Below are 56,444 nucleotides of genomic sequence, written 5' to 3' on the forward strand. Positions count from 1 at the left end.
GCAGCATCCTCTTCATCGCGTTCGGAATCGCCTTCCTGCGCCAGTGGGGCCTCGCCTTCAACCCGGACCCCAACGCCCTGTCCACACGCGTCGATTCCGCGCACCCGGATTTGTATTTCTATCTGGCCGGCGCCGCCGGAGCCGTCACCTTGCTGCTGTTGTTCGCCGGCACCGCCCTGCCCGGCAGGAACCGCGGCCGGCGCGCCCCCGGCCAGGCCCCACGGCGCCGTCCGGCGCCGGTTTCACGGGGCGCGGGGGCCAGGACCGCAAGCCCGCGGCCGGCGGCGTCGCGCACGACGGCGCGGGGAACCACCGCACGTCCGGCGGCTGCGCGGCCGGCCGCCAAGTCTGCGGCAAAGGCACCCGCGAGGGTCCCCTCCGTCAAATCACCGGCGGCAAAATCACCGGTCCGGTCACCCGCAGCAAAAACACCCGCCAAGCCACCCAGTGCGAAAACGCCCGCCCGGAATTCCGCCCGCCGATAATCACGCCGCCGCGGCCGGCGCAGGATTCCGGCCTTGGAATTCCGGGCGCGGGAATTTGGGTTCCTGATTCCGGGCTCAGAGGTTTCGCGGCCTGTCGTCCGGCGGGTTGGTATCCGTGGTGTGGGTTTGGGCCGTGTCGGCTTGCGTCACGTCGTCCGGGTTGCGCTCTTCGCCGGAAACGCGCGCGCCGGGAACCGGCTCGCCGGCCCCTGGTTCACCGGAGACCGGCCCACCGGTGGCCGGCTCGGACCGCAGACTCCGCCGGGTGGGGGTCTCGGCTGCCGCATCGTCGTGCTCGGACGTGACGACGTCGGGGTCCAGTTCGTCGGCCTTGCGCAGTTGCTCCTGCGCGCCGGAGCGGACTTTTTCGGCTTCTTCCTGGCGGCTGCGGGCTTCCTGCCGCAGGCGTTCGGCCTCAAGCTCGGCCTGCTGCGCGTCCGCCTCGGCCCGCGTCGCCTTGGCCTCGCGTTCCCGCGCCGTGAGCTCGTCGGCTTTGGCCTGTTCACGCATTTCAGCAGCGCGATTCCGGTCCGCGGCGACTTTGCGCCTGCGGCTGACCATGACTGCGACCGCGACAATCGCCAGCACCACAACGATGCCGATGATAATTCCTATGAGCTGCCCTGAATCCACGTTGATCCACCTTTTCTCTGAGGTTGCCTTACCTGCCCCAAAACCATTGGAAAAACCACATCAGCAAACAGGAACAGTAAACCGCAGAATGCAGCCGGTAGCTATGGAATCCGGAATCATCGCCCGGGCAGCCGGGCGGTTATTTTGCGCGCGGAACCTTGAAATGGGTGAGCCGCGCGTCCTGCCCGTCCAGTTCGGCCCACGACTTCTCCGTTTCCAGCACGGTCAGCCCGCTGGTCGGATATCGGGTGGCCGCGTCCATGTACGCATCGTGATCGGAATCCCGGGACGCCAGGTGCATGGCAAGGTCCTGGACACCGGGCATGTGCGAAATCACCATGAGCGTGTTCACGGTATCCGGAACGTGGTTGATCACCGCCAGCATGCGCGAGGCGGACGCGGCGTACAGGCCGTCCTCAAGCTTCGGCGTCGGCGCTGTGTCACCGAGCGCGTGGCACACCCAGGTGCAGGTCTGGCGGGTCCGGAGCGCGCTGGAGCAGAGGATGAAGTCGGGGACCACGTCGTGTTTGAGCAGCCACTTTCCGGCGACGGGAGCATCCCTGTGGCCGCGCTCTTCGAGCGGCCGTTCGTGATCGGCCACCCCGCCGGGCCAGTCGGACTTGGCGTGCCTCATGATCACCAGCCGTTTGATGTGATGCGCGCTCATGCCCCAATCCTAATGCGGCAGGCGCCGAGGGATCGTGCCGCGAAAGCGAAAGCGCCCGTCCCCGTAGGAGGAGGAACGGACGCTTTGCGTGAAGCCAAGGCTAGATCGAGTATTCCGGAGCGGCCCAGACGACGACCTCGGGGTGCTCGTAGAAGCGGTAGCCCTGGCCGCGGACGGTGCGGACTGTGTTGGCCAGGCGTCCGAGCTTGGAACGCAGGCGGCGGATGTGGACGTCGATGGTCCGCTCGTTGGGGACCTCTTCGGCGTTCCGCCACAGGCCTTCGAGGAGCTCGTCGCGGCCTACGGTGCGGGTGCCGTTCTCCACAAGGTAGTTCAGGAGCTCGAATTCCTTGAACGTCAGGTTCAGGGATTCGCCGTCGAGGTGCACCTCACGGCGGGCCAGATCGATCAGCACACCGGACGGCCGCGGATCCTGCGGCTGCTGCAGGCGGGCGGTCTCGGTACGCTGGCGGGCAGCGGCGGTGGGGTCGCCGAACGTCGAACGGACGACGTCGAGGGCGGAACCCGGGGCGCTGGCCGGCGCGACGGCGACGGCGGCGTAGCTTTCGGCGCCGGCAACAAGGGACTGGGCGTAGGCCCGGATCTCCTGGGCAAGCTTGGCGATCGAGGTGCCGGCGGCGGCCGCAGTTTCCTCGTCGATCCCCATGTACAGCACGAAGCCGCGGGCGACGTTGTCACTGGGAGCAGGACGGACCGCGCTGCCGGCACCCGGAGCGATCACGGGAGTGGGCGCAGTGGCCGGGGCGGGCGGAACGGCGCGGAGCTGACCGTAGGAGTCAGGGTTGTAGCCCTGGGCTGCATATCCGGGGGCCGGGAAGGTGCCGGCCGAACCGGCGGGTGCGAATGCGGAGCGGCCACCAAAGCCCTGGCGGATCCCGGAGGTCTGGCCGGCCTTGCTGGCGTTACGGACGGAGATGTGGACGTATCCGGATGCAACTGACATGGAATGCTTACCTCAATGTGAATGGCCGTCATCGCGGCTCGAATGCTACTTTCCCCGCAATGAAAACTGGGGAGGGGCGCCCGACTCTGGGCTGGGGGGCGAATGCCTAGAAACTCTTGGGGTGTAAAAGTTAGGCGTGCATTCGACAACAGCGCATCTCGGTACCAGCGGGTGTGCTGACCCAGGAAGCTGCAGCTGCAGGTGCTGTTGAGTTCTTGTTCACAATTGAAGTGTGCAACGTAACAATGCGAACGTGCAAGTAACAATGGACCGCAGGTTCCACATAGTGAGACGAATTCCGCAAGTGTAGTGCAAATCACAATTTGGTCGGCGTAATAAAATAACAGGTGTTTTTTTGACTCGGCGGTCGGCAAGCGCTTCACTCCGAATTATGTTCGATGAGAGTCGCTGAACTGCGGAAATCGTTCACAGCAGGTCGAATCGGCAAAACCCGGCGTCCCCGCCGTCGCAGTCCACAGAGTGGGCGTGCTGCCGGGCCCGCCGGACCCGGCAACACTGGGCGCCCCAGCGGGGTCAGTTGGACTGACCGGTGGAGGTCGCCGCCACCACCATGACGGACGTTGCAGTGTAGCCGGAGCCATCTTTGGCCGCTACGATCCGCACCGTCCCGCCGGCGACGATGTCCGTCACGCTCAGCTGCGTGCCCGAGCCGCCGCCAGCCTGCTGGCGCCGCTGTTGCAGATTGCTCACCACCACGTCACTGCCCAGTGCATAGCTGCGGGTGAAGCCGTCGCTGCTCTTGACCGTGACGGAGGACGAACTGACCGCGCTCACCGTCCCCATCTGCTCGGCCATGGTGACGTAGTCGCTTCCCTGCAGCACGACGTATTCGGCATGCACGGCTGAGTTCAGCCCGCCCATTCCACCGGCCGCGAAGTTGCCGGGACCACCCTGCCCGGACATTCCGCCGCCCGCGGTTCCGCCCTGTGCGGATCCCGGCATGCCCGGGGCGAAACCCTGGGCGCCGGGGCCCTGGGCGCCGCCTACCCCGCCCGCCGTGCCAGCGGATGCCGCAGAACTTGAGGTAAGGGCGTAGACGCCCGCCCCGGCGCCGACCGCCAGGACTGCTGCCGCCCCGGCGACGGCGAGGCCCCGCTTGAGCGTCCAGGGCTTGGCCGCTGAGGCGTTTTTGGATCCGGTTCCGGGGGCACCCCACCCGGCAGCTGGAGGGGACGGCAGTTCCTGACCGGGCATGCCCCAGACCGGGGCCGAGGCCGGAGCTGTCGAATCGGCGGAGGGCGCGCCCCAGCCGGGGGGAGTGCCGTCGCCGCGCTGACCGGCCTGGCTCTGCGAGGCGTCGTACGGCGGGGCGTCATGCTGCCAGGCGGCTTGAGGCCCGACTCCCTGAGGCGTCGTAACGGGCGCGGGTGCCGTGGGTTCAGGGACTGGGCCGGAACCGGCTCCGGGATGCTGACCGCTCATGGTGCTTCTCCTTCAGGATGCGGATCGATGTTCACTCCAGAGTGCTGAGCGATCCTGTGCCTGCGCTGTGCGGGCCGACAGCCGCGCCTGTGACCCTCCGGCGGACCAGACGGCCGGGCTGCTACCCACAGTTCTTCCGAAGCAGCCCGGACGGGGCCCGGAAAGGCGTTCAGCTCGCTAGGCTGGGATTCACAGGTGCCGCACAGGGTCCCCAAAGCCCCGCCTAACCGGCAGATCGGAGAGTTGTCCCATGGCCACTTCGCACTCCATGACCAACAACCTTCCCCAGCTCACGCATCCGGACGGCTCCCCCATCCGCGCGCTGGTGGTGGACGATGAGCCCAGCCTCTCCGAGCTCATGAGCATGGGCCTGCGGATGGCCGGCTGGTCCGTGGCCGTGGCGGCCGACGGGCCCAGCGCGGTCCCGCTTGCCAAGGAGTTCCGCCCCGACGTGCTGGTGCTGGATGTGATGCTTCCCGGGTTCGACGGCGTCGAGCTGCTCAGCCGGATCCGCGCGTTCGCGCCGGAGGTTCCAGCGTTGTTCCTCACCGCCAAGGACGCCGTCCAGGACCGCATCACCGGCCTGGCGGCCGGCGGCGATGACTACGTCACGAAGCCGTTCAGCATGGAAGAGGTCCTGCTGCGCCTGCATCGGCTGGTCCAGCGCTCCGGGGTGGCCGCCATGGACACCGCCGAACTCGTGGTGGGTGACCTTGTGCTCAATGTCGATACCCGTGAAGTCACCCGGGCCGGCGAGGAGCTGCATCTGACCGCTACGCAGTTCGAACTGCTGCGGTACCTCATGGAGAACCCCAAGCGGGTGATCAGCAAGGCCCAGATCCTGGACCGGGTCTGGGACTATGACTTCGGCGGCCAGGCGAACATCGTGGAACTCTACATCTCGTACCTCCGCAAGAAGGTGGACGCCAACCACGCGCCCATGATCCACACGGTGCGCGGCGCCGGCTACGTCCTGAAGCCGGCGGACTGATCCGTGCCCACCCTTTCCGGCGTCACCCGCGTCCCCGGGCGTGACTGGCGCAACCCGTCCACGTGGCATTTGCGCACCCGGCTGGTCCTCGTTGCCATGGGGCTGCTCGTGGCCATCTGCGGCGCTGTGGGATTGTTCAGCTACGCCTCCATGGACCTCTTCCTGACCCGGCAGCTCGATGACCAGCTCGGCGAAGCATCGCACCGCTCCAGCGAGTTCGGCCGGCCCGTGCCCGGCAGCTCGGGCGGCCGCCCCGACCCCCTCGAGGCCCGGGGGCAGGGCGTCGGAACGCTCAACGCCCGCTTGGCGGACGGCGAGGTCAGCAGCGCCGGATTCCTGGCCGGGGACGCCACCCGCAAGAGCCTCTCCCCCGACGACAACGCCGTCCTCCTCACCCTGGCCCCGAACGGTGTGCCGGTGGACCGGACGCTCTCGGCCGGCGCGTACCGGCTCATGGCCGTGCGTGCACCGTATGGCGACGTGATTGTCACCGGGCTCCCGCTGGCGGAAAAGCAGGACACCCTGGCGTCGCTGGTGTGGACCATGGTGGTCGTGTCCGCAGGCGGGCTGGTGCTGATCGGCCTCGCCGGCACGGCGGTCATCCGGCGGACCATGAAGCCGCTGGAGCAGCTTTCCGAGGTGGCCACCAAGGTCTCCCGCCTGCCGCTCGACGCCGGCGAGGTGGCGCTCGGGGTGCGTGTCCCGGCGTCGGCCGCCCACCCCGGCACCGAAGTGGGCAGCGTGGGCTACGCGCTGAACCAGATGCTGGACAACGTCTCCAACGCCCTTGAGGCGCGGCAGGAGAGCGAAATGAAGGTGCGGCAGTTCGTCGCCGATGCCTCGCACGAACTCCGCACTCCGCTCACGGCCATCCGCGGTTACACGGAGCTGATGCGGATGACCGAGCACTTCACGCCCGACGGCGAGAAATCCCTGGCCCGCGTCCAAAGCCAGTCCGAGCGGATGACCACCCTGGTGGAGGACCTGCTGCTGCTGGCGCGCCTGGACGAGGGGCAGCCGCTCAAGGTCGCCGACGTCGACCTCACCCAACTGGCCGTCGAGACCGTGAGCGATGAGAAGGTCATGGCCCCGGACCGGATCTGGCAGCTGGAACTGCCGGATGAGCCGGTGGTGGTGCGCGGCGATGCGGCCCAACTCCACCAGGTCCTCGCCAATCTCCTGTCCAATGCGCGCAAGCACACGGCACCGGGGACCAAGGTGGTCACGGGCGTCATGCGTTCGGCGGACGGCAGCGCCGTGGTCACTGTGACGGACAACGGCAGCGGCATCGCCCCCGAATTCGTCGGCCGGGTCTTCGCCCGCTTCGCGCGGGCTGACGCGTCGCGCACCAATCCGGCAGCCAGCTCCGCAGGCAGCCCTGCGGCAGCGACGGCGGGGGCCCGGTCCGGGTCCGGGTCCGCTGCCCGCGGCGCTTCCGGCTCTTCTACCGGTCCTCTTCCCGGCTCTGCTTCCGGCAGGTCCGGGGGTGCAGCCGGCAGCAACGGGAGCGGATATGCCACCGCGGGCGCACCGACGTCCGAGGGCACCAGCGGGCTGGGCTTGTCCATTGTCCAGTCGATCGTGGAGGCCCACGGGGGGACCGTCCAGGTCACGTCCCGACCGGGCCGGACGGAGTTCGCTGTACGGCTCCCGGCCGTACCGCCGTCGGCGTAACCGGCGCCGGGGCTACAGGGTCGGCTACCGGCACCCGCGCGGGGAATCTCGCGCAACGCGACACGCCGCCCCTGTGACCGCCGTTACCCAAATGTGACTTAAGCCCAGGAGTCCTGTACCGTTTTTCGAGTGCGGCCTCCATTTGTGCCGCATATCCGGATGGACGCCAAACTCTGCCGCTTCCCGGATTCCGCTGGACCAGGCAGAGGCGGGGGACCCAGAGTTCCCGGGCATTCTGCACACATGCGCCCTTGGGGTGAAGCCGACACGTGATATTCCGTGCGGCCGGATGACCTCATCCGAACCCGACAGCTAACTCCGCAGGCGTTGAGAGGCCATCATGACTGAATTCCAGGTACAAACGCGCCCTGACGGCGTTTCACATTCCCGCGCCGGCAAGTCGCGCCACCGTGCCGCACCGGCCCCGCAGGCGTCCGCCCTGTCGCGACTGGCCACCGGGCTCGGCATCACCGGACGCCGCGCCGCCGTCGTCACCGCCGCCTGCGCAGTACTCGTGGCAGGCGGCGCCGCCGCCAGCCAGGCCGCAGAGCCCGGCAGCTACGGGGCGACTGTTGCGAGCTCCCAAACGGCCACCACGGCCGATCCCCTGGCCAAGCTGAACTTTGAACGGGTCCAGGTCGCCGCGCCGGCAGCTGCAGCACCCAGCGGCGCGGTACCTCAGATCTCGGAGGTCAAGCCGGCCGAAGCACCGGCACCCGCTGCCGCAGCAGCCCCGGCCGCGCCGGCCCCGGCGGCAGCACCGGCGCCCGCTCCCGCAGCAGCCCCCGTTCCCGCAGCGGCTCCCGCGCCGGCACCGGCGCCGGTCGCCATCGACGACCCCGCCGGGGCACAGGCCTACGCCGCGGCCCAGCTGGGCAGCTATGGCTGGGCACCCGGCCAGATGCAGTGCCTGCAGAAGCTCTGGACCAAGGAATCGGACTGGAAGACGACGGCCACGAACGCCAGCAGCGGCGCCTACGGTGTGGTCCAGTCCCTGCCCGCCTCGAAGATGGCGAGCGCCGGCGCGGACTACATGACCAACTACCGGACCCAGATCAACTGGGGCCTGAACTACGTCAAGTCGCGCTACGGCTCCCCCTGCGGCGCCCTGAACTTCCACCTGTCCCACAACTGGTACTAAGCCGGCACCAGCCAGCAGCGCCCATGAGGCCCCGGATCCATCGTGATCCGGGGCCTTCGCGTATTTCGGAGAACAAGGTTTTCTCAAGGTCGGGGCGGGAGGCTTGGGCACCGCTGCCTCCATTCACCAAGTACGCGGGGTGCCCGCTCCAGGGCACGGAATCAAATTTCAGGGGCACAACATGAAAAAATGGGCTATTCCGGCGGTCCTCGCGGCCGCACTCTTTGTCGGCGCCGGACCGGCCGGGGCGGTGCCGTCGGGACCTCCGCAACCCGCCGATCCAGCCACGTTCACATTGGATAATTGTGGCTTTCCGGTCACGGCGCAGCTCACCGGCAAGTTCAAGAACATCGCGACGCCTGCCGGCACTGTCATCAGTACGTCGCCAGGACTGAAAATCACGCTGACGGCCAACGGCAAGACCCTCAACTACGTGATCACCGGTACCAGCCGCTACACATTCCTCAGCGACAGCGTTGAGGTAGTCTCCACGGGCAGGAATCTACTGCTGCTCCCCTCCCCGGACGGCCTGTACCTGACCACCGGCAACGTCAACTACGCCCTCAACCTGGACAACTCGGAGCTGAGGAGGTTCAGCGGACCGGGCACTGCAGCGAACGTTTGTCCTCTGCTGGCTCCCTGACGGACTAACCGGGGGCAGTGCACCACCACCGCGTTGTGGGCACCGCCCCCGGTTATCTGTCCGGAGCTCCGGCAGCACGGGCAATGCAGACGACTCCGTGCGTCGCCGGCGGACTTCCACAGCCCCCGCACAGCTTGACCCTAAAGCCCTCATATGGACCGCCGGGACAGTTGAGCCATGACGTTCACAGACCAGGCCTCAGGAACCCTGCCACACTCCACGGCGACGCCGGCCGGTCCGGCAGCACCCGCCGCACTTTCCGGGCTCGCCGTGGCCGACGCGGCCGCCCAGGCCCGGTTCGGCGGGCCGCTCACCGGCCCGGGCGGCCGGCGCTCAGCTATTGACACGCGCACCAGCGAGCCGCTGCTGGACGTCACCATCCCGGTCTTCAACGAGGAGCGGGACCTCGAGGCGTGCCTGCGCCGGCTCCACGCCTATCTTCTGGGCTCCTTCCCGCACTCCTTCCGGATCACGGTGGCGGACAATGCCAGCACCGACGGAACACTCAAGACGGCGGAACGCGTAGCCCGTGAGCTCCGCGAGGTGAACGTAGTCCATATGGCCGAAAAAGGCCGCGGAAATGCGCTGCGCAAGGTCTGGCTTGCCTCGCCGTCGCCGGTCCTGGCATACATGGACGTGGACCTTTCCACCGATCTGGCGGCGCTCGGCCCCCTCCTTGCCCCGCTCATTTCGGGGCACTCCGACCTCGCGATCGGGACCCGGCTGACCCGCAACTCGCGGGTGGTCCGCGGGCCGAAGCGGGAATTCATCTCGCGCAGCTACAACTTCCTGCTTCAGTCCTTCATGGGCGCCCACTTCAGCGACGCCCAGTGCGGCTTCAAGGCGATCCGGGCGGATGTGGCCCGGCAACTGCTCCCGCACACTTTGGACAACGCCTGGTTCTTCGACACGGAGCTGCTGGTCCTGGCCGAAAAGTGCGGCCTGCGCGTCCACGAGGTCCCGGTGGACTGGACCGATGACCCGGATTCCAGCGTGGACATCGTCCAGACCGCCATCGCGGACCTGCGCGGCATGGCACGGTTGAGCCGGGACCTGGTCTCGGGCCGGATCCCGGTTCCCGAGCTGCGCGCCGCCCTCGCCCGCGGACCGCTTCCTGCTTCCTCGCGGGCCCAGGAACAAAGTCCCGGCGGAAGCCTCTTTGGACAGCTCGTCCGCTTCGGCAGCATCGGGGTGGCCTCCACTCTGGCATACCTGGTGATTTTCCTGCTCTGCCGCGGGATCATGGACCCGCAACTGGCAAATTTCCTCGCGCTGCTCACTACCGCCGTGGCCAATACCGCGGCCAACCGGCGTTTCACGTTCGGCATCCAGGGCAGCAGCCAGGCGGCACGCCACCACTTCGAGGGCCTGCTGGTCTTCGGGATCGGCCTGGCCCTGACCTCGGGCGCCCTCGCCGTGGTTCACAACGCGTCAGGAGGGGCACCGGACCGCTGGCTTGAACTGGTCACGGTCACGGCCGCCAACCTCGCCGCCACGGCCGTCAAATTCCTGCTCTTCCGTCTGGTGGTGTTCCGTCACCGGCCCGCCACCGCAGTTCCCGGCCGCACCGGCACTCCTGCCGTGCCCGCCACCACCACAGGCACTGCTCCGGCGCCAGCTGCCACCGATGCTTCCCTTCCCCGCACAGAAACGGCCCAGTAAATGACGTCAACCATCAGCCCCACCGCCGGAGCCCAGGCGGGCTCCCCCGCCGGCACGCCGGCAGTCCAGGATTCCCCTGCCTCGGCACCCGAGGCAGGCGGGACGGCGCCACAGCCGCCCGCATCCCGCCCGCCCGCATCCCGGAACCGCCGGGAACACCTGATGTTCGGACCGCAGCCCCGCTGGGTGCGGCCCTCGGCAGCTCTGCTCCTGGCCATCACCGCCGTGTTGTACCTCTGGAACCTGGAAGCCACCGGCTACGCCAATTCCTTCTACGCCGCGGCGATCCAGGCCGGGACCAAGGACTGGACCGCGCTGCTCTTCGGCTCCCTCGACGCCGGGAACGCCATCACTGTGGACAAGCCGCCGGCCGCCCTGTGGATCCCGGCCCTCGCCGGGCGGATCTTCGGCTTCTCGGCACTGAGCATGCTCATTCCGCAGGCACTGATGGGAGTGGCCGCCGTCGGGCTTCTCTACCTGACCGTCAAGCGGGTGGCCGGGCCGGCCGCGGGCCTGATGGCCGGCGGCGCCTTGGCGCTGACCCCTGTGGCCGCCCTCATGTTCCGGTTCAACAACCCGGACGCCATGCTCACCCTGTGCCTGGTGCTGGCCGCCTACCTCACCACCCGCGCCATCGAGAAGGCCGGCTGGAAATGGCTCGCCGCAGCCGGCGCGGTGATCGGCCTGGCGTTCCTGTCCAAGATGCTGCAGGGCTTCCTGATTGTGCCGGGACTGGCTCTGGCCTACCTGTGGGCGGCGCCCACCACCCTGGGCCGCCGGCTCCTGCACCTGCTGGCCGCAGCCGCGGGGATCGCCGTCGTGGCCGGAAGCTACATTGTCCTGTTCCAACTGACCCCGGCCTCGGCCCGGCCGTACATGGCAGGTTCGGAGACCAACAGCTTCCTGGAACTCACGTTCGGGTACAACGGCCTGGGCCGGATCACCGGGTCCGGCGGAGGCATGCCCGGCGGGGGCAACATGAGCGGCAACGCCGGAGGCCCGGGCGGCAACGGTAACGTCGGATTCGGTGGCGCGGCTGGGATCGCCCGGATGTTCGGGACCAGTTTCGGCGGCGAGGTGTCCTGGCTCCTGCCGGCGGCCCTGATCCTGCTGGCTGCGGGGCTGTGGTTCACCCGGCGCGAGACCCGGACCTCAAGGACCCGTGCGGCGCTCCTGCTGTGGGGCGGCTGGCTGGTGGTGACGGCCGGGATCTTCAGCTTCATGAGCGGCACCGTGCACCCGTACTACGCCGTGGCGCTGGCCCCCGCGGTCGCAGCCCTGGCGGGCATCGGCCCCGTGGAACTGTGGCGGGGCCGGGCCTACTGGCCCGCACGGATTGTCCTGGCCGTGACGGTACTGGCCACCGCGGTCTGGTCCGCCGTGCTCCTTGGCCGCGACCCGTCCTGGCTTCCCGGGCTCCGGGTGATCGTCGTGGTCCTGGGCGTCCTGGCGGCTGCGGCGTTGCTCCTGCGGGTGGACAGCCTCGCGGGGCTTCCGGCCCGGTTCCGCAAGGCCGCCACGGCCGGCGTCGTGGTTCTCTCCCTGCTCGCCGGCGGACTCGGCAGCACCGCATGGACGCTGGCAACGGTGGCCCAGCCGCACTCCGGTTCGATTCCCACGTCCGGGCCCACCGCGTCCGCGATGGGCGGCGGCTTCGGGACGGCAGGCAGGGCATTCGGCGACCGCGCGAACGCCGACACCAGCGGCGCGCCGGGGGCGCTCGGCGGACCCGGCGAGGAAACGGCCTCGGCCGAGCTGACGACCCTGCTGAAGTCATCCGGTGCCAAGTGGTCCGCGATTGTCTCCGGCGCCACCCAGGCCGCGAGCCTGGAACTCGCCACGGGCACCAGCGTGATCGCGCTGGGTGGCTGGAACGGCGGAGACCCCTACCCGACGCTCGCGCAGTTCCAGGCGATGGTTGACCGCGGCGAGATCGGCTACTTCATTTCCGGCGGCATGGGCGGCATGGGCGGCATGGGCGGCATGGGCGGGGGCCGCGGCGGCAACTCCGAGGTCGCCGCGTGGGTCGAGGCCAACTTCCAGGCCCAGACCGTGGGCAACGCCACCGTCTACAAGCTCGGGGCATAGGGCGCCATGACTGACACCCTGAACCCCAGGACAGGCCCTACGCCGGCCCGCGCGCCGGGACAGGCGGGCCCGCAAGCCCCGAACCTCCCGCAGGTCCCGCCGCACCAGCAGCTCCCGAAGTCCCCGGCACCCCGGGCGGCCGGCGCTGCACGCCGCGGCCCCGGAGCCTGGCGGCCGCGGCTGGAACTGGCGGCCCTGCTGGTGGCCACGGCCGTGCTGGACCTGTGGAACCTGGGCGCCTCCGGCTGGGCCAACGCTTTTTACTCCGCCGCGGCCCAGGCCGGGTCGCAGGACTGGACGGCCTGGTTCTTTGGCTCTTCCGACGCCGCCAACGCCATCACCGTGGACAAGCCGCCGGCGTCGCTGTGGGTAATGGGGCTCTCGGTGCGGCTCTTCGGGCTCAGCTCGTGGAGCATCCTCGTGCCGCAGGCACTCATGGGGGTGGGCACGGTCTGGCTCGTGTACCTGGCCGTGCGCCGGGCCGCGGCCCCCGCCACAGCCAATCCGCGATTGGCCCACCGGGCAGGGCTCCTTGCCGGTGCGGTCATGGCGCTGACCCCCGTGGCGGTGCTGATGTTCCGCTTCAACAACCCCGATGCCCTGCTGGTGCTCCTGATGACCGCGGCCGCCTACGCCGTGCTGCGCTCCGTCCAGGATGCGCGCCTGCGCTGGCTCCTGTTTGCGGGGGTCCTTCTGGGCTTCGGATTCCTCACCAAGCAGCTGCAGGTGCTGCTGGTTGTGCCCGGCTTCGCCCTCGCCTACCTGCTCGCGGCGCCGGCCGGGCTGGGCAGGCGCACCGTTCACCTGCTCGGTGCGGGTGTGGCGATGGCCGCCGCGGCCGGGTGGTGGCTGGCCGCCGTCGAGCTCATTCCGGCGGCGGACCGCCCCTACATCGGCGGGTCGCAGAACAACTCGATCCTGGAACTGACCCTCGGCTACAACGGCCTGGGACGGCTAAGCGGCGATGAAACCGGGAGCGTGGGCGGCAGCAACGGCTGGGGCACGCCGGGGCTCTTCCGGCTTTTCAACAGTGAATTTGGCGGCCAGATCGCCTGGCTGCTGCCCTCGGTGCTGCTGCTCGGGGCGGGACTGCTGTGGCTGGGGCGCCGGGCGCCGCGCACCGACGCCGTGCGGGCCTCGGTGATCATCTGGGGTTCCTGGGTGGCGGTCACCGGCCTGACGTTCAGTTTCATGGCCGGGATCATCCACCCGTATTACATGGTGGCGCTGGCCCCCGGGATCGCCGGGCTCGCCGGGCTCGGCGGCGTCCTGCTGTGGCAGCGGCGGGACCAGCCCGTGGCGGCGGCGGTGCTCGCCGCGGCGATCGTGGCGGCCGGGGCCATGGCCTCGGAGCTGCTGGGCCGCGCGGCGACGTTCCTGCCATGGCTGCGCTGGGTGGCGCTCCTGGGCGCGCTCGCCGCGGCCTGCCTGGTGCTGGCCGCCGCCGCCCCGGGATTTCAGCGGCTTGGATTTCAGAGGATCGGATTTCAGAGGACTGGGGTCAAAGCGTCCGGCATGAAGGCGTCCGGGGTCATGGCGCGGACGACGGCGGCACTCGCGGTGGCCGCTGCCCTCGCCGGACCGCTGGCGTGCTCGCTGTCCACCGCGGCCACCGCCCACAGCGGCTCGATCGTCAGCGCCGGACCGGCCGTGTCCGGCCGGGGCGGGGCGGGGATGCCGGTGGCCTTCGGCGCCGCCGCCGGCTTCGGCGGCGGCGCCGGCTTTGGCGGCCCAGCCGCGGGGAATGGCAACGGCACGTTCACGGGTGCCGCCCGCGGCCCGGGGGCCGGTGGGGCGGGTGGCATGGGCGGCCTGCTGGGGGCCAGCACGCCGCCGACGGCCCTGGTGACCGCGCTGCAGACGGACGCCGGCAAGTTCACGTGGGCTGCCGCCGTCGTCGGATCCAACAACGCCGCTGGCTACCAGCTGGCCACACAGTTGCCGGTGATGGCCGTCGGCGGGTTCAACGGCACGGACCCGGCGCCGACGCTGGCACAGTTCCAGCAGTACGTGGCCGACGGCAAGATCCACTACTTCATCGCCGGACGCATGATGCAGGGCGAAAGCGGATCCAATGACGCCGCCCAGATTGCCGCGTGGGTGCAGGACAATTTCACCGCCCAGACCGTGGGCGGGACCAGCGTGTACCAGCTGGCGCGGTAGGCGGCCGCGTCCGGACGGCGGGCGGGCCCTAGAAGTCGAAGGACAGGGTGCGCACGCCGGCGACCGTGAAGTGCGTGGTCACGGCAACCTCGGAGTAGTCGGGGATGTGGAGCACGCCGTCGGGCAGCTCGCCGGCGTTCGGGCCCACCGCCACGGTCCGGATGCCGGCGGCGACTCCCGCAGCGATGCCCGCCGGGGCGTCCTCGAACACCACGGCGTCGGCCGGGTCCACGCCCAGCAGTGCGGCCGCCCGGAGGTATCCCTCGGGGTGCGGTTTGCCCCGGGCCACGTCCTCAGAGGTGACCGCGGCGGCCGGGATGCCGATCCCCGCGGCGGCCATCCGGACCTCGGCCAGATCCCGTGACGCTGACGTCACCAGCGCCACGGCATCCGGCGGCAGGCTCGCGAGAAGCTCCAGCGAGCCCGGCACCGGGACAATGCCGCGGGTCTCGGCCAGCTCCATCCGGCCCAGTTCCGCCGCGAGGGCGTGGATATCCGCGCCGGCCGGGGCGAACCTGCGGACCGTATCCATCGCCTGGACTCCGTGGGAGGAACGCAGGATCTCCGCGATGTCGAGGCCGTAACGCCCGGCAAAGGTGGTCCATACCTGTTCCACGATGCTGGTGGAATCCACCAGTGTGCCGTCCATATCGAACAGGACGGCACGGGCGGTCAGGGTCGTGGCACTGCGGCGGGAGGGAAGGCTCATGGTTCCATCCTGCCCCATGCCCCCGGGCTTAGGCCCTGCGGTCCGGGGGCGCAGGCGTCACCGGGCGCAATGTGGCGGGCTCAGCCGTTGGGCCGGCCGGGGATGTATTGCACGGCCCATTTGTTGCCGTCGGGGTCGGCGAAGTAGATGAAGTGTCCCCAGTCCTGGACGTCGATGTCGCTGACGTCCACGCCGTTGTCCTTGAGCTGCCGGTGCGCAGCCTGGATGTCGCTCACCACGAGCTGAAGGCTCGGCGCCGTGCCGGGCGGGGCGTCGTTGAGGCCCTCCCCGATCGCGATCGAGCAGCCGGAGCCCGGCGGCGTCAACTGGACGAACCGGATGCCTTCCATGGGGCGTTCGTCGTAGTCGGCGTTGAAGCCCACCTTGTTGACGTAGAAATCCTTCGCCCGGTCGACGTCGGACACGGGCACAAACACGAGTTCAAGTTTCCAGTCCATGGCGCACAGGCTAACGCGGGCCGCCGCAATGCGGAAGGGATCCCCCGCGGGGAGCCGGCCCTAGCCGGCGATGCCGTAGAGCCGGTCTCCGGCGTCGCCCAGGCCGGGCACGATGTAGGACTTTTCGTTGAGCTTCTCGTCGATCGAGGCCAGGACAATGGTCACGTTGGCCTCGGACAGCTCTTCTTCCAGCTTGGCCAGGCCCTCGGGGGCGGCCAGGAGGCAGATGCAGGTAACGTCGGAGGCGCCGCGCTTGAAGAGGAACTTGATGGCCTCGCGCAGGGTTCCGCCGGTGGCCAGCATGGGGTCGAGGACGAAGATCTGGCGGTCCGTGAGGTCCTCCGGGAGCCGCTCGGCGTAGGTGATGATGTCCAGGGTTTCTTCGTCGCGGGCCATGCCCAGGAAGCCGACCTCCGCGGTGGGGACCAGTTTGGTCATGCCCTCGAGCATGCCGAGCCCGGCGCGCAGAATCGGGACCACCAGCGGGGTGGGCTTGGTGAACGCGGTGCCGATCGTGGTGCTGACGGGCGTCTCGATGGTCACCGGTTCGGTGCGGACATCACGCGTGGCCTCGTAGGCGAGGAGCGTCACAAGCTCTTCGGTGAGCTGGCGGAAGACCGGGGACGGGGTGTTCTTGTCCCGCAGAACGGTGAGCTTATGGGCGACCAGCGGGTGGTCCACAACGAGAGTGCGCATGGGTCAAAACTATCATCCGGATCCCGGGGACCGTCCCGCTGGGCCGGGAGTATCGGCGTCGTCCGTCCCTGCCCGGGCACTGGCGCCGGCGGCGCCTTCGTGCAGGTGCGCGGGGTGCTCAAAGGTCGGCGGGGGGCCGGCGTGTTCGCGGTGCCGCAGCACATGGAAGAGCCGGTGGGCCAGGATCACAATCCCCACCCAGGCCAGTCCCAGCACCCACCCGACGATCACATCCGTCATCCAGTGGTGGCCCAGATAGACCCGGCTGAGGCCCATCGCGATGATGAAGATTGCCCCCGCGGTGATCAGGGCGATCCGGGCGCTGGTCCGTTTGATCTGTAGGCAGGCCAGGTACACCACGAGCGCGATCACCACCGTGGTGTTCAGCGTGTGCCCGCTCGGGAACGACGGCGAGTTTTCGTACGGCGGCACGGCGTCGGCGTGATCCGGGCGGGCGCGGCCGATCAGTTTCTTGCCCAGGGCCGTGGCGGTCACGGAGACGGCGGCGGCGCCGCCGATCAGGATCAGCGGCCGCCAACTGCGGGAGGTATAGATCAGTATCGCGGTCAGGATGCTGGCCAGGATGGGCATGCCGATGCCGCCGCCGATGTTGGTGAACCCGGTGATGAAGGCGTCCAGGCCGGGGCTGCGCAAATTTTCCATGAACGCCAGCGCCGGCTTGTCCAGGTTCGCGAGGCCGGCGTCGTCCACCACGTTGTCGTAGACCTCGGCGCTGGTCAGTGCCAGGATCACCACCACCACGCCGCCGATCAGCATCGTGATCCACAGCGCCGCGTAGGGCACCACCCACTTGCCCCAGCGCTGCGTCAGCCAGTTCTCTGTTCTGGTGGTCACGGCCGTCTCCCGGATACTTGACTAATTTAACCCGCGGGCTGCACAGCCCGGCTGAACAGCATACTTAGGATCGAAACTATCATTGACCCATGACTTCTCAGGAGCCCCGCCATGCCCAATGGATGGGCCTTGCCCTGGCCGAGGCCCGGAATGCCCTGGCCACCGCGGACGTGCCGATCGGCGCCGTCGTGATCGGACCGGACGGTTCCGTGCTGGGCGCGGGGCGGAACGAACGCGAGGCCCTGGGAGACCCGACGGCGCATGCCGAGATGGTGGCCATCCGAGAGGCGGCCGCGCGGTTGCGGGCGCGCCGGGCCCTGGAAGGCAGGGACGACGACGGCTGGCGGCTGGAGGACTGCACTCTGGTGGTCACGCTGGAGCCGTGTGCGATGTGCGCGGGGGCGATCGTCCTGGCCCGGATTCCGCGGGTGGTGTTCGGGGCCTGGGATGAGAAGGCCGGGGCCGCGGGGTCCGTGTTCGACATCCTCCGCGAGCGCCGGCTCAACCACTGGGTGGAAGTTTATGCCGGCGTCCGGGAGCAGGAATGCGCCGCGCTGCTGCGGGACTTCTTCGCCGGACACCGCGCCTGATCCGTTCCGGCTACCCGGCCCCGGAGGCTTCTGCAGATGCTGCGAGCGCATCGATGCGTTTTTGCCGGGTGGCCGGCGAGTCGAGGCTGAAGGCCCGGAAATCACCGAGGTCCTCCCGGATCCACGCTTCCACCTCGGCGATCCGCTGCGTCACGGCGGCCGTGGAGCCGTGGAACAGCCACGGCACGATCCGTTCCTTGGCCGGTTCGTACTGCCAGAGCCCGATGATCCGGCCGCGGTCCAGAATGGGGTGGTCCGGGAGGTCCGCCTGCAGAGCGAGCGATTCCAGCGCCGGCTTGTGTTGGTCTTCGTCGGCGAGCAGGTCCGCCGCGTTGCGGCGCAGCAGGAAGAGTGAATCCGTTCCGGCGAGCAGTTGGATCTGTTCGTCTGCGGGTTCGTCGAAGGCGGCGAGGAGTCCGACGTCGTCGGGCAGCATCCACAGCGCGTCTCCCCCGGCGGCGTCCTGTGAGGTCTGGGCGGTGGGTACCTCGACGGCGCCGATGGCGGCGAGCGCCGCCTTGGTCTGCGCCACGGTGAACGCTGTGAACCACTGCGATTGTTTGAAGGTGGCGCCGCCGGTCCAGCCCAGGTAGCGGCGGATCAGCTCGGTGCGAGCGGCGTCGTCGTCAAAGTTGCTGGCCGGCAGGCCCCAAGGCTCGTAGGCGTAGCGCTGCTGGTCCAGGCGCCCGTTGGCGGGAACCCGGCGGATCCTGCCGTCCGACTGCAGGAGCCCCAGCGCGGTGGGCAGCGTGGTGGTGGCGCCCTTTTTCTTGCCCTCTTCCCCGAGGTTGCGGACGGAATCGCCGAGCTCGTCCTTGAGCTGCCGCGGATCCAGGGGCCCGTCGGCTTCGGCGAGCGTGTGCAGCACCTGCTCTTCCAGCAGCGTGACTTCGCCACGGTCCACGCCGAGCCTGCCCACCACCTTGAAGGCCGATTCGGCCGCGTCGCGGCCCAGCTGGAGCGCCCAGGCGAAGTCGTCACGGCCCAGGACGTAGGTGCAGCCGCGGGCGGCGGGGAGCTCGAGGATCCGGTGGGCGAGGACGTCGGCGTCCACCTGTTCGCGGCGGATGCCGGCGCGGGCGAAGAGCGTGAGGTACGGATTGGCACCGCCCACGGACCGGGCCCAGCCGGCCCGGGCGAGCACCTGCTCCGCCGTGGAGCCGGCCAGCGAGCCGTCCAGGCCCTGCCGGTGCCAGGCCCAGGCCCGGAGCCGTTCCCGGGTCAGGCTCTGCGGCTCCGGCATGTCCACGGGCTCTTTGACCGACGGTGCGTGCGTCGTCACAGGCTGGGTGCTCATGGGCTCATTCTCCAACAGCTTCTCCGTCAGCGGTATCAAGAAGGGGTATCAACCCGCGCCGTCGGGTTTGCCGGCCGCTTTTCCGGCCTCTGCCGTTTCCGTCGCCAGGAACCCCAGCACGGTACGGGCGGTGGTGTCCCAGCCGGGCAACCGGCCGCGTGCGGCGACTGCCGTGTCCCGCCAGCGTTGCCTGAGCGCGGGGTCGCCCAGCCAGCGGCGCAGCAGGCCTGTCAGCGGGGCGGGGTCCGTTCCAAGGCCGACGGCGGCGCCCGGCAGCGGCGGGTTCGGCACCGGCGGGGCGGGCGGCCTGCCGGCGGGGTTCCCAGCCGAGTTGCTCGGCAGGTTCTGTGGCGTGCCGGCGGCGAGGGCTTCGACGGCGCCGGTGCCCTCGCGCACCACCACGGGAATGCCGCGGGCCAGCGATTCGGTGACCACCAGGCCGTAGGTTTCGGCCCGGGAAATCAGCAGGCTGAGATCCGCCGCATTCCATTCGGCGTCGAGCGCTGAGCCCCGGAGCTCCCCGGGGATGCTGACCCTCCGGGCCAGGCCCAGCCGTTGTACCGTGTCCCGGAGTTGCGCGGCATAGGCCGGATCGGCGGCCTCCGAGCCGATGAGGGACGCCGTCCAGGGGAGGTCCGTGAGCCGTGATAGCGCTTCCAGCAGGAGCGCCTGGTCCTTGTTCGGCAGCAGTGCGGCCACGGCAATGAAGTGCGGGTCGCCGGAGCCGGCGGACAGGCTGCCCGGTGCCAGCGGTGCGGGCGCGGTGCCGGGGAGGGCCACCCTGATGCCGTCCAGGCCGTGCCGGGCGCGGATGTCTGCCGCGGCCGAACCGCTCGTGCAGATGACCCCGGCCGCGGCCTGCAGGGCCCGGTGTTCATGCTCCGGGCGGTCCGGCAGGGGCATGTGCAGCAGGATCCAGACCTGCTGGCCTGCGGCGGCGGCCGCTTCCACTTCCTCGGGCGCTCCGCAGGCGAGGAGGCTGTCGACCAGCGTCACGGAACCAGGCGTCGGGCCAGTCGGGTCTGACCCCAAAGTGGCGCGACCCGACTCAGCAGGGGCGCCGGCTTCGGGCGTCGCGTGCAGCAGCCGGGCCAGGCGACGCCGGTCCGCGCCGCTGCCGCCTGGCCAGTCGCCGTCGAGCGGGCACGTCTCCACGTCCGCGCCCAGGGCGGTAAGTTCCCGGGCAAGTGCGGCGTTATAGACGTTCCCGCCGGAGTTGTGCCGGACGTTCCCGGGCACCACGAACCGGATGCGCAGGCTGACCGGCGGCATCTGCTTAGCTGGCGTCGAAGTCCAGCGAGTAACTGGCCCAGGCATCGGGGGTCTCCCGCAGGGTGACGTCCAGCCCGGTGAGCGCGCGGCCGTCCCTGCCGATGCGGATCTGCGCGGCGACGCCGTCGCCGATGTACCGGGCCAGGGCCTCAGTGGTGCTCAGTTTGCCGGCGAAGTCGGGGTGCTCGTCGAGGTTCTTGTAGTTCAGCTCGTCGAGGACCTCATCCACCACGACCCCCGCCGCGCCGATGTCCAGCACGATCGAGTCGTCATTGAGCTCACGACGACGGAAGGTCACCTCGGTGACGAACGTGGCCCCGTGCAGGCCCTGGGCGGGGCCGAAGACTTCGCGGGGCAGGCTGTGGGCGATCATGAAGTTACGGCGGACGGTCAGACTGAACACGGGCTACCTCGTGGCTTCGATGGGCTGGGCGATGGATGGATCAGTGGACGGGGCTTCGTCTGACGGGTATTCAATGACGTGGCACAGGGCGTCCAGGGTTCCGTCGGCAAGTCGCTGGACGACGTCGGGGAGCTCCGCGAACTCCGAGGATCCGGTGAGGAAGACGTCAAAGACCGGGTCCTGCAGCAGGGACACGGCAAGCGCGAGGCGCTCGGCGTTGGTGCGGCGGTGCCGGCGGGCGCGCGCGACCTTGCCCACTTGGCTGGCCCGGATGGACAGGCGGCGGGCGTGGAAGTCCTCGCCCAGCGGCAGGCTGATTCTCCGGTCGGCGTACCAGGACATTTCGATGATGTCGCCCTCGTCGCCCACCAGCTGCAGGCTCCGCTCCAGGCCTTCCTGCGAGGCGGAGCAGTGGATCACGATGTCGCAGTCCGGGAGGGCGTCGTCGGGGTGGCTGAAGTCGACGCCGAGGGCGTCTGCGAACGCGCGCTTGGCGGGGTCGACGTCGATCAGCTGCAGCCGCGCCAGCGGAAAGCCGGCCAGGAGCCTGGCCACCGTTCCGCCGACGAGTCCGGCCCCGATCACGGCAACCCTGTCCCCCAGACGGGGTCCGGCTTCCCAGAGGCCGTTGACGGCGGTTTCCACCGTGCCGGTGAGTACCGCACGGCGGGACGGGACGCCGTCGGGGATCACGGTCAGTGACTGAACCGGGACCACGAAGCGGTCCTGGTGCGGGTAGAGGCAGAAGACGGTTCTGCCCGCCCAGCCGTCCGGGCCGGCCTCGACCACCCCGACGGTGAGGTAGCCGAACTTCACGGGGTAGGGGAAGTCCCCCTCCTGGTTGGGGGCGGCCATGGCCCCGGCGACGCACTCGGGGACGCTGGCGTGATGGACGACGAGCTCGGTGCCCTTGCTGATGCCCGAGTACAGGGTCCGGACGAGTGCCTCGCCGGGTCCGGGGGCGGGTAGTTCCTCGCTGCGGAGCTCACCCTGTTCCGGGCCGACGGTCCAGTAGGCGGTCGCGGTGGCGGGCCCTTGAGAAGTAGTCATGGTGCTTCCGAATCTAGTGCCCTGCCCGTGTGCGGGGAAGGGCGGCGCGCGCGGGCAACGGGTTTGTTCGGGTGCCGTCGCGGCTCGTTTTGTGGATGGGCGCCTTGCTCCGGTACCCTAGTCAGGTTGGTGACGTGTCCGAGCGGCCGAAGGTGCAACACTCGAAATGTTGTTTGGTGTCAAAGCCAACGTGGGTTCAAATCCCACCGTCACCGCCAGATAATAAGGCCCCTGCTTCCCTTTGTTTACAAGGGAAGCAGGGGCCTTTGCTTTTTCCGGAAAGTGCCGCGGTAACGCCGCACTTATAGACCGGCCCGTGCGACCGCGTGAGGAGACCGTCGGGGGCCAGCCCGCCGAGGCATTGGCGAGGATGCCATCACCTGCTACGATCCCCAGAATCCCCACATGACCGCATGCCGGTAGCAATCACTCAGGAGGTTCGCGGTGCCGGACACAACCTGTCACATGTCGATCTCGCTGGATGGCTTCGTCGCCGGGCCGGACCAGAGCCGCGAGAACCCGCTGGGCAAGCGGGGGCTCGAGCTGCACCGCTGGCACATCGGCGACCCGCGAGCCAACCATGCCGACAAAGTCGCGAACGAGTGGCTCATGCGCCCGCGGGGCGCGTATGTAATGGGTCGGAACATGTTCGGCCCGGTCCGCGGGGACTGGGATGAGGAATGGACCGGGTGGTGGGGAGCCGAACCGCCGTACCACGCGCCGGTCTTCGTGCTGACCCATCACGGACATGATCCGATCCAGATGGACGGCGGGACGACCTTCCACTTTGTCACCGAGGGCTTCGACGCGGCCTACTCTGCGGCGTGCCAGGCCGCCGGGGACAAGGGCGTGGACATCGCCGGCGGGGCCTCAACCGTCCGACAGGCACTGATCGCGGGTGTTATCGACGAGCTCACCCTCGACATCGCACCGGTCCTGCTCGGTTCGGGCGAGCGCATCTTCGACGGGGTTGAATCCTTCGGCTTCGAACCCGTTGAGGTGCTTCACTCACGGCTGGCCACGCACATCCGGTATCGCCGCGTCAGCTAACTCCGTAGGCGCTGAGAGCCGGCACCGGATGACGGCTGTTTGAAACGGAACGAGCGCGCCAGACAGCCCCGGACCGATTACCGGAGCCGGGGCTGCTCCTGGGTGCTTAGGAATCGGTGACGCGGCTTTCACAATTCTGCAGAACCCAGTTCTGAGCCCGCCAGATGACGTTGTAGAGGTTGTATGGCGCCACGTCGTAAGTGTCCCAGGCCTGGCCTACACGGGCGGTCCAGTCGGGGATTTCGCCGCAGCAAATGCGGTGCCCAAAAATGGCGAACAGGCGCGAAGCAATGGCGTGCTGAATCATGGAATGCCTTTCCATTGTCGCCAGCCCCCGGATGGGGCCAGCGTCTGCACGCGCTCATGACGTGCATCCTAGCGCGGCCAGGTGTGAGAGCGCCCCAACGCTTCAAGGTCTGCCAGCAATTCCGCCGTCGTCGTGCGCAACAGTCCGGCAGCGGAAGCACCAGCATCGGCGGGATGCGGACGTTCAATGGCGAGGGGCTCCGGGAGGGGAAGTCACGGCAGCGGGGCTTTTCAGGGACGCGAGTATGCCTTGGATCATGCCTTTCAGGAATCGCTGTCCCTGGCTGCTGGGGTGTTCGTGGTCGGGCCCCAGGAGTGGAGAGTTGGGCCCGGCTATCCAATGCTCCGTGATCGGATCAACAAAATCTGCGCCTGCGTCGAGGGCAACTGTCCTCTCCTGGTCACGGATTACATCAACATCCGCCTTCACCGGCTCAAAGCCCGTGAGGGGGCCGATGACGATCCTGGCCGCGTGGGGGGCCAGGGTTTTGCTTGTCGAAAGTGCGTCCGCGACGGCGGCTTTCAGGGCCGCCGGATCTTGGCCTGCATCGTTGTCCGAGCCAAAGAACACAACGATGTCTGTCGAGGCATTGAGCGTGGCGGCGATCTGCGACCCGAACGTCTCCCCTCCCTCTCCGGCGGCAAGGTAGCCCGCACCGTTTTTTGCCGCGTTGATGATGTCCACCGGCTGCTGCCCGGACTGCAGCGCCTGGCCCAGTTGGCGCGGCCATGCTTCCTCCGGGGAGGTGCCGAACCCCGTGCTGAGGGAATCGCCGATGACCACCACGCGTTCCGGCGTCGTCCTCCGAGGGGTCTGGAATGGGGCCGGGGCGGGGGTGCTCTGCCGCGGGCTCGCTTGGACCAAGCGGTGGTCGGCAGCCGGGGCGCAGGCAGCGAGAGCGCAGAGGACAGCCGACGCACCGAGTGCGGTCGCCAAGGTCGACCGGCGGTGGCGGCTGAGGGTCACTGCGGCTCCCAGGTAGCGTCTTCGGCATGTCGCTTTGCCATGGTATCCAGAATAGACACGGGTCGATTCGGTAGCTACCGCACGGCAAGGAACCCCTGTCAGTCGCACTGACAGGGGTTCCCCCTATTTGCGGCCCCGGCTCCGGCGAGCGCAGGCACCGCTCAGACCCCTCCGTCGAGTTGCTCCATTTCCAGGCACGCGTCCTCGTAGGAGACCTCGCCGTTGCGGAAGGCTTGCTCGAGTTCTTTGGCTCTGCGTCGCGTGTAGGCGGTGCTGACTGTTCCCGTGATGCCAGCCTCAAGATAGTCCAGGCGGGAGTGCGTGGGCCGTTGCTCCCGGGCGGTCAGGTGCCGGTGGATCGATGTGCGGAACCAAGCGCCAGGATGCAGGAAACGCTGTGCATAGGCTCTGGGGTCGACGAGGTACATGTTTCCATGGTTCAACTCCCACCTGAGAAGACCATGAGTGTCGTCTGGGTGATCGGGGTGGCGGTGCTTTCCCGGAACCCGTCGCCACCCAACAGAAAGCCCTGCCATCTAGCCGCGCACGATCACCACATCCAGGGTCCGCGGGCCGTGAACGCCTTCGACCCGTTCGAGTTCGATGTCGCTCGTGGCGCTGGGCCCGCTGATCCACGTCTGCGGGCGGGTGGCGTCGAGCCGGCGCAGGGCCTCGGGCAGGATGGTCGTGATGTCTCCGGCGCGGACCAGGCAGATATGCCGGTCCGGGACGAGGCTGATGACCCGGCGGCCCTGATCCGGACTTGCGTCCAGGACGATGGTGCCGGTTTCGGCGACCGCCACGGCGCTGCCGGTGACGACGGCGTCCACCCCGTCCAGTTCCTCGACGCTCAGCCGGTGCCCCGGGGCGTCGGTGACGCGGCGGCCCGAACCGCCGTCGTGCGCGTCCGCCTCCGCGAACAGGGACTCCGCGAGGCCGTGCGGGACGGCGTAGCGGCCAGTGCCCTCGAGCAGCGCGGCGAGCCGCTGCGGCACCGCGGCGGCATCCTCAACGAAGACGTTCGCCTTGTAATCCAGGAGACGGTCCGTGAGCAGTTCGATGAGCGCGTCCTCGCCCAGTTCGGAAGAGCGCCGGTAGTCGCGGGGCACCTCCGGGACGGCCGGGGCGTCCCGGAGGGCCGAGCGTATCCGGTCGAGTATTTCTGCGCGCGCGTTCACGGGTTCTCCTCTGTACCTGCGGATCCTGTGCTGGGGGCCTCGGTGCCGGTCGGCCCAGGGCCGGGCGCCGCCGCACCGGGTGCGGCCGCCGGTGCCTGGTGTTCCTTGTTCCACCATTGCCGGAAGGACTGCCCCGGCGGTGCGGGAATGTCCCCTGCTCTGGGTCCAGCCGGCGGCGATGCCCGGCAGCTTGGTGATCTTCTTATCCGGGCCGGCGGCGATCCGGCCCAGGGGCAGCGCCTTCTCGACCAGACCGAGGTTCTTGCCGGAGGACAGCGCCCAGGAGGCGGCCTTCATGCCGAGGTCCATCTGGCTGGGCAGTTTCTTCTTGCCGCGTTTGCTGTCCACGTCCTCGCCGCGCAGGTGCACCAGGATGTCCGGGATGTTGATCTTCACCGGGCAGGCGTCGTAGCAGGCCCCGCACAGGGACGAGGCGTAGGGCAGGGAGTTGTTTTCCTCCGCCGTGATCCCGGTCAGCAGCGGGGACAGGATCGCGCCGATCGGTCCCGGGTAGGTGGATCCGTAGGCGTGCCCGCCGGTGCGTTCGTAGACGGGGCAGACGTTCATGCAGGCGCTGCAGCGGATGCAGTGCAGGGCGGAGCGGCCCATTTCGTCGGCCAGGGCGGCGCTGCGTCCGTTGTCCAGCAGGACGAGGTGGACGTTCTGCGGCCCGTCGTCGGGCGTGACGCCGGTCCACAGCGAGGTGTAGGGGTTCATCCGCTCGCCGGTGGAGGACCGCGGGAGCAGCTGCATGAACACTTCGAGGTCTTCCCAGGCCGGCAGCAGCTTCTCCACGCCCATGACGGTGATGAGGGTTTCCGGGAGTGTCAGGCACATGCGCCCGTTGCCTTCGGATTCAACGACGGCGAGCGTGCCGGAGTCCGCGAGGGCGAAGTTCGCGCCGGACACGGCCACCTTGGCGCTGAGGAATTTGCGCCGCAGGTGGGCCCGGGCGGCCGCGGCGAGGCGGGCCGGTTCGTTGGTCAGTTCCGGGTCAACACCCTCCATTTCGCGCAGGAAGATGTCCCGGACCTGGGTGCGGTTCTTGTGGATGGCCGGGACCAGGATGTGGCTGGGCTTGTCGTGGTCCAGCTGGACGATGAGCTCGGCGAGGTCGGTCTCGAACGCCGCGATCCCCTGTTCCTCAAGGTACTCGTTGAGGCCGATTTCCTGGGTGGCCATGGACTTGACCTTGACTACCTCGTCGGCGCCCTGCTCCCGGATGAGGGAGGCGACAATTCGGTTGGCTTCGCCGGCGTCGCGGGCCCAGTGGATGGTCCCGCCGCGGGCGGTGAAGTTCGCCTCGAATTGTTCGAGCAGCTCCGGCAGCCGGGCCATGACGGATTCCTTGACCGCCCGGCCGGCGTCGCGCAGCTCCTCCCAGTCGGGGAGTTCGGACACGACGGCCAGCCGCTTGTCCCGGATGGTCCGGGTGGCGTGGCCGAGGTTTGCCCGCAGCTGGGTGTTGCCGAGTTCGCGGTGCGCGGCTTTGGGGAAGGGCTCGTGTTCGTGCAGGTTGCCGATGCCGAAGACCGGCAGGGACGGCATCCCCAGGAATGTGCCGCTCATCGTGCGGTCCTTCCGGTGGTGAGGCGGACGTCGCCGGTGACGGCGGCGGGATCCTCGAAAGTGCTGGCCAGGATCTCGGCGAAGTGCATCGTGGTGACGCCGCTGCCCTGCCGGGACAGTCCACCGCCGATATGCATCAGGCACGACGCGTCACCCCCGGCGCAAAGGTCGGCGCCAGTGCCGCAAATGTTGGCGGTCTTGTCCGCGAGCATCGCCGAGGACACGTCCGCGTTCTTCATCGAGAAGGTGCCGCCGAAGCCGCAGCATTGCTCGGCCTCGGGCAGTTCGGCCAGCTCGATGCCGCCGACCGAGCGCAACAGGTCCAGCTGCCGGTCGCCGAGCCGGAGCAGCCGCATGCCGTGGCAGCTGGGGTGGTACGTGATCCGGTGCGGGAAGTAGGAGCCCAGCTGCGCCGCGGCGTCGGTGACGCCCAGGACATCCACCAGGAGCTGGGAGAGCTCGTAGGTTTTGTGTCCGACGGCGGCCGCCCGGGCTTCCAGCCCGGCGTCCCCGCAGCGGCGGGCGACCATGGGGTGCTGGTGCTTCACGGAGGCGGCGCAGGAGCCGGACGGCGCGACGGCGACGTCGTACTCATCCGCCTCGAAGGCCTTCACGTGGTTGGCGACGACCGGCAGCGCCTCCTTGAAGTAGCCGCTATTGACGTGCATCTGCCCGCAGCATGCCTGCCCGCCGGGGAAGATGACCTCATGGCCGAGGCGCTCCAGGATAGACACGGTGGCGCGCGCCGTGCTCGGGTACATGGCGTCCACGATGCACGTGGCAAACAATGCGATCCTCACAGGACACCTCCGCTGGTCATGGGGCTAGGGGCCGGACGGCGCGCCGGCACATATTCCGAGGGGTGCTGGGAGGCACGCACCACGGCGCGCAGCTCCCCCAACCCGCCACTGACCACGCCGGCGGCGCGGGCCTGGACCAGGACGTTGCCCAGCGCCGTGGCTTCCACGGGGCCGGCGATCACGCGCTTGCCGGTGGCGTCGGCGGTGAGCTGGCACAGGAGCCGGTTCTGGGAACCGCCGCCCACAATGTGCACGACGTCGGTGCTCACGTCCGCGAGCCGCTCGGCGTCGGCGATGGTCCGGGCGTAGCCGGCGGCGAGGCTGTCCAGGATGCACCGCACGATGTGCGCCGGATGCTCCGAGAGGACCGCGCCGGTATTGCGGACCGCGGCCCGGATGCGATCGGGCATGTTGGCGGGGGCGATGAAGTAGGGGTCGTCGGCGTTGATGAGCGGGCCGCCGGGAGGAAGCGCTGCGGCGGCGTCGAGCAGTTCCACCAGTTCCGGTCGGTAGCCCTCTTCCGCCCACGTGCGCTGGCACTCGCTGAGCAGCCAGAGGCCTCCGACGTTGCGCAGGTAGCGGATGGTGCCGTCCACGCCGCGTTCGTTGGTGAAGTTCGCGGCCCGGCTGGCCTCGGACAGGACCGGGTGGGACAGTTCGACGCCGACCAGCGACCACGTGCCCGAGGAGATGTAGGCGAAGTCGCGCCGCTCCGCGGGCACGGCGGCGACGGCCGAGGCGGTGTCGTGCGAGCCCACGGCCACCACCTTCGTGGCGGCGGTCAGGCCGGTCCGTTCCGCGATCTCCGGCAGCAGGGTGCCGACTGTCTCGCCGGGCTGGATCAGCGGTGGGAACAGGTCTTTAGGCAGACCCAGGGCGGACAGGAACTCCGTGGCCCACTCCCCCGCGACGGCGTCGAAGAGCCCGGTAGTGGAGGCGTTGGTGGCCTCCGTGCGGCGCTGGCCCGTCAGCAGGAACCCGATGAGGTCCGGGATGAGCAGCGCCTGCAGCCCGTCAAGGTGGGCCTCGGTGGCGAGCTGGTAGATCGTGTTGAACGGCAGGAACTGCAGCCCCGTGGTGGCGTAGAGGCGGGCCGGGTCCAGGAGCTGGTGGACCCGGGCGACGGCGGCGCGGCTGCGGTCATCGCGGTAGCTGAAGGGCGCCGCAACGAGGTCGCCGGCGGCGTTGACCAAACCGTAGTCCACGGCCCAGGTGTCAATCCCGATGCTGGCGATGCTCTCACCGCGGGCCGCGGCCGCCGTGGCGGCGGCCGCGAGCCCGGTGAGGACCTCGGCGAACAGGGCGTCGAAGTCCCAGCGGAGACCGCCGTCGAGCTCCTTGACCCCGTTGGGGAAGCGGTGCACCGTCTCCAGCTCTGCCCGCCCCTCTATGACGTGGCCCAGGATGACCCGGCCGGAGGAGGCGCCGATGTCGACGGCGGCGAAGACGCTGCCGGCGGAGAGACTGCGGGCGGGCGCCGCACTGCTGTTCGTCACCACGAGTGCCGGGGCGGCGTTCGTCGCTGAGGGTTCCGTGCTCATCGCAGGAAGGCCGCGGCCACGCCGGCGTCGACGGGGATGTGGAGCCCGGTGGTGTGGGAGAGCTCGCTGCCGGTGAGCACGGCGGCGGCGTTGGCCACGTTTTCGGGCAGCACTTCGCGCTTGAGCAGGGTGCGCTGGGCGTAGTACTTGCCCAGCTCCTCTTCCTGCACCCCGTAGACGGCGGCGCGCTTGGCACCCCAGCCGCCGGCGAAGATCCCGGAGCCGCGGACCACGCCGTCGGGGTTGATCCCGTTGACCCGGATCCCGTACTCGCCCAGTTCCGCGGCCAGGAGCCGGACCTGGTGGGCCTGGTCAGCCTTGGTGGCGGAGTAGGCGATGTTGTTCGGGCCGGCGAACACGGAGTTCTTGGAGGAGATGTAGATGATGTCCCCGCCCATTTCCTGGTCGATCATCACCTTCGCGGCGGCCTTGGCCACCAGGAACGAGCCCTTGGCCATGACGTTGTGCTGCAGGTCCCAGTCCTTCTCAGTGGTTTCCAGGAGCGGCTTGGAGATGGAGAGCCCGGCGTTGTTGACCACCAGGTCCAGTCCGCCGAAGGCCAGGACGGCTTCCTGGATAGCTGCGGCGATCTGGGCTTCGTCGGTGACGTCGGCCTGGACGCCGATCGCGACGTCGGAGCCGCCCAGTTCAGCGGCCACGGCCCGGGCGTTGTCCAGGTTCAGATCCGCAATGACCACGCAGGCGCCGTCGGCGGCGAAGCGGGTGGCGATCGCCTTGCCGATGCCCGACGCCGCCCCGGTCACCAGGGCGATGCGGCCGGCGTGGGATTTCGGCTTGGGCAGCCGGGCCAGCTTGGCTTCTTCCAGGGCCCAGTATTCGATCCGGAATTTCTCGGATTCCTCGATCGGGGCGTAGCTGGAGACGGCCTCGGCGCCGCGCATGACGTTGATGGCGTTGAGGTAGAACTCCCCCGCCACCCGGGCGGTCTGCTTGTTCGCGCCGAAGGAGAACATGCCCACCCCGGGGACCAGCACGATCGCCGGGTCCGCGCCGCGCAAGGCAGGGCTGTCCGGGGTCGCGTGGCGGTCGTAGTAGGCCTGGTAGTCCTCGCGGTAGGCGGTGTGGAGTTCCTTCAGACGGGTTACGGAGTCCTCGATCGAAGCGTCGGCGGGCAGGTCCAGGACCAGCGGTTTGACCTTGGTGCGCAGGAAATGGTCCGGGCAGGAGGTGCCCAGGGCGCCGAGCCGCGGGTGCTCTGCGGCTTCGAGGAACTCCAGGACGGTGGGGGTGTCGCTGAAGTGCCCCAGCTGCGGCTTGTCGGTGGACGCGAGTCCGCGGATCACGGGGGCCAGGGCGGCAGCCTTGGCGCGGCGCTCGGTCTCCGGGAGGGCGGCGTAGCCGGGAAGCTTAGGCCCGAATGGTTCGTTCTTGCCGTGATCCTTGATGTACTGCTCGGCCTGCTCGATGATCCACAGCGAGTTGGCTTCGGCCTCTTCGCTGGTTGCGCCCCAGGCGGTGATGCCGTGGCCGCCGAGGATGGTGCCGACCGCGTGCGGGTTGGCGTCCTTGATCGCCGCGATGTCCAGGCCCAGCTGGAATCCGGGCCGGCGCCACGGCACCCAGGCCACCTTCTCGCCGAAGATCTCCTTGGTGAGCGCCTCGCCGTCGGTGGCCGTGGCAATGGCGATGCCGGAGTCCGGGTGCAGGTGGTCCACGTGCGCGGCGTCGACGAGGCCATGCATGGCGGTGTCGATCGACGGCGCGGCACCGCCCAAGCCGAACAGGCAGTAGTCGAACGCCGCCACCATTTCGTCTTCACGCTCGACGCCGGGGTACACGTTCTTGAGCGCCTGCAGCCGGTCCAGCCGCAGCACGGCAAGGCCTTCGGCCTTCAGCGTGCCCAGGTCCCCGCCGGAGCCCTTAACCCACAGGAGCTCGACGTCCTCGCCGGTCACGGGATCCTTCTCGGTGCCCTTGGCGGAGGTGTTGCCGCCGGCGAAGTTGGTGTTCCGCTTGTCCGCGCCGAGGCGGTTGGACCGGGAGATCAGCTCTTCAACAGTCTTGTTGGCTGTGTTCTGCATGTTCATGCCTGCTTACGCTCCCCATCCGGCTTGCTGGCCGCCGACGCGGTCCTCGTTGATTTTCTTCTGGTAGCCGCTGGCCTTGAAAGCGGCCATCGGGTCCGCGGGCAGGCCGCGGGACTCACGCCACTGCGCCAGCGCAGGACGGACATCGGTGTAGAAGGCATCGTTGAAGATGCCGTTGGCGGCCAGGACGTCGCCGCTGCGCTGCGCCTCGGCCAGGGCATCGGTATCGATCAGCAGGGCGCGGGCCGTCATTTCCTGGACGTTGAGCACGGAGCGGATCTGGCCCGGGATCTTTTCTTCCAGGTTGTGGCACTGGTCCAGCATCAGGGCCACGCCCGAGTCCTTACCGAAGCCGCCGCCGCGGATGACCTCATGCATGATGCGGAACAGCTGGAAGGGATCGGCCGCGCCGACGATCAGGTCATCGTCCGCGTAGAAGCGGGAGTTGAAGTCGAAGGAGCCGAGCTTGCCCAGGCGCAGCAGCTGCATGACGATGAATTCGATGTTGGTGCCGGGAGCGTGGTGGCCGGTGTCGAGGCAGACGAAGGCCTTCTCGCCCAGGGCCAGGGTCTGGGCGTAGGAGGTGCCCCAGTCCGGGACGTCGGTGTGGTAAAAGGCCGGCTCGAAGAACTTGTACTCCAGCACCAGGCGCTGCTCCTCGCCCAGGCCGGCGTAGATTTCCTGCAGGGATTCGGCCAGGCGGTCCTGCCGGCCGCGCATGTCATCCTGGCCCGGGTAGTTGGTGCCGTCCGCGAGCCAGATCTTCAAATCCCGCGAACCCGTGGCGTGCATGATCTCCAGGCACTCAAGGTGGTGGTCGACGGCGCGGCGGCGGACCGCCGGGTTGGAAGATGTCAGGGACCCGAACTTGTACTCATCGTCCTGGAAGGTGTTGGAGTTCACCGTGCCCAGGCCCACGCCCAGGTCCGCGGCATACTCCTTCAGGGCCGCATAGTCATCTACCTTGTCCCAGGGGATGTGCAGCGCGACCGTGGGTGCCAGGCCGGTGAGTTCGTGGACCTTCGCGGCGTCGGCCAGCTTCTCGTGGACGGTGCGCGGGGTGCCGGGGGTGCCGAACACCTTGAAGCGGGTGCCGGAGTTGCCGTAGGCCCAGGACGGGACCTCGATGGCGAGTTCCCCGAGGCGACCCAGGGCCGTTTCTATGGTGTTCATGATTGTTCCTTCTGCGGTTGGGGGTTGTCCTCAGCGGCGTTGGCCGCGGACAACTGGTCCTCAAGATTGAAAATTTCGGTGAGCTGGAGGAAGCCCTGGTCCGGCGCCTGTGCTTCGTCTTCGAAAAGGGTTGCCATCTCGGCCTGCCAGCGTGCGTTCACCTCGGTGAGGGCCATGCGGGCGCGCACTGCGTCGAAGTCGTCGCACTCCACATACCCCACCAGCAGCCCGTCGTCGGCGAGGAACAGCGAGTAATTGTTCCAGCCCGCTGCCTTGAGTTCCCGGAGCATCTCCGGCCAGACGGCGGCGTGACGGCGCCGGTATTCGGGAACCTGGCTGGGTTTGACCGAGGAGCGGAAGCACACCCTCATGAGGAATTCTCCTGATCTCGACTCTTGATCATTGAGTTGATTGAATCGATTCATTTAGACAATAGCATTGTGCGTGCTGAGTGAAGAAACTCCGGCGCTGATCATGACATCAGCGCCGGAGCGGGGTGCCTAGAAGTTGTACTGGTCCACGTTCGCGGCGGTGAAGACCGTGGGTTCGCCGAGCAGCACGGTGGAGTTGGGGCCGACCTTGAACTCACCCAGGGTGCCGGCCTTGAACGTCTGGCCTTCGGCGCCGGTGATCTGGCCGGAGGCGAGGGCCGCGCCGGCGTAGGCGGCGAGGTAGCCGAGCTTTTCGACATCCCACAGGGCGAACGACTTCATGGTGCCGTTCTTCAGGTACTCCTTGAGCTGGCTCGGGAAGCCGAGGCCCGTCAGCTGGACTTTGCCCTTGTACTCGGACCCGGAGAGGTACTGGGCGGCTGCGGCAATGCCGACAGTCGTGGGCGAGATGATGCCCTTGAGCGTCGGGTGGGCCTGCAGGAGCGCCTGGACTTCCTGCTGGGACTTCTGGGCGTTGTCATCGCCGTACGCGGTGGCGACGAGCTTGAGCTTGGCGTACTCGGGCTTCTCGAGTTCCTTCTTCATCAGCTCGATCCACGCGTTCTGGTTCGTGGCGTTGGCCGTGGCGGACAGAATGGCGATGTCCCCGCCGTCGGGACCGATGGCGTCGGAGATGAGCTTGATCTGGGTGGACGCGATGCCTTCAGCGGTGGCCTGGTTGATGTAGAGGTCGCGGCAGGAGGGGTCGGTGTCCGAGTCAAAGGTGACCACCTTCGCGCCGGCGCTGCGGGCCTCGTCCAGTGCCGAACAGATGGCCTTGGGATCGTTGGCCGAGGTTGCGATGACGTTGGAGCCCTGCTGCGTGAGCGTGTTGATGTAGCTCACCTGGCTGGAGGCGCTGGCCTCTGAGGGGCCCACCTCGGAGAAGACGCCCTTGTACTCGTCCACCGCGGCCTTGCCGCCGCGGTCTGTGACCGTGAAGTAGGAGTTGTTCAGCTGCTTGGGCAGGAAGGCCACCTTTAGGCCTTCCTTGATCGGCGCATTCGGATCCGCTGCGGCGCTGGAAGATGCGGCCCCGCCGCCGGCGGTGCTGGAGGTGTTGGTGGTTCCACCGCAGGCGCTAAGCGCCAGCGCAAGTCCCGTGGCGACGGCGATATAGGCCGGCGCGAGGCGACGGGATCCGGTCGTGGACATGAATTTCATAGTGGTGCCTTTCAACTGAACGTCGTTGTTGCTGTGGTGTGAACGGTGGTCAGGTCGTTGAAGCTTTGTGGGAGAGAGAACGGACCCAGGCGATGGCGTTAGGGGCGACGACGGCCAGGATCAGGAGGCCGCCGGTGAGCATGGACAGCGTGTCCTCGGGGACGCTCGCCAGCTGGAGAGCGTTGCGCAGGATGGCCAGAAGCCCGACGCCGGCGATGACGCCCGGAAGGGTGCCCTTGCCGCCAAAGATGGACACGCCGCCGAGCAGTACTGCCGCGATGACCGACAGTTCCAGGCCCGTGGCGTTATCACCGCGTGCGCTTCCGTATCGCAGGGTCCACCACACGCCGACCAGTGCCGCGACGGTGCCCGAGATGACGAAGAGCCAGAACTTTGTCCGCGCGACGCCGATTCCCGAGAAACGGGCGGCGTCCACGCTGTAGCCGATGGCGAACAGGGAGCGGCCGAAGCCGGTGAAGTGCAGGGCGACACCGAAGATGATGACCAGGAGGATGACCGGCAGAATCCAGACGGGGATGCCCGTGGTGCCGATCTTTGCCTGCAGGCCCGTGGTGATGGCCCGCGGGAAGCTGGTGACCGCCTGATCCCCCAGGACAACGAAGGCAAGCCCGCGGTACAACGCCAGGGTACCGATGGTCACGGCCAGGGACGGCAGGCCGACGACGGAGACCAGGAAACCGTTGAGCGCCCCGGACACGGCGCCGAGGACAAGGCACAAGGGGACGATCGTTTCCATCGGCATCCCGGCGTTCCAGAGCGCTCCGAATACGCAGCTGACGAAGCCTGCGATGCTGGCGACGGACAGGTCGATCTCGCCGGTGATAATGATCAGCGTCATCGGCAGCGCCAGGAGCAGGACCGGGATCACGTCGATGAGGAGGAACCCGACGTTGCGGGAGGTTGCGAAACCGCTCACGGTCAGGGAGGCGACGATGATGCTGGCCACGAGGGCCAGAATGATGGCGGTGTCCCAGCTGCGCAGGAAGCCGAAGCGGGGGGCGCGGCGGGTTTCTGCTGCCGGCGGTGCTGTATCAACCAGCATGTGAATCGTGTCCTCTCAGACGGCGCTCGGTGCGCAGGGCAAGGTATCGGTCCAGGACAATCGAGGCCAGGATCAGGACGCCGATCATGGCCCGCTGCCAGAACGGCGAGACGCCCAGGACCGGAAGGGCAGAGGTGATGGTGGTCAGGAGCACGGCGCCGAGGGCTGCCCCGTAGACCGTGCCGACACCGCCGGCAATGGCCACCCCGCCAACCACGGCCGCGGCCACGACGTTCAGTTCAAGGCCCTGGCCCGCCGTCGCGTCGAGGTTGCCGTACTTGGCTGCATAGATGACCCCGCCGAGTCCGGCGAGGGCGCCGGAGATTGCGAAAGCGGAGAAGACCTTCCGCCCGACCCGGATTCCGTACAGTCGGGCGGCCTGGACGTCCGATCCGATGGCGTAGAACTCGCGTCCGGAACGCAGGTTCTTCAGGTAGAGGCCGAAAGCCATGACGACCGCGAGGGCGATCAGGGCCAGGTAGGGGAATCCCAGCAGCGTGCCGGCACCGAGCGCCAGGAAGTCTGCCGGCAGGTCGGAGGGGCTGATCTGCTGGCCCTGGGCCCAGGCGAAGTCAACGCCGCGGAAGATGTACAAGGTTCCCAGGGTGACCACCAGGGCCGGCACCTTGGCCACCGCGATCAGTGCCCCGTTGATGGCCCCCAGCGTGGCGCCGAGGGCGATGCCGATGCCGAGCATGGCGATCACGGGAAGATCGGGCAGCGCGATGAAGATTTTTCCGGTCGCGAACGCCGTCAGTCCGAGCACTGAGCCGACCGACAGATCCACGTTCTTCGTCACGATCACGATCGCCTGGCCGACGGCGAGGATCACCAGGATCGAGGAGTTCAGCAGCAGGTCTTTGATGCTCTGCGCGCTCAAGAACCGGGGGTTGGCCGCTACTGTGACGGCGATCAGGATGACCAGCGCGAGGAACACGCTGAATTCACGGGATCGGGTCAACGTCCCGAGCCAGGCCGTGGACGGCTGACGTTGCAGGGTTAGGGTGGTCACGCTGTTGTCTCCTTGGTTTTCGGGTCGACTCCCGTGGCCGCCGTCATGACGGATTCCTCCGTGGCGTCCTTGCGGCTAAGTTCGGCGGTGATCCGTCCCTCGTGCATCACCAGTACGCGGTCCGACATGCCTAGGATCTCGGGCAGTTCCGAGGAGATCATGAGGACGGCCAGGCCCGTGCCCGCGAGCTCGGAGATGAGCCGGTGCACCTCGGACTTGGTGCCGACGTCGATTCCGCGGGTGGGTTCGTCGATGATCAGGATTCGCGGGCCGGTGGCCAGCCACTTGCCCAGGACGACCTTCTGCTGGTTGCCGCCTGAAAGAGTCGAGATCGGGGACATCGGGGACCCCGCCTTGATCTGCAGCTTCTTGGCCCATTCCTTTGTGGCCTGGGCCTCGGCCTGGTTGGTGAGGAGGCCGAAACGGCTCAGTTTCCGCCGGAGCGTCAGGGTGAGGTTCCGGCTCACGTTCAGCTCCATGACCAGGCCCTGCTTGCGTCGGTCCTCCGGCACGAACGCGAGCCCGGCGGCCATCGATGCCCGCGGGGACAAGGATTTGAGCGGCGCGTCGCGGACCAGGACTTCACCGGAGTCGTATTTGTCGATGCCGAAGACGGCCCGCGCCACCTCGGAACGCCCGGCGCCCACAAGGCCGCTGAGGCCGACGATTTCGCCGGCCCGCACGGTGAAGGATATATCCGAGAACACGCCCTTGCGGCTGAGCCCCTTCACCTCGAGGGCGGTGGGCCCGATCGTCGTTTCCTGCTTGGGGAACAAGGACGCGACGTCGCGGCCGACCATCTGCCGGATCACGCCGTCGACGGTGAGTTCGGAGGCCGGGGCGGTGGCGACGTGCGCGCCGTCGCGCATCACGGTGATCCAGTCCGCCAGGGCAAAGACTTCCTCGAAGCGGTGGGAGATGAACATTACCGCGGCCCCCTGGGCCTGCAGGGTCCGGGTGACGGCGAAGAGCCTGTCAACTTCGACGCCGCTGAGCGCCGCCGTCGGTTCGTCCATGATCAGGACGCGCGCGTCGAGCGAAATGGCCTTGGCGATTTCGACCACCTGCTGGTCGGCAATCGAGAGACCTTGCGCGGCCCGGTCGGGATCGATCTTGACCCCCAGCTGCTCAAAAAGCTCCAGGGCCTGCTGGCGCATCGCCTTCCGGTCGATCCTGCGCAGGGAGCGCAGCGGCTGCCGGCCCATGAAGATGTTCTCGGCGACAGTAAGATCCGGGAACATGGTCGGTTCCTGGTAGATGACGGCGATCCCTGCCTCGCGGGCATGGAGCGGATCGCGGAACGAGACCTCCTCGCCATCCAGCAGAACCTGACCACGGTCCTGCTGGTGCAGTCCGGCGAGGGTCTTGACCAGAGTGGATTTGCCGGCGCCGTTTTCTCCGACCAGCGCGGTGACCTGACCCCGGTACAGGCTGAGGCTGGCGCCGCGCAGCGCGTGCACCGCGCCGAAGGACTTGTGGATGTCCCGCAGTTCCAGAAGCGGAACATCTGCCGCCTGGGCCCTCCGGGTGCTCCGAACCGTGGCGTCCTGTGCTTCGGCCATGTCCGTTACTCCTTTGTAATGAATCGATTCATTTGTGAACCTACTCACACGTTAGGGCTTGTTTCCGCTGCGTGTCAACCAGCAAACATCCGGGCGGCCAATGTGAACGACGTAACATTGAAGGAGTGGATTGATTCGATTCAGTGATTAGGAGGTTCTTACGTGTCAAGCGGCCCGGGTGCAAAGCTGAAGGATGTCGCCGCGCTTGCGGGGGTTTCCGTCGGCACTGTTTCAAATGTCCTCAACCGGCCGGAGCAGGTCTCGGTCGACAAGAAGAGCCGCGTCCTGGCTGCCATCGACCAGCTGGGATTCGTGCGCAACGAATCGGCCCGGTCGCTGCGGTCCGGGTCCACCCGGAGCCTCGGCATGCTCGTACTGGACGTCCGGAACCCCTTCTTCACCGATGTGGCGCTGGGGGCCGAAAACGTCGCCGAAGACCACAAGCACTCCCTGATCCTGGCCAACAGCGCCGAGGACACGGGGCGGGAGTTGGCCTATCTGGACCTGTTCGAGCAGCAGCGCGTCCAGGGCGTCCTGATCACCCCGTTCGGCCAGGTTCTGGAGCGGCTCGAAACCATGCGTGCCCGGGGCATCCCCTCGGTGCTCGTTGACCGGCTCGCACGCACGGATCAGTTCTGCTCGGTTTCGGTGGACGACGTCGCCGGCGGCGCGACAGCCCTGACCCATCTCCTAAGCGTCGGTTCGGTGCGCCCGGCGTTCGTGGGCGGTCCCTTCACGCTGCAGCAGGTCGAGGACCGCTACCGCGGTGCCGCCGACGCGGCCGAAGCGGCTGGGGTATCGCTGCAATTGTTCGAAACGCCCGACCTGAAATTTGAGCGCGGGCGCCAGATCGGCGATCTCATCGGAAATCTTCAGCCCGACAAGCGGCCGGACGCCGTGTTTGCCGCCAATGACCAGCTGGCGCTCGGGCTCCTGCAGTCCTTCGCCGCCAACGGGCTCCGCGTGCCCGAGGACATCGCAATCGTGGGCTTCGACGACATCGACTTCGCTTCCCAATCGAGCATTCCGCTCAGCTCCATCAGCCAGCCGCGGCACCTGATCGGCGAGCGTGCCGCCCAGCTCCTTTTCGACGAAATCGACGACGAGAACGGTCACGTCCACAGCCAGGTGGTGTTCACGCCGGAACTCGTTGCCAGGCAGAGCACCCGGCGCCACTAGCGAGCCCCTGCCCTGCGCCCTTCAGGACCGGGGGCATGTGCCCTTTCGCCCCGTCCGGAGCGCACGCTCGGGCTTCCGCCAGGCCCATTGACCGGACGCACCCTGCTGGGTACGGTCACGTGCATCGATCCGCCCCGGCCGCTGCATCGCCTACGGCTGGCGAACATTTCGGGAGGCCCCCATGGGCAGCACAGACTATGAGTTCCGGACTGTCTGGCGGGTGGCCGGCACGCCGGAGGAGGTCGCGGCCGTCCTCGGCGACGCCACCGCCCTGCCCCGCTGGTGGCCGTCCGTCTATCTCAGCGTCGAGCCGGTGGCCGGCGGTCCGGAACCCGGGCCCGGCGTTCCCCGCCCCGTGCGCCTCCATACGAAGGGCTGGCTGCCTTACACGCTCCGGTGGACGCTCACGGTCACGGAGCCGGTCACCAGCCGCGGCTTCGCCCTCACCGCCGCCGGCGACCTCAACGGCACCGGCCGCTGGACCTTTGAGCCGGACGGGCCGGAAACGGTCATCACCTACGACTGGCGGGTCAGCGCCGCCAAGCCGCTGCTGCGGCGGCTGAGCTGGCTGCTCAAACCCGGTTTCGCCGCCAATCACCGCTGGGCGATGGCCCGCGGCGAGGAGAGCCTGGCCCTGGAGCTGCGCCGGCGCCGGGCTGCAGCGGGGATCGCCACCGGCGCAACGCACCCTGTTCCACCGCCGCCGCGGCCCACCTTCGCCTGGCTGCGGTGGCGGGCCTGAACCGGCCGGCAGCCCGCGCCGGCGCGCATGACAGCGATGCGGAGCGGAAGGCGTGGCGCCCAAACTCCCGCACTGTCCCCGCAACGGACTCCCGCACTGGACTCCTGCACAACGAGACGGAGGTGTCTCATTCAGTTGACCATTGAGCCGACAAGCCATTCCACGGTTAGCTGGATCACATCAACGTTTCCCCGTGACCTTTCAGGAATCCTCATGACTTTGCAGAAGAACCGGCCCTCCGGCGGCCCCGTCCACTGGGACGACGTCGAGATCGGCGACGCCGTCCACCTCCGCCGGGGCGGCCGCATTGAGTACGCCGGACGCGTCGACAACCGCACCGCCGACGGCGCCGTCGTGTGGGTGCTCTCCGACGGCGGACGCCGGCAGCTGTTCCATGTTGCCGACGGCTTCGAACTGACCGTGGCAGACCCCGAAGGAGCCCGTCATGCTGACAACTGAACGCTCCGCACCCCTGGTGCGCCAGCCGACCACCCTGTCCGGCACCGCAGCCGGGACGGACACCTGGGCTTCCGGCGCCGCCTCCTGCCCCGATGACTGCCACTACTGCTCGGGCCCCGAGACCGACTAGCCGCAGCGGCTTCCCTCCCCCGGGCACTCCCGCACCTCCCCGGCGCCAGCCGCCCGGGCCCCTCAGCTCCCGCGCGCCGGTAGAATCTGGTAGGAAACCGCGACCCGCGATCAGCGACCCGTCAGGAGGACTCCGTGCGACTACACGACGCCCGGGTTCCTTTCCATTCCCTCCGGGCCGCCCTCTTCGCCACCACCGCGGTGACGCTGGCAGCCTGTGCCCACGTCGTCTCCGGCGGCCAACTGCCCGGTTCCGGCATCCTGGTTGCCATCCTGGCCCTGACCGGACTGGCCTGCACGGTTGCCACCCGGCTCCATCTTGGGTTCCCGGCCGCGGCCGCCCTCCTGGGCGCCGGGCAGGTGGTCCTGCACGAGGCCTTCACCGCGTTCGGCGGATCCGTTGCGGGGACGCCCGCCGGCGAGCCAACCCACCACGGCCTGGCCGTCATCCCCGCTGGGACCCTCACCCATCTTCAGCCCCATGAGCTGGACTCCCCGCTGGCCCTGTTCATGCTGAGCGGCCACGCGCTGGCCACTCTTGCCTGCGCGCTGCTCCTGGCCAAGGGCGAAGACGCCCTGTGGGCCCTCGCCGCCTGGCTCCGGCCGCTAGTCCAGCTCCCGTCACCGGTGACGCCCGACGCCGGCCCCGCACCGGTGCCGGCCGGCTGGCCGGCGGACTGTGCCCCGCTCCCCTGGCGGAACCTCCGTCCCGATAGCCGCCGCGGCCCGCCCGCCGCCGTCGTACTTCCCTGACATCCCTCCGGCCGCGGCCGGAGCTGTCCCGCTCTGCTGTGCCCTCAACCGGCCCGTTCCGATCCGGCCTGCGCTGCCGTGCGCTGCCCTGCGCTGATCGAATCCGCCCGTTCTGGGCCGCCTGTGCTGCCCCGTCCTGTCCTGGGCTGGGCTGATCCGCACAGCCATGAGCGGTAGGAGCCGCCGCGTCCACCCCCACTTTCGCGCTGCCCCGAGCGCAGCGCGTCCGCCTGAAAGGCACCCTTACCTTGAAAACCACACTGCACGCCTCTGCCCTCCGCCGCACCCTCTCCGTCACGGCCGTGGCCGGCGGAACGGCGGCGCTGATGCTCGCCGGGCTTCCGGCCGCGTCCGCGCACGTCGAAGCCACCCCGGACAAGACCGCCGCGAACTCGTACGCCCTGCTGACCTTCGGGATTCCGCACGGCTGCGATACGTCCGGGACCACCAAAATGACCATCACCCTGCCCGCCGAACTCAACGACGCCCAGCCCACGGTGAACCCGAACTGGACGGTGCAAAAGGTTACGGAGCAGCTGCCCGCGCCCAAGAAACTGGACAACGGGACGTCCATCACCAAGCGGACCAGCCAGATCGTCTACACGGCCAAGTCCCCGCTGGACCCGGAGCTGCGGGACACCCTGGTGCTCTCCGTGAAGCTGCCCGATACTCCGGGGAAGACCCTCTACTTCCCCACCCTGCAGACCTGCGAGCAGGGTCAGACCGACTGGTCGCAGATCCCGCAGGAAGGCCAGGACGAGGAATCCCTCAAAACCCCGTCACCGTCTGTGACGGTCACCGACGCCGTCGCAGGCGCGGACGGCCATTCGGCCCACACTGCCAGCGTTGAGGCCGCCCCGGCAGCAACCCAGATGGCGTCCGTGGACGACGGCGGCGCGCAGGCCCGGAGCTGGGGCGCCATGGCCGCCGGGCTAGGCGGCCTAGTGCTCGGCGGGGCAGCATTCATCCGAAGCCGCACCAAGAACGGCAGCAGCTCCGTGACCCAGAAGTAACGCGCAGCGCGGTTGACCTCGGTTGATGCCCGGAAATCACAATCCGGGCATCAATCGGGGCTCCGTCGCCGTGGCGTCGTTGACTAAGGCATCGGCGGGCATAAAGGTGGAGCCATGAGGTCTCAGCGAATGAATCATGCACTGCTTGTGACAACGGCTGCCGTCGCGGCCCTCCTGCTCAGCGGCTGCGGGGGCAGCGCGGCGCAGACCCAGTCGGCGACGTCACCGGCTACCGCGTCGGCCAGCCCGGCCAGCCTGCCCGCAGCCTCCGGCGCCGCAACGGACACCTCTGCCGCCCCGGCATCGCAGGCGGCCCAGTCCGGCCCCGCGCTGTGCAAGGCCGCGGGCCTGACGGCCACCACCGACTCTACCGGCGGCGGCGCGGCGGGCAGCGTCTACATGAAACTGATCGTGACCAACTCCGGCACCGAGCCGTGCCTGCTCAAGGGCTACGCGGGCGTCTCCCTCACGGCAGGGGCCGACGGCGAGCCGATCGGCGCCGCCGCCACCCGCGACGACTCCACGCCGGTCACCGATGTCCAGCTTGCCCCGGGCCAGGCCGGCGTCGCCACCCTGCGCTATACCCAAGCCGCCAACTACGGGGACTGCACCCGGACGCCCGCGGCAGGATTCCGGGTCTACCCGCCTGAGGACACCGCTTCCCTGTTCCTCCCGCAGCCGCTTGATGCCTGCAGCAACACCGAGATCAACCTGCTGACCATCGGGGCCTTCCAACCGAAGTAGCCCCAGACGCCCCAGGACATTGCCCGGCCAATAGTGTCGGCCGGGTAGGGCATGATGGAGGAATGAAGGGGCAGGAGCTCGCCGGCGGCACACTTGCGGCCGACGCCATGGACCGGTTCAGCCGGCCGACCCGGGACTGGTTCCTGGGCGCCTTTTCCGGGCCCACCCCGGCCCAGAACGGCGCCTGGAATGCCATCTCCTCCGGCTCGCATGCCCTCGTTGTCGCTCCCACCGGCTCCGGCAAGACGCTCGCTGCGTTCCTCTGGGCGCTGGACCGGCTGATCGCCTCCGCCCCGGCCGAGCCCGAAGCCCTGCCCGGCCTGGACACGACGGCCAAGGGCGGCCGCCGGAAAACGGTCCCGCGGAAGACCCGCGTACTGTACATTTCCCCGCTCAAGGCCCTCGGCGTCGACGTCGAACGCAACCTTCGCGCGCCGCTGATCGGCATCACGCAGACCGCCAAACGCCTGGACCTCCCCACCCCGCTCATCACCGTGGGCGTCCGGTCCGGGGATACGACGGCGGCCGACCGCCGCTCGTTGCTCAGCCACCCGCCGGACATCCTCATCACTACCCCGGAATCCCTCTTCTTGATGCTGACGTCCAAGGCGAGGGAAACCCTCAGCGAGGTGGACACGATCATCATCGACGAGGTTCACGCCGTCGCCGGCACCAAGCGCGGAGCACATCTGGCGGTGTCGCTGGAACGGCTCGACGCGCTGCTGCCCAAGCCCGCCCAGCGGATCGGGCTGTCGGCCACCGTGGAACCCAAAGAGCTGGTGGCGCAGTTCCTCGCCGGGTCGGCACCGGTGGAAATTGTGGCTCCTCCGTCGCGGAAGAACTGGGACCTGACCGTTTCTGTCCCGGTTGAGGACATGTCCGATCTCCAGGGCGCCGCGGGGGCTTTCGATTCCGGTCCTGCCTCCGGTCTCCAGCCACAGGCGTCCATCTGGCCGCATGTGGAGGAAAAGATCGTGGACCTGGTGCTGGCCAACCAGTCCACCATCGTGTTCGCGAACTCCCGCCGCCTCGCCGAACGGCTTACCGCCCGGCTCAACGAGATCTACGCCGAACGCCAGCTCATGGCAGCTGGCGGCGGCTGGACCGAGTTTGGCGCAGACGCGCCGGACTTCGAAGCCGGACCGAATGCTGTGCCGATCGCCGTGCAGTCCGGCGGCGCCTCGGCGCTGCCCACCTCCACCGCCACGCCGGCGCACATGATGGCCCAGGCCGGCAGCACCGCGGGCGCCGATCCCGTGCTGGCCCGCGCCCACCACGGCTCCGTCTCCAAGGATCAGCGGGCCCTGATCGAGGACGATCTCAAGTCCGGGCGGCTGCGCTGCGTCGTGGCCACGTCCTCCCTGGAACTGGGCATCGACATGGGTGCTGTGGACCTCGTGGTGCAGGTCGAGTCGCCGCCCTCGGTGGCCAGCGGCCTGCAGCGGGTGGGCCGCGCCGGCCACCAGGTGGGCGAAATTTCCCAGGGCGTCCTGTTCCCCAAGCACCGGGCCGATCTCGTCCACACGGCCATCACCGTGGAACGGATGCTCGACGGCAAGATCGAGCGGCTCAGCGTGCCGGCCAATCCGCTGGACATCCTTGCGCAGCAGACGGTCGCCGCCGCCGCGCTGGGCGCCATCGACGTCGAGGAATGGTTCGCCACGGTCCGGCGATCGGCGCCCTTCGCCTCGCTCCCCCGGTCCGCGTTCGAGGCCACCTTGGACCTGCTCGCCGGACGCTACCCCTCGGACGAATTCGCGGAGCTGCGGCCGCGGGTCATCTGGGACCGGAACGCCGGGACCATCGAGGGCCGTCCCGGGGCGCAGCGGCTCGCCGTCACCTCCGGCGGAACCATCCCGGACCGCGGGCTGTTCGGCGTCTACATCATCGGCACCGAGGTCGAGGGGACCGGCGGTTCCGCCGGCGGTGCCAGTGCGGACGGCAGGGCAGCCAGCCCTGCCACGGCGGCGGCCAAGGGCGGGCGCCGGGTGGGCGAACTCGACGAGGAAATGGTCTATGAATCGCGGGTGGGCGATATCTTCGCCCTTGGCGCCACCAGCTGGAAGATCGAGGACATCACGCACGACCGCGTCCTGGTCTCGCCGGCGTTCGGTCAGCCGGGCAAGCTGCCGTTCTGGAAGGGCGATTCGCTGGGCCGGCCCGTGGACCTGGGTCGCGCCCTCGGCGCGTTCATGCGCGAACTCTCAGCGTCCGACGTCGGACCAGCCACCGAGCGATGCAAGGCCAGCGGGCTGGACGACTACGCGGCGAACAACCTGATCCAGTACCTCGCCGAACAACGGCTCGCCACCGAGGTGGTCCCCAGTGATACCACCCTTGTGGTGGAACGCTTCCACGACGAGCTCGGGGACTGGCGCGTGGTGCTGCACAGCCCCTTCGGCCTGCCGGTGCATGCGCCGTGGGCCCTGGCCGTGGGCCAGCGCCTGCACCAGCGCTACGGGATGGACGGCTCGGCGATGGCCGCCGACGACGGCATCGTGCTGCGGGTGCCCATGATGGAAGACGAGCCGCCGGGTGCGGAGCTTTTCCTCTTCGATCCCGAGGAGCTGGAACAGATCGTGACGGCGGAGGTCGGCGGCAGTGCCCTCTTCGCCTCCCGCTTCCGCGAGTGCGCCGCCCGCGCCCTGCTCCTGCCGCGGCAGAACCCCGGCAAACGGCAGCCGCTGTGGCAGCAGCGGCAGCGCTCCGCGCAGTTGCTCGATGTGGCGCGGAAGTACCCGACGTTCCCGATCGTCCTGGAGACGGTGCGCGAGTGCCTGCAGGATGTCTACGACCTTCCGGCGCTCAAGGACATCGCCGCCTCGGTGGAACGCCGCGAGCTCAGGATCGTGCAGACCACCACCCAACAGCCCTCACCGTTCGCGAAGTCCTTGCTCTTCGGTTACGTGGCCCAGTTCCTCTACGAAGGGGATTCACCACTGGCGGAGCGCCGCGCCGCGGCCCTGGCGCTCGATTCCACCTTGCTCAACGAGCTCCTGGGCCGGGTGGAGCTGCGCGAACTCCTCGACGCGAAGGTCATCGACGCCACGGAACGTGAGCTGCAGCGGCTCGCTCCGGACCGCCGGGCGCGCGGGCTGGAGGGCGTCGCGGACCTCCTGCGCCTCCTGGGCCCGCTCACTCCGGACGAGGTTGCCGCCCGCCTGGAATCGGTGGCGGCACCAACCGCGGGCATTGAACCCGCCGGAACCCTGGCACTGGCGAGCGCCGAGGTTGCCCCGGCGCGGGAGCCTGCTCCAGCGTCTGCCAAGACTCCTGTGGCGGGCGACGCCGTCACCGGGGTCCACGTCGCCGCGGCCCACCTGACCGCGCTGCAGCGGGCCAACCGGGCGATCAAGGTCAACATCGCCGGCGTCGAACGCTTTGCGGCGGTCGAAGACGCCGCCCGGCTCCGCGATGCCCTCGGCGTGCCGCTGCCCATGGGCGTGCCGCTGGCGTTCATTGAACCGGTCGCGGACCCGCTCGGCGACCTCGTCTCGCGCTACGCCCGCACGCACGGGCCCTTCACCGCCGCCGAGGCCGCGGCGCGGCTGGGCCTCGGCGTCGCCGTCGTCGGCACCGCGCTGAAGCGGCTCGCCGCGGACGGCCGCGTGGTGGAAGGCGAGTTCCGCCCGCACGCACCGGCGCCCGCAGTCACGGCGGACACTACGGCAGCCAGCACCGCACCCGGCACCGCGGAATCCGAGGACGCGGCGGCCACGGCCCCGACTGCCGTTGCGCCTGTCGTTCCGCCTTTGGCGGGAGTGAGCGAGTGGTGCGACGCGGAGGTCCTCCGCAAGCTGCGCCGTCGTTCGCTCGCCGCGCTCCGGGCCGAAGTGGAGCCCGTGGACGCCACGGCGTACGGCCGGTTCCTTCCCGCCTGGCAAAACGTGCGAACACCCGGCGGCCGCGGGCAGTCCGCGCTGCGCGGCCTCGACGGCATCATCACGGCCGTCGACCAGCTCTCCGGCGTGCCCATTCCGGCCTCCGCCTGGGAGCCGCTGGTGCTGGCCAGCCGCGTCTCCAATTACCAGCCCGCCATGCTGGACGAACTCATGGCCGCCGGCGAGGTCCTCTGGTCCGGGGCCGGCTCGCTGCCGGGCAACGACGGCTGGATCAGCCTCCACCTCGCCGATTCGGCCGAACTGACGCTGAATCCCGCCGTCGATTTCGAACCCGGCGACGCCCAGCGGCGGCTCCTGGAGCACCTGCAGACCAACGGCGGCGGCTATTTCTTCCGGCAGCTGACCGACGTTGCCGGCGGCATGGACACCGTTCTGAGCGACCAGGACGTGGTGGCCGCGCTGTGGGATCTCGCCTGGGCGGGCCGGATCACGGGCGACACCTTTGCCCCCGTCCGGGCCCTCATCGCCGGCGGGCACACCGCGCACCGGCAGGTGGGGCGCGCCCCGCGGGCTCGCGCGCCGCGGCTCAGCCGCCTCGGGCGTGCGCACGGCACCGGCCTGCTCGGATCGCCGGGGCTCACCGGCGGCAGGTACGGCTCGGTGACCGGCACCGCGCCCGCGCCCCCGCTCGCCGCCGGACGATGGTCCGCCCTGCCATCCCCGGAACTCGATGCCACCATCCACGCCCGGGCCACCGCGGAACTCCTTCTGGACCGCTACGGCGTGGTCACCCGCGGCTCCGTCATGGCAGAAAACATCCTCGGCGGCTTTGGCCTTATGTACAAGGTGCTGGCACGGCTCGAGGAGGCCGGCCGGTGCCGCCGCGGCTACTTCATCGAGCACCTCGGCGCCGCGCAGTTCGCCGTGCCGGCCACGGTGGACCGGCTGCGGTCCTACGTCGAGGACGCCCAGCTGCACAAGGCCGAACCGGTGGCGCTCGCCCTCGCCGCCACCGACCCCGCCAACCCGTACGGCGCCGCGCTGCCGTGGCCTGCGCTTAACGTCGACGCCGGCACAGGCCACCGCCCCGGCCGGAAAGCCGGCGCCCTTGTGGTTCTGGTCGACGGCGCCTTGGCCCTCTACGTCGAACGCGGCGGCAAGACCCTGCTCGCCTTCAGCGACGACGCCGAGGTCCTGGCCGCGGCGGGCACGGCCCTGGTGGGAGTGGTGACCCGCGGCGCAGTGGACAAGTTGATCATGGAGAAAGTCAACGGCCACGGCATCCTCGACACCCCGGTGGCCGCCGCCCTCGCCCAGGCCGGGGCCTACTCCACCCCGAAGGGACTGAGGATCCGTGCCTGAGGGCGATTCCGTCTTCCGCGCCGCGGCGCAGCTGCATGCCGCCCTGGCCGGCAAGGAACTGGTTTCGTCCGACTTCCGCGTCCCGCGCTTCGCCACCCTGAAGCTCGGCGGCTGGACCGTGGACGAGGTGGTGCCCCGCGGCAAGCACCTGTTGATGCGGGTGCAGGGGCCGACGCCGAAGGACCGGCTCACCATCCACTCGCACCTGAAGATGGAGGGCAGCTGGCAGGTCTACCCGTCCGGAGGTCGCTGGCGGAAGCCCGGCTTCACGGCCCGGTGTGTGCTGCGCACCGCCACAGCAGACGCCGTCGGGTTCTCCCTCGGCATTCTTGAGGTGGTCCGCACCGACCAGGAGGACTCGATCGTGGGGCACCTGGGCCCGGATCTGCTGGGCCCGGGCTGGGACGCGGCCGAGGCCGAACGCCGGCTGCGCGCGGACCCCGATGTCCCCATCGGGGTCGCCCTGCTGGACCAGAGCAAGCTGGCAGGGATCGGGAACATCTACCGGTGCGAGGCCTGCTTCCTCTCGGGCGTCCATCCGGCGGCGCCCGTGTCCGCGGTGCCGGATCTCGCCGCCATGATCACGGAGGCCCAGGGACTGCTGGCGGCCAATCTCGGCCCGGGCCGCCGGACGACCGTGCTGAATGCGCGGGGCGTCCCGGTGGGCCGCACGGCCGGACGCCCCGGCTACTGGGTTTACCGGCGCGAGCACCAGCCGTGCCTCAAATGCGGTTCCCCGATCCGCCGCGGAGTCCTTGGCAAGGAGACCGGCACCGGCACGCTCACGGAGGAGCGGGACATCTACTATTGCCCCACGTGCCAGCCGCTGCCGGCCCCCGCAACGGGACCGGCGTAGCCCCCGGTCGTAGGGACCCCTGCGTAGCGACCCCTGCGCGGCGTGATCGGACTCGTGACGCGGAATAGCGTCTGCGCGGCGCTCTTTACCTGAGGACACCTGGATTCCCGCGTCGAGGGGAAATCTGCGCGTCGGCAGGGATTTCCCCCGTCGTCAAGATGCGGGTACCGGATGGACCGCTCAGGATTCGGAGGTCAGGAAGCCGCGGTCAAGAAGTCGCGGTCAAGAAGTCGCGCTCAAGAAGCCGCGACGGCGGGGTCGGCCTCCGCCACCGGGATCTCGGGCCGCTTCGCTTCCGGCACGGTGAACCGCGGCAGCAACAACTGCACCAGCGGGCCGATCGCCAGCGCGTACAGCACCGTGCCCACACCAACAGAACCGCCCAGCAGCCAGCCGGCCCCGAGGACCACCACTTCGATCCCGGTGCGGGAGGCCCGCACCGACCAGCCCGTGCGCCGGGCGAGTCCCGTCATGAGTCCGTCCCGGGCCCCGGGTCCGAGGCGGGCGCCGATGTAGCAGGCAGAGGCGATGCCGTTGAGCACGATGGCCCCCGCGAGCATTCCGATCTGGCCGCCAAGGTGCGAGAACTTCGGGATGAGGGCCAGTCCGACGTCCGCGAACACACCCACCAGCACGGCGTTGCACAGAGTGCCGACGCCGGGCCACTGCCGGAGCGGAATCCAAAAGAGCAGGACGAGGAAGCTGACGATCACCACCACCGTGCCGATGCTCAGCCCGGTCTTGACAGCGAGTCCCTGGTGGAAGACGTCCCAGGGATCCAGTCCCAGGCCGGCCCGGATGAACATTGCGAGCGAAACGCCGTACATGGCGAGGCCGATCAGGAGCTGGAGGAGTCTGCGGGTCAACATGGAGTCCATCCTCCAGGAAAACTGGCCTTGTAATCCATAGCCAGTTTGAAATACTGGCTACATGCCGATCTCTCTGACGCCCGGATCACTGGCCCGCCAGCTGGGCGAGTGGAACGTTGGTGCCGCCCCCGCCTACCGCGAGCTGGCCGACGTCGTCCGCCTGCTCATCCTCGACGGGCGCATTGCCCTGGATGTCGCCCTGCCGAGCGAGCGCTCCCTGGCCGTAAGCCTTGGAATCAGCCGCACGACGGTAACTGCGGCGTACGCTCTGCTGCGCGAGCAGGGCTTCCTCAGCAGCGGTCAGGGCAGCCGTAGCCGCAGCTGCATCCCGAGCCAGGGGCCCGCGCATGCCGGCGGCCCCGATGGCGCCCTGCGGCTCAGCGGCGCTCCCGGCCTGGCGGTGCCGGACGGAATCCTGGACCTGGCCTACGCGTCCCTGCCCGCCAGCGGCGAAGTGGTGCACCGGGCCTTTGCCGCGGCGCTGACGGAGCTGCCGGCACTGCTGCCGGGCTTCGGCTACGACGCCCTGGGCGTGGGCCCGCTCCGCGAAGCTATCGCAGCGCGGTACACCGCCGCGGGTGTTCCCACCACGGCCGGGCAGATCCTGGTCACCTCGGGCGCACAGCATGCCCTGAACATTGTGCTCCGCACCCTGGCCGGCCGCTCGGGCACCAAGGTGCTCGTGGAACATCCGAGCTACCCCAATGCCCTCGACGCCATCCGGGCCGCGGGCTGCCGCCCGGTTCCCGTGGCCATGCCCGCCCCAGGGCCGACGGGCACGGGCCACACCGGCACAGGCCAGACCGGCACGGCGGGCAACGGCGCTAGCCACCACGGAATTGGCCACCACGGCGTTCCTCACCACGGCGCTGGCGGCTGGGACTTCGAGGCCATGGAATCAGCGCTACTGCAGCAGCGGCCCGCGATGGCCTATGTGGTGCCGGACTTCCACAACCCCACCGGGCGGCTGATGCCCGATTCCCAGCGGCGCCGCCTCGTGAAGGCTGCCGCCGCGTCGGGCACCGTGCTGGTGGTGGACGAGACCTTGCGGGAGCTGAATCTCGACGACGCACACTCCACTCCGGTGGCCGCGTTCAGCCCCGCGGTGGTCTCCCTCGGCTCCCTCAGCAAGTCGCACTGGGCGGGGCTGCGGACCGGCTGGATCCGGGCCAGCGAACCCCTCATCCAGCGCTTCGCCGCCGCCCGCACCACCCTGGACCTCGGCGGCCCCGTGGTGGAACAGCTTGCCGCGGCGCATCTGGTCAACGCCATCGCCGAGCCGCTCCCGGCCCGGCTCGCCGCGCTGCGCGAGAACCGGGACACCCTGCTGGAACTGGTGCGCGAGCACCTGCCGGGCTGGGAGCCGGAACGGCCCGACGGCGGCCTGTCCCTCTGGTGCCGTCTCCCGGCGCCGATCAGCACCGCCCTCGCGGTGGTGGCTCCCGACGTCGGAATCCGGCTCGCCGCCGGACCCCGTTTCGGCGTCGGCGGCGCGTTCGAGCAATACCTGCGGCTGCCGTTCACCCTGCCCCCGGACCAACTGAAAACGGCGGTCCTGGCCTTACGGGCCGCGCAGGACCGGCTCGAGGCATCGCCGCAACTGCGAAGAGAGCTCGCCGGCCGCCGGGACCTGACGGGACCGCCAGCTGTCGCCATCGCCTGAGCGCAGCCGTGGCGGGGAACGACACCTGGCGACACCACACTTTCCTGCGCTGCGCTAACGACCCGGCGCGGCCCACCTTTTCCTACGCTGCGCAAACGACCCGGCGACGCCCACACTTTCCTACGCTGCGCTAACGACCCGGCGCGGCCTGCGCTTTCCTACGCCGCGCAAATGCCTTGTCGACGCCCGATTCCGGGTGTCGACAAGGCATTTGCGCGTCGCCGGCCGGGATGCGCGTCACCAGGTGGAGTGCGCCTCGCCACGCGGGATGCGTGTCGCGGCCCTACGCATACACCTTCGCCAGGAACCCGGCCCAGGCCTTCTCCGTCGCCGCGGAGTCCCCGGCGCCGCTGAAGTCGTGCACGGTCATGCCCACCGGCGCCCCGAAGGCGTTGCGCCCGAAGAAGCGGTACATCGTATCCGCGGTCCGCAGCCCAAGGAAGTTCTCGTTGGCGAAGTCCACTTCGCCGGTGAGCGGGCCAACGCCGTCGAGATCCAGCTGGACCGTGTCCCCCTGGGCCGCAGCGCCAACGCCAAGGGCCTTCTTGAGCCGGTCGAAGCCGTCCGGGGTCTGCGATGCGTCCGGCGCCTGGATGTCAGTGAAGACCACGGGCTTGCCGTCGAAGTACTTCAGGTACTGACCCAAAGTGTGCAGATAAAACGCGGTGTGCTTGCTGGCGCCGTCGTACTGCTCATCCCAGTTGTCCGCGAAAATGCCACTGTGCACGTAGTGCAGCCGGGCGCGGCCGCCGTCGAGCGGTTCCAGGACGTGCTCGAGCTGGTTGAACCAGCCATCCGGACCGTCCATCCGGGACACGAGGTGTGCCGGGTACTCATCCACGGTCCGGACCGCCGGCCACTGGTCCGTGGGGAACATCCAGGCCGGGGTGTCCTTGGTGACGGCCTCCCACACCCGCTCCGGGGTGCCGGGGAGCTCGGTGTCGTAGACGATCTCAAATTCACGCTTGTCAGTCATTGTCCTGCTCCTTAGCTTGCGGGTCTGTAGTTTGTCCGTCTGTGGCGTGTGAATCGGCGGGCGCCGGGTTGGCTGCCGGCGCTTTGAGGGCCGGGTGGAGCGCGACGACGAGCCGGTGCCTGCGTCCCGCCGCCGGGGAACCCGCTGCGGGTCCCCTTCCGGCGTCGTGGTATTTGTCCACGAGTCGGGTCACGGCGACGCCGAGCTCCTCGGCAAAGGCCGCCCGGTCCGCCGCCGAGCGGAAAGTGATCTCGCCGTCGATCGCGAAGGTGGCAAGTTTCTGTTTGGCCGCGGCCGCACCGGCGATCAGCTGGCCCATCTCCTGGACCATGCGTGCGGCAAGCGCCAGCAGCCAGAAGGCCGAGAAGCGGTCCGAGAAACGGTGCGGGTCCGGCGCCACGGAAGCCAGCGCCGCCGGCGAAATCAGGTACGACGCCGCCGTCGCCTGCAGGATGCGTTCGGTGACGTTGCCTCGCCGCCGCTCCTCGACGAGCTCGACGAGCCCGTGCCGTTCGAGGGCTTTGAGGTGGTAGTTCACCTTCTGCCGCGGCAGGCCCACCTTCGCGGCGAGCTGCTTTGCCGATCCGGGCTCGGCCAGCTCGCGCAGGATCCGGGTGCGGATCGGGTCCAGGGAGGCCTCCGCAGCGGCCGGATCCTCGATCACTTCGATATCCAACATGCTTCAAGTCTGCTCGCCGACAATTTTATTTGTCAAGAACTTTTTTCTGGTCGGCGGGCCGGCGGACGGCAGGCCCGGTTTCGCGAGTTCGCCGGAGACGTACCAGTTCGCCGTAAGCTTCCGGCGAATTCGCACCCGTCCGGCGAACTGGGCGCAGAGGCGGGGCAGGGGCAGTGCGGGGCGCAGGGGCGGGGCAGGGGCGGGCGGGCAGGGGCGGGACGGTGGGCAAGAGGCGCACACGTAGAATAGACCCGTGATGCAATCCCCCCTCCCCGTGCGCGACGGCGTCAATGCAACGCGCCTGCGCCTGCCGGACGAGGGGCCCTGGGAGACGGCGCTGGATTACATGATGCACCGCTGGGGGCACATTGATCCGCAGGGCATAGAGGACCGGTTCGACGCCGGCGAGATCGTTGGCGAGGCCGGGGTGGCGCTGGACCGCGCCACGCCGCTGCAGGACCACACCTTCATCTGGTACTACCGCACCCTGCCGCCGGAGACGCGGATCCCCGTGGAGCTGACCATCCTGCACCAGGACGATCACCTGCTGGTCGTGGACAAGCCGCACTTCCTGCCCACCACCCCCGGCGGGACGTACATCCAGGAGTCAGCCCTGGTCCGGCTCCGGAACCAGCTCGGCCTGCCGGACCTCATCCCGATGCACCGCCTGGACCGTATGACGGCCGGCATCCTGCTGCTGTCCACGAACCCCGAGACCCGGGGCAAGTACCAAGTGTTGTTCGAAAAGCGCCAGGTCCAGAAGGAATACGAGTGCGTGTCCGCCGCCGAACCGGCCCCGGGCCACCCCGCGGTCGACTTCCCCGTGGTGGTGCGCAACCGGATGACCAAGTCCCGCAGCTACCTGCTCGCCGAGGTCATTGACGGCGAACCCAACGCGGAAACCCGGATCGAGCGGCTGCGGACATTTGACGCCACCGGCGCAACGGACGCCAACGCGCATGTTTCACGCGAGACCGACGGCGGCCCACTAGGCAGTAACGACGGCGGCCCCGGACGCCGGGCGCTGTACCGGCTGGAGCCGCACTCGGGGAAAACCCATCAGCTCCGCGTGCACATGGCCTCCCTCGGGCTGGGGATCGTCAACGATGCGTTCTACCCGGAACTGCTGGACAAAGCCCCGGACGATTACACCAAGCCGCTACAGCTCCTGGCCCGCGGAATCCGTTTCATCGACCCCATCTCGGGGATCCCGGTGGAATACCGCAGCGGCCTGAACCTGAGCGAAGCCCGATAGCAGGCTGGAAGTGCGGTACCTTGTGCCCATGGACTTCGGAAATGCGGACAGCTGGGGCGCCGCGATCTATTTCTGGATCTTCCCCTTCGTGATCGGCGATGCCATCTTTCCGCCCATCCCCTCAGAAATGCTCGTCATCACCGGCGGCGCGCTCTCCGCGGAGGGCCACGTCAACGGCTTCCTCGTAGTGCTCTTCGCCGCCGTGTCCTCCTGGCTGGGGGATCTGCTGGTGTTCCAACTGTTCAAGCGGCGGCTCAGCCACGTGCTTGACCGCTGGAAATGGGGCCTGCAGTTCCACGCGGCTGTGCACTCGGCGATTGCGAAGGCAGGCCGGTCCTCCACGTATGGCGCGATCATCGGCCTCCGTTTCATCCCCGGCGGACGGCTCGCCACGACGGCTGCGGCAGGCATCGCGAACGTTTCGACGCGCGGGTTCAGCCTCTGCGCGGCCCTCGGCGGCCTGCTCTGGGCCAGCTGGTCCGTGGCGCTGGGCTATTTCACAGGTTCGGCCACCCGGCTCCCCTTCTGGGCGAGCTCCCTGATCGGTGTGGGCGTCGGGCTGCTGATCGGCGCGATCGTGGGCGTGATCGTGACGCGGCGGCGGGGCAGCCGGTCCCCCGTCGCGCCCGCCCCCGGCGACCCGGACGAGGAACTCGACTTCTAGACGCCCGAACTTTCTAGACTGGCGCCCAGCGGCCTCGGCTGCGCCGAAGCACCGTCAGCGCACCGGTGAGCGCAACGCGTTCGACGGCGTCGCGCATCATGGCGGCCGATTCGAGCGCCTGGCTGTTCTCGGTGCTGTACGCGGTGGCGTCGACGAGGAAGCGCAGGTTCAGCTGCGGCACGCCGCCGGCGAGATCAAGCTGGTGGGATTCGACGTGGTGCCGCGTCCCGAGCGCCTCGACAGCCGCGGCCATGACCGCTTCCGGGTGGTTGCCCGGCTTGAGTCCGGTGATCTTCAGTCTGGTCTGGAACGACGGCATGAAACAACCCTATCGGCCCTCCGATCCTCCCGCAGATCCTGAGGGAGGATCGAAACGGGGGCCGGTTAGCCCGTGTTGCGTAGCCCGGCGGCGACGCCGTTGACGGTGATCAGCATGGCGCGCTGGAGTCGCTCGTCGATCTCGGCGCCGGAGATGCTCGCCCCGGCCTCGGCCCGGACGCGGCGCAGGAGTTCCACCTGCAGGTAGCTGATCGGATCGAGGTACTGGTCCCGGATCTCCAGTGAGCGCTTGAGGGTGGGCTGGGCGTCGAGGATCACGTGCTCGCCGGTGAGGTTCTGAATTTCCGCCACGGTCAGCTCATACTCTGCCCGGATGGTGTGGAACAGGTGGTGCAGTTCCTCCGGCACCAGGGTGGAGACGTAGTAGCCGGCAATGTCCATGTCCGTCTTGGCCAGGGTCATCTCAACATTGGAAAGCACGGAGCGGAAGAAGTGCCAGCCCTCGATCATCTCCTTGAGCTGGGCCGAGTTTCCGGCCTCCCGCGCGGCTTTGAGGCCGGAGCCGACGCCGAACCAGCCCGGGACGATCTGCCGTGACTGCGTCCAGCCGAAGACCCACGGAATGGCCCGCAGGCCCTCAAGGCCGGCGCCGGAATCGGGCCGCTTGGACGGGCGGGATCCGATGTTCAGCGACCCCAGCTGCTCCACCGGGGTGGAAGCCATGAAGTACGCGGGCAGGTCGGGGTCGTCAATCAGCGTGCGGTAGCGGGCAAACGCGGCGTCGGAGACGGTTTCCATGACGTGGCCGTAGCGCACGCGCTGGTCCTCGGAGGTCCGCGGCGCACGGTGCAGCGCCGAGCCCTGCATCACCGCGGCGAGGGAGAGTTCCAGGTTTTCGCGGGCCAGTTCCGGCAGGGAGTACTTGTCCGAGATGACCTCGCCCTGCTCGGTGAACTTGATCTCCCCTTCGAGCACACCGTTGGGCTGGGCCATGATGGCGTCGTAGGTCGGCCCGCCGCCGCGGCCCACGGAGCCGCCGCGGCCGTGGAAGAGGCGCACCCGGACGCCGTGCTTCGCCGCCACGTCCCGGAGCTTGCGCTGGGTCTTGTAGATTTCCCACTGGCTCGTCATGACGCCGGATTCCTTGTTGGAGTCCGAATAGCCGAGCATGATTTCCTGCACATCGCCGCGCAGCCGGACCAGCTCGCGGTAGGACGAATCCGAGAGCAGCC

Annotated in this window: 52 protein-coding genes, 1 tRNA gene, 1 pseudogene and 1 riboswitch (2 of these 55 cut by a window edge); of the genes and pseudogenes, 23 read left to right on the plus strand and 31 right to left on the minus strand. The window is 68.9% G+C overall.

The annotated features are described in order from the left end of the window. A protein-coding gene (locus ACVWYS_RS16095) for a hypothetical protein (RefSeq protein ID WP_456510056.1) crosses the window boundary here: on the plus strand, nucleotides 1-485 show its 3' portion. It extends 199 nt beyond the left edge of the window; 485 of the gene's 684 nt are visible here — the last part of the coding sequence; its start codon lies beyond the left edge, outside the window; its stop codon occupies nucleotides 483-485. Nucleotides 486-560: 75 nt separating this feature from the next. Here the strand turns inward: ACVWYS_RS16095 and ACVWYS_RS16100 are convergent, their stop codons facing one another. The 4 genes from ACVWYS_RS16100 to ACVWYS_RS16115 all read right to left on the minus strand — a co-directional run bounded on the left by ACVWYS_RS16100 (nucleotide 561) and on the right by ACVWYS_RS16115 (nucleotide 4,192). Continuing rightward, nucleotides 561-1,118, minus strand: coding sequence for a hypothetical protein (locus ACVWYS_RS16100; protein ID WP_456507514.1), 558 nt, complete (start codon nucleotides 1,116-1,118; stop codon nucleotides 561-563). A 139-nt stretch (nucleotides 1,119-1,257) separates the two neighbouring features. Next, nucleotides 1,258-1,785, minus strand: a complete 528-nt coding sequence (locus tag ACVWYS_RS16105; RefSeq protein WP_456510057.1) for a SixA phosphatase family protein — start codon at nucleotides 1,783-1,785, stop codon at nucleotides 1,258-1,260. A 100-nt stretch (nucleotides 1,786-1,885) separates the two neighbouring features. Next, nucleotides 1,886-2,749 carry a winged helix-turn-helix domain-containing protein gene (locus tag ACVWYS_RS16110; RefSeq protein ID WP_091255892.1) on the minus strand — a complete coding sequence of 288 codons (864 nt, stop codon included), beginning with the start codon at nucleotides 2,747-2,749 and terminating at the stop codon, nucleotides 1,886-1,888. A gap of 534 nt (nucleotides 2,750-3,283) precedes the next feature. Beyond that, a complete protein-coding gene (locus ACVWYS_RS16115) occupies nucleotides 3,284-4,192 on the minus strand; it encodes a hypothetical protein (protein ID WP_456510058.1) in 909 nt (302 codons plus the stop codon). Nucleotides 4,193-4,442: 250 nt separating this feature from the next. Here ACVWYS_RS16115 and ACVWYS_RS16120 point away from each other — a divergent pair, with 250 nt between their 5' ends. From ACVWYS_RS16120 to ACVWYS_RS16150, 7 genes are all read left to right on the plus strand, one after another. Next, nucleotides 4,443-5,183, plus strand: coding sequence for a response regulator transcription factor (locus ACVWYS_RS16120; RefSeq protein WP_456510059.1), 741 nt, complete (start codon nucleotides 4,443-4,445; stop codon nucleotides 5,181-5,183). A gap of 3 nt (nucleotides 5,184-5,186) precedes the next feature. Continuing rightward, entirely contained in the window at nucleotides 5,187-6,857 is a 1,671-nt protein-coding gene (locus ACVWYS_RS16125) for a HAMP domain-containing sensor histidine kinase (protein ID WP_456510060.1), read from the plus strand. Nucleotides 6,858-7,038: 181 nt separating this feature from the next. Beyond that, nucleotides 7,039-7,198, plus strand: a riboswitch (cyclic di-AMP (ydaO/yuaA leader). Continuing rightward, complete coding sequence (locus ACVWYS_RS16130) at nucleotides 7,198-7,998, plus strand: aggregation-promoting factor C-terminal-like domain-containing protein (RefSeq protein WP_456510061.1); 801 nt, start codon at nucleotides 7,198-7,200, stop codon at nucleotides 7,996-7,998. Its footprint overlaps the riboswitch before it by 1 nt. A gap of 181 nt (nucleotides 7,999-8,179) precedes the next feature. Continuing rightward, nucleotides 8,180-8,641, plus strand: a complete 462-nt coding sequence (locus tag ACVWYS_RS16135; protein ID WP_344362967.1) for a hypothetical protein — start codon at nucleotides 8,180-8,182, stop codon at nucleotides 8,639-8,641. Between the two features lie 177 nt (nucleotides 8,642-8,818). Continuing rightward, entirely contained in the window at nucleotides 8,819-10,303 is a 1,485-nt protein-coding gene (locus ACVWYS_RS16140; RefSeq protein WP_456510062.1) for a glycosyltransferase, read from the plus strand. Further along, entirely contained in the window at nucleotides 10,304-12,391 is a 2,088-nt protein-coding gene (locus ACVWYS_RS16145; RefSeq protein ID WP_456510063.1) for a glycosyltransferase family 39 protein, read from the plus strand. 6 nt (nucleotides 12,392-12,397) lie between these two features. Next, nucleotides 12,398-14,554, plus strand: a complete 2,157-nt coding sequence (locus ACVWYS_RS16150) for an ArnT family glycosyltransferase (protein WP_344362959.1) — start codon at nucleotides 12,398-12,400, stop codon at nucleotides 14,552-14,554. A gap of 28 nt (nucleotides 14,555-14,582) precedes the next feature. On the opposite strand, the gene ACVWYS_RS16155 is transcribed toward ACVWYS_RS16150, so the two are convergent. From ACVWYS_RS16155 to ACVWYS_RS16170, 4 genes are all read right to left on the minus strand, one after another. After that, nucleotides 14,583-15,263 (minus strand): HAD-IA family hydrolase, encoded by a 681-nt coding sequence (locus ACVWYS_RS16155; protein ID WP_456510064.1) that lies wholly within the window; start codon nucleotides 15,261-15,263, stop codon nucleotides 14,583-14,585. Nucleotides 15,264-15,343: 80 nt separating this feature from the next. Next, nucleotides 15,344-15,721 (minus strand): VOC family protein, encoded by a 378-nt coding sequence (locus tag ACVWYS_RS16160; protein WP_116768382.1) that lies wholly within the window; start codon nucleotides 15,719-15,721, stop codon nucleotides 15,344-15,346. Nucleotides 15,722-15,781: 60 nt separating this feature from the next. After that, entirely contained in the window at nucleotides 15,782-16,417 is a 636-nt protein-coding gene (gene upp, locus ACVWYS_RS16165) for a uracil phosphoribosyltransferase (protein ID WP_091255877.1), read from the minus strand. A 12-nt stretch (nucleotides 16,418-16,429) separates the two neighbouring features. Beyond that, a complete protein-coding gene (locus ACVWYS_RS16170) occupies nucleotides 16,430-17,272 on the minus strand; it encodes a phosphatase PAP2 family protein (protein WP_237563561.1) in 843 nt (280 codons plus the stop codon). Between the two features lie 89 nt (nucleotides 17,273-17,361). On the opposite strand from ACVWYS_RS16170, the gene ACVWYS_RS16175 reads away from it, so the two are divergent. Beyond that, complete coding sequence (locus ACVWYS_RS16175; RefSeq protein WP_116768383.1) at nucleotides 17,362-17,862, plus strand: nucleoside deaminase; 501 nt, start codon at nucleotides 17,362-17,364, stop codon at nucleotides 17,860-17,862. 10 nt (nucleotides 17,863-17,872) lie between these two features. Here ACVWYS_RS16175 and ACVWYS_RS16180 read toward each other — a convergent pair whose 3' ends face one another. Genes ACVWYS_RS16180 through ACVWYS_RS16195 form a run of 4 tightly spaced genes read right to left on the minus strand, consistent with a single transcriptional unit; the run spans nucleotide 17,873 to nucleotide 21,884 of the window. After that, a complete protein-coding gene (locus ACVWYS_RS16180; protein ID WP_456510065.1) occupies nucleotides 17,873-19,159 on the minus strand; it encodes a DNA glycosylase AlkZ-like family protein in 1,287 nt (428 codons plus the stop codon). Between the two features lie 48 nt (nucleotides 19,160-19,207). Next, entirely contained in the window at nucleotides 19,208-20,431 is a 1,224-nt protein-coding gene (locus tag ACVWYS_RS16185; protein WP_456510066.1) for a glycosyltransferase family 4 protein, read from the minus strand. A 4-nt stretch (nucleotides 20,432-20,435) separates the two neighbouring features. Next, complete coding sequence (locus ACVWYS_RS16190; RefSeq protein ID WP_456510067.1) at nucleotides 20,436-20,834, minus strand: 6-pyruvoyl trahydropterin synthase family protein; 399 nt, start codon at nucleotides 20,832-20,834, stop codon at nucleotides 20,436-20,438. Nucleotides 20,835-20,837: 3 nt separating this feature from the next. Beyond that, nucleotides 20,838-21,884, minus strand: coding sequence for a dehydrogenase (locus ACVWYS_RS16195; protein ID WP_344362939.1), 1,047 nt, complete (start codon nucleotides 21,882-21,884; stop codon nucleotides 20,838-20,840). Between the two features lie 128 nt (nucleotides 21,885-22,012). Here ACVWYS_RS16195 and ACVWYS_RS16200 point away from each other — a divergent pair. Next, nucleotides 22,013-22,102 (plus strand) — tRNA-Ser (locus ACVWYS_RS16200). 247 nt (nucleotides 22,103-22,349) lie between these two features. Further along, a complete protein-coding gene (locus ACVWYS_RS16205) occupies nucleotides 22,350-22,934 on the plus strand; it encodes a dihydrofolate reductase family protein (protein WP_344362937.1) in 585 nt (194 codons plus the stop codon). Between the two features lie 106 nt (nucleotides 22,935-23,040). On the opposite strand, the gene ACVWYS_RS16210 is transcribed toward ACVWYS_RS16205, so the two are convergent. The 14 genes and pseudogenes from ACVWYS_RS16210 to ACVWYS_RS16275 form a co-directional block, all read right to left on the minus strand. Further along, nucleotides 23,041-23,241, minus strand: a complete 201-nt coding sequence (locus ACVWYS_RS16210) for a hypothetical protein (RefSeq protein ID WP_344362934.1) — start codon at nucleotides 23,239-23,241, stop codon at nucleotides 23,041-23,043. A gap of 183 nt (nucleotides 23,242-23,424) precedes the next feature. Continuing rightward, a complete protein-coding gene (locus ACVWYS_RS16215; RefSeq protein ID WP_456510068.1) occupies nucleotides 23,425-24,207 on the minus strand; it encodes an SGNH/GDSL hydrolase family protein in 783 nt (260 codons plus the stop codon). A gap of 161 nt (nucleotides 24,208-24,368) precedes the next feature. Beyond that, complete coding sequence (locus ACVWYS_RS16220) at nucleotides 24,369-24,635, minus strand: hypothetical protein (protein ID WP_456510069.1); 267 nt, start codon at nucleotides 24,633-24,635, stop codon at nucleotides 24,369-24,371. Between the two features lie 108 nt (nucleotides 24,636-24,743). Next, complete coding sequence (locus tag ACVWYS_RS16225; RefSeq protein WP_344362927.1) at nucleotides 24,744-25,385, minus strand: LutC/YkgG family protein; 642 nt, start codon at nucleotides 25,383-25,385, stop codon at nucleotides 24,744-24,746. Next, nucleotides 25,382-26,954, minus strand: a pseudogene (locus ACVWYS_RS16230) (LutB/LldF family L-lactate oxidation iron-sulfur protein). The gene ACVWYS_RS16225 and the pseudogene ACVWYS_RS16230 overlap by 4 nt, the downstream one beginning before the upstream one ends. Continuing rightward, nucleotides 26,951-27,754 carry a (Fe-S)-binding protein gene (locus ACVWYS_RS16235; RefSeq protein ID WP_116767058.1) on the minus strand — a complete coding sequence of 268 codons (804 nt, stop codon included), beginning with the start codon at nucleotides 27,752-27,754 and terminating at the stop codon, nucleotides 26,951-26,953. The pseudogene ACVWYS_RS16230 and the gene ACVWYS_RS16235 overlap by 4 nt, the downstream one beginning before the upstream one ends. Beyond that, nucleotides 27,751-29,295 carry a rhamnulokinase gene (locus ACVWYS_RS16240; RefSeq protein WP_456510070.1) on the minus strand — a complete coding sequence of 515 codons (1,545 nt, stop codon included), beginning with the start codon at nucleotides 29,293-29,295 and terminating at the stop codon, nucleotides 27,751-27,753. The genes ACVWYS_RS16235 and ACVWYS_RS16240 overlap by 4 nt, the downstream gene beginning before the upstream one ends. Beyond that, on the minus strand, nucleotides 29,292-31,343 hold the full coding sequence (locus ACVWYS_RS16245) for a bifunctional aldolase/short-chain dehydrogenase (protein WP_456510071.1): 2,052 nt from the start codon (nucleotides 31,341-31,343) through the stop codon (nucleotides 29,292-29,294). The genes ACVWYS_RS16240 and ACVWYS_RS16245 overlap by 4 nt, the downstream gene beginning before the upstream one ends. A 6-nt stretch (nucleotides 31,344-31,349) precedes the next feature. Then, entirely contained in the window at nucleotides 31,350-32,516 is a 1,167-nt protein-coding gene (rhaI, locus tag ACVWYS_RS16250; protein ID WP_456510072.1) for an L-rhamnose isomerase, read from the minus strand. Then, complete coding sequence (locus tag ACVWYS_RS16255) at nucleotides 32,513-32,887, minus strand: L-rhamnose mutarotase (RefSeq protein ID WP_456507553.1); 375 nt, start codon at nucleotides 32,885-32,887, stop codon at nucleotides 32,513-32,515. Before ACVWYS_RS16255 ends, rhaI begins: the two co-directional genes overlap by 4 nt. Before the next feature lie 129 nt (nucleotides 32,888-33,016). Beyond that, nucleotides 33,017-34,102 (minus strand): rhamnose ABC transporter substrate-binding protein, encoded by a 1,086-nt coding sequence (gene rhaS, locus ACVWYS_RS16260; protein ID WP_425547128.1) that lies wholly within the window; start codon nucleotides 34,100-34,102, stop codon nucleotides 33,017-33,019. Nucleotides 34,103-34,160: 58 nt separating this feature from the next. Next, on the minus strand, nucleotides 34,161-35,174 hold the full coding sequence (locus ACVWYS_RS16265; protein WP_344362908.1) for an ABC transporter permease: 1,014 nt from the start codon (nucleotides 35,172-35,174) through the stop codon (nucleotides 34,161-34,163). Continuing rightward, entirely contained in the window at nucleotides 35,164-36,186 is a 1,023-nt protein-coding gene (locus tag ACVWYS_RS16270; RefSeq protein ID WP_456510073.1) for an ABC transporter permease, read from the minus strand. The genes ACVWYS_RS16265 and ACVWYS_RS16270 overlap by 11 nt, the downstream gene beginning before the upstream one ends. After that, a complete protein-coding gene (locus ACVWYS_RS16275) occupies nucleotides 36,183-37,748 on the minus strand; it encodes a sugar ABC transporter ATP-binding protein (RefSeq protein WP_456510074.1) in 1,566 nt (521 codons plus the stop codon). The genes ACVWYS_RS16270 and ACVWYS_RS16275 overlap by 4 nt, the downstream gene beginning before the upstream one ends. 162 nt (nucleotides 37,749-37,910) lie before the next feature. Between ACVWYS_RS16275 and ACVWYS_RS16280 the strand changes: the two genes are divergently transcribed. From ACVWYS_RS16280 to ACVWYS_RS16320, 9 genes are all read left to right on the plus strand, one after another. Then, a complete protein-coding gene (locus tag ACVWYS_RS16280) occupies nucleotides 37,911-38,927 on the plus strand; it encodes a LacI family DNA-binding transcriptional regulator (RefSeq protein ID WP_456507557.1) in 1,017 nt (338 codons plus the stop codon). A gap of 181 nt (nucleotides 38,928-39,108) precedes the next feature. After that, nucleotides 39,109-39,669: an SRPBCC family protein gene (locus ACVWYS_RS16285; protein ID WP_456507558.1), complete on the plus strand. Its 561-nt coding sequence runs from the start codon at nucleotides 39,109-39,111 to the stop codon at nucleotides 39,667-39,669. Between the two features lie 213 nt (nucleotides 39,670-39,882). Next, nucleotides 39,883-40,128 carry a hypothetical protein gene (locus ACVWYS_RS16290; RefSeq protein ID WP_456507559.1) on the plus strand — a complete coding sequence of 82 codons (246 nt, stop codon included), beginning with the start codon at nucleotides 39,883-39,885 and terminating at the stop codon, nucleotides 40,126-40,128. Continuing rightward, nucleotides 40,115-40,258, plus strand: coding sequence for a hypothetical protein (locus ACVWYS_RS16295; protein WP_344362878.1), 144 nt, complete (start codon nucleotides 40,115-40,117; stop codon nucleotides 40,256-40,258). Before ACVWYS_RS16290 ends, ACVWYS_RS16295 begins: the two co-directional genes overlap by 14 nt. A 134-nt stretch (nucleotides 40,259-40,392) precedes the next feature. Then, nucleotides 40,393-41,010 carry a hypothetical protein gene (locus ACVWYS_RS16300; protein ID WP_344362876.1) on the plus strand — a complete coding sequence of 206 codons (618 nt, stop codon included), beginning with the start codon at nucleotides 40,393-40,395 and terminating at the stop codon, nucleotides 41,008-41,010. Between the two features lie 260 nt (nucleotides 41,011-41,270). Then, on the plus strand, nucleotides 41,271-42,023 hold the full coding sequence (locus tag ACVWYS_RS16305) for a YcnI family copper-binding membrane protein (protein WP_456509084.1): 753 nt from the start codon (nucleotides 41,271-41,273) through the stop codon (nucleotides 42,021-42,023). 114 nt (nucleotides 42,024-42,137) lie between these two features. Continuing rightward, entirely contained in the window at nucleotides 42,138-42,767 is a 630-nt protein-coding gene (locus ACVWYS_RS16310) for a DUF4232 domain-containing protein (protein ID WP_202615846.1), read from the plus strand. 62 nt (nucleotides 42,768-42,829) lie between these two features. Then, entirely contained in the window at nucleotides 42,830-47,971 is a 5,142-nt protein-coding gene (locus tag ACVWYS_RS16315; RefSeq protein WP_456507560.1) for an Lhr family ATP-dependent helicase, read from the plus strand. Continuing rightward, the gene (locus ACVWYS_RS16320) at nucleotides 47,964-48,827 is read left to right on the plus strand and encodes a DNA-formamidopyrimidine glycosylase family protein (RefSeq protein WP_456507561.1); all 864 of its coding nucleotides are present in this window, start codon (nucleotides 47,964-47,966) and stop codon (nucleotides 48,825-48,827) included. The genes ACVWYS_RS16315 and ACVWYS_RS16320 overlap by 8 nt, the downstream gene beginning before the upstream one ends. Before the next feature lie 236 nt (nucleotides 48,828-49,063). On the opposite strand, the gene yczE is transcribed toward ACVWYS_RS16320, so the two are convergent. Next, complete coding sequence (gene yczE / locus ACVWYS_RS16325) at nucleotides 49,064-49,696, minus strand: membrane protein YczE (RefSeq protein WP_456507562.1); 633 nt, start codon at nucleotides 49,694-49,696, stop codon at nucleotides 49,064-49,066. 61 nt (nucleotides 49,697-49,757) lie between these two features. Between yczE and yczR the strand changes: the two genes are divergently transcribed. After that, the gene (gene yczR, locus ACVWYS_RS16330; protein ID WP_456507563.1) at nucleotides 49,758-51,359 is read left to right on the plus strand and encodes a MocR-like transcription factor YczR; all 1,602 of its coding nucleotides are present in this window, start codon (nucleotides 49,758-49,760) and stop codon (nucleotides 51,357-51,359) included. A gap of 283 nt (nucleotides 51,360-51,642) precedes the next feature. Here yczR and ACVWYS_RS16335 read toward each other — a convergent pair whose 3' ends face one another. Next, nucleotides 51,643-52,335: an SRPBCC family protein gene (locus tag ACVWYS_RS16335; protein WP_456507564.1), complete on the minus strand. Its 693-nt coding sequence runs from the start codon at nucleotides 52,333-52,335 to the stop codon at nucleotides 51,643-51,645. Continuing rightward, nucleotides 52,328-53,014 carry a helix-turn-helix domain-containing protein gene (locus ACVWYS_RS16340; RefSeq protein WP_456510075.1) on the minus strand — a complete coding sequence of 229 codons (687 nt, stop codon included), beginning with the start codon at nucleotides 53,012-53,014 and terminating at the stop codon, nucleotides 52,328-52,330. Before ACVWYS_RS16340 ends, ACVWYS_RS16335 begins: the two co-directional genes overlap by 8 nt. Before the next feature lie 256 nt (nucleotides 53,015-53,270). On the opposite strand from ACVWYS_RS16340, the gene ACVWYS_RS16345 reads away from it, so the two are divergent. Both ACVWYS_RS16345 and ACVWYS_RS16350 read left to right on the plus strand, forming a co-directional pair. After that, the gene (locus ACVWYS_RS16345; protein WP_116767088.1) at nucleotides 53,271-54,269 is read left to right on the plus strand and encodes an RluA family pseudouridine synthase; all 999 of its coding nucleotides are present in this window, start codon (nucleotides 53,271-53,273) and stop codon (nucleotides 54,267-54,269) included. Between the two features lie 28 nt (nucleotides 54,270-54,297). After that, nucleotides 54,298-54,933, plus strand: a complete 636-nt coding sequence (locus ACVWYS_RS16350) for a DedA family protein (protein ID WP_116767089.1) — start codon at nucleotides 54,298-54,300, stop codon at nucleotides 54,931-54,933. A 13-nt stretch (nucleotides 54,934-54,946) separates the two neighbouring features. On the opposite strand, the gene ACVWYS_RS16355 is transcribed toward ACVWYS_RS16350, so the two are convergent. Both ACVWYS_RS16355 and ppc read right to left on the minus strand, forming a co-directional pair. Beyond that, entirely contained in the window at nucleotides 54,947-55,252 is a 306-nt protein-coding gene (locus ACVWYS_RS16355; protein ID WP_116767090.1) for a hypothetical protein, read from the minus strand. 65 nt (nucleotides 55,253-55,317) lie between these two features. Next, nucleotides 55,318-56,444, minus strand: partial view of a phosphoenolpyruvate carboxylase gene (gene ppc, locus ACVWYS_RS16360; RefSeq protein WP_344362851.1) — the 3' portion only. The gene runs 1,687 nt beyond the window's last position; the window shows 1,127 of its 2,814 coding nt (coding positions 1,688-2,814); the start codon falls outside the window, past its right edge; the stop codon is at nucleotides 55,318-55,320.

The sequence above is a fragment of the Arthrobacter sp. TE12231 genome (genome assembly GCF_054062895.1).

Coding starts and splice junctions, on each gene's coding strand:
- ACVWYS_RS16105 (WP_456510057.1), bottom strand. CDS start 1,785: ATGAGCGCGCATCACATCAAACGGCTGGTGATCATGAGGCACGCCAAG.
- ACVWYS_RS16110 (WP_091255892.1), bottom strand. CDS start 2,749: ATGTCAGTTGCATCCGGATACGTCCACATCTCCGTCCGTAACGCCAGC.
- ACVWYS_RS16115 (WP_456510058.1), bottom strand. CDS start 4,192: ATGAGCGGTCAGCATCCCGGAGCCGGTTCCGGCCCAGTCCCTGAACCC.
- ACVWYS_RS16120 (WP_456510059.1), top strand. CDS start 4,443: ATGGCCACTTCGCACTCCATGACCAACAACCTTCCCCAGCTCACGCAT.
- ACVWYS_RS16130 (WP_456510061.1), top strand. CDS start 7,198: ATGACTGAATTCCAGGTACAAACGCGCCCTGACGGCGTTTCACATTCC.
- ACVWYS_RS16135 (WP_344362967.1), top strand. CDS start 8,180: ATGAAAAAATGGGCTATTCCGGCGGTCCTCGCGGCCGCACTCTTTGTC.
- ACVWYS_RS16140 (WP_456510062.1), top strand. CDS start 8,819: ATGACGTTCACAGACCAGGCCTCAGGAACCCTGCCACACTCCACGGCG.
- ACVWYS_RS16145 (WP_456510063.1), top strand. CDS start 10,304: ATGACGTCAACCATCAGCCCCACCGCCGGAGCCCAGGCGGGCTCCCCC.
- ACVWYS_RS16150 (WP_344362959.1), top strand. CDS start 12,398: ATGACTGACACCCTGAACCCCAGGACAGGCCCTACGCCGGCCCGCGCG.
- ACVWYS_RS16155 (WP_456510064.1), bottom strand. CDS start 15,263: ATGAGCCTTCCCTCCCGCCGCAGTGCCACGACCCTGACCGCCCGTGCC.
- ACVWYS_RS16160 (WP_116768382.1), bottom strand. CDS start 15,721: ATGGACTGGAAACTTGAACTCGTGTTTGTGCCCGTGTCCGACGTCGAC.
- upp (WP_091255877.1), bottom strand. CDS start 16,417: ATGCGCACTCTCGTTGTGGACCACCCGCTGGTCGCCCATAAGCTCACC.
- ACVWYS_RS16175 (WP_116768383.1), top strand. CDS start 17,362: ATGACTTCTCAGGAGCCCCGCCATGCCCAATGGATGGGCCTTGCCCTG.
- ACVWYS_RS16180 (WP_456510065.1), bottom strand. CDS start 19,159: ATGAGCACCCAGCCTGTGACGACGCACGCACCGTCGGTCAAAGAGCCC.
- ACVWYS_RS16185 (WP_456510066.1), bottom strand. CDS start 20,431: ATGCCGCCGGTCAGCCTGCGCATCCGGTTCGTGGTGCCCGGGAACGTC.
- ACVWYS_RS16195 (WP_344362939.1), bottom strand. CDS start 21,884: ATGACTACTTCTCAAGGGCCCGCCACCGCGACCGCCTACTGGACCGTC.
- ACVWYS_RS16205 (WP_344362937.1), top strand. CDS start 22,350: ATGTCGATCTCGCTGGATGGCTTCGTCGCCGGGCCGGACCAGAGCCGC.
- ACVWYS_RS16210 (WP_344362934.1), bottom strand. CDS start 23,241: ATGATTCAGCACGCCATTGCTTCGCGCCTGTTCGCCATTTTTGGGCAC.
- ACVWYS_RS16220 (WP_456510069.1), bottom strand. CDS start 24,635: ATGTACCTCGTCGACCCCAGAGCCTATGCACAGCGTTTCCTGCATCCT.
- ACVWYS_RS16240 (WP_456510070.1), bottom strand. CDS start 29,295: ATGAGCACGGAACCCTCAGCGACGAACGCCGCCCCGGCACTCGTGGTG.
- ACVWYS_RS16245 (WP_456510071.1), bottom strand. CDS start 31,343: ATGAACATGCAGAACACAGCCAACAAGACTGTTGAAGAGCTGATCTCC.
- rhaI (WP_456510072.1), bottom strand. CDS start 32,516: ATGAACACCATAGAAACGGCCCTGGGTCGCCTCGGGGAACTCGCCATC.
- ACVWYS_RS16255 (WP_456507553.1), bottom strand. CDS start 32,887: ATGAGGGTGTGCTTCCGCTCCTCGGTCAAACCCAGCCAGGTTCCCGAA.
- rhaS (WP_425547128.1), bottom strand. CDS start 34,102: ATGTCCACGACCGGATCCCGTCGCCTCGCGCCGGCCTATATCGCCGTC.
- ACVWYS_RS16265 (WP_344362908.1), bottom strand. CDS start 35,174: ATGCTGGTTGATACAGCACCGCCGGCAGCAGAAACCCGCCGCGCCCCC.
- ACVWYS_RS16275 (WP_456510074.1), bottom strand. CDS start 37,748: ATGGCCGAAGCACAGGACGCCACGGTTCGGAGCACCCGGAGGGCCCAG.
- ACVWYS_RS16285 (WP_456507558.1), top strand. CDS start 39,109: ATGGGCAGCACAGACTATGAGTTCCGGACTGTCTGGCGGGTGGCCGGC.
- ACVWYS_RS16290 (WP_456507559.1), top strand. CDS start 39,883: ATGACTTTGCAGAAGAACCGGCCCTCCGGCGGCCCCGTCCACTGGGAC.
- ACVWYS_RS16295 (WP_344362878.1), top strand. CDS start 40,115: ATGCTGACAACTGAACGCTCCGCACCCCTGGTGCGCCAGCCGACCACC.
- ACVWYS_RS16310 (WP_202615846.1), top strand. CDS start 42,138: ATGAGGTCTCAGCGAATGAATCATGCACTGCTTGTGACAACGGCTGCC.
- ACVWYS_RS16315 (WP_456507560.1), top strand. CDS start 42,830: ATGAAGGGGCAGGAGCTCGCCGGCGGCACACTTGCGGCCGACGCCATG.
- yczE (WP_456507562.1), bottom strand. CDS start 49,696: ATGTTGACCCGCAGACTCCTCCAGCTCCTGATCGGCCTCGCCATGTAC.
- yczR (WP_456507563.1), top strand. CDS start 49,758: ATGCCGATCTCTCTGACGCCCGGATCACTGGCCCGCCAGCTGGGCGAG.
- ACVWYS_RS16335 (WP_456507564.1), bottom strand. CDS start 52,335: ATGACTGACAAGCGTGAATTTGAGATCGTCTACGACACCGAGCTCCCC.
- ACVWYS_RS16340 (WP_456510075.1), bottom strand. CDS start 53,014: ATGTTGGATATCGAAGTGATCGAGGATCCGGCCGCTGCGGAGGCCTCC.
- ACVWYS_RS16345 (WP_116767088.1), top strand. CDS start 53,271: ATGCAATCCCCCCTCCCCGTGCGCGACGGCGTCAATGCAACGCGCCTG.
- ACVWYS_RS16350 (WP_116767089.1), top strand. CDS start 54,298: ATGGACTTCGGAAATGCGGACAGCTGGGGCGCCGCGATCTATTTCTGG.
- ACVWYS_RS16355 (WP_116767090.1), bottom strand. CDS start 55,252: ATGCCGTCGTTCCAGACCAGACTGAAGATCACCGGACTCAAGCCGGGC.